Here is a 57,284-nt window from a genome sequence, read left to right as displayed (position 1 = left end):
GCGCATTGCGTCGCTTGCGCCGCGACCGTCGAATTGAAGTACATCCGCGAGGAGGCGAAGCGAGTGGGGCTCCACGCGGTACTCATGACCGTAGTTGCAGAGGGCCAGCGCAAGCGAATCTACCTCGCTCCCACGCCTGAGCACGAGCAGGCTGCACAAATCTCACGCCCGGAAGAAGTGCCGAGCCAGTCGGTACCGACTCACAATCACGACGTCGACCGCCTACCCATGTACGGAATGCCCACCTGGGCTGATGCCTTCACAAACCGACAGCTTACGGCGCTCACAACTTTTGGTGATCTCGTCGGTGAGGCTCGAGAGAAGCTACTCACCGACGCTGTTGCGGCGGGGCTCCCCCCGGGCGAGCGTCTGTCGGAGGGTGGCACTGGGGCCGAGGCGTATGCGGACGCAGTTGCGACCTATCTGGGTCAGGCCATGAGTCGCCTATCCTCCACTAACTCATCGCTGTGTCGTTGGAATTCTGCACCCTCGAAGGAGAGCGTTTCCGATACCTTTGCCAGGCATGCGCTATCCATGCTGTGGGACTTTGCTGAGGGAAATATATTCTGCAAGGGGCCGTGCGACATTGTCTGGAGCACAACCTGGGTGTCTCGAGTTTTGGAAATGCTACCTGCATCAACCATTGGCACGGTTTCTCAAGCTAATGCAGCTAATCGCGACTACACGAATCTTCTCGTTGCGACGGATCCGCCATACTATGACAACATTGGATATTCCGACCTGTCGGACTTCTTCTATGTCTGGCTGCGCCGTTTCCTACGCAGTGTTCACCCGGAGCTGTTCAGCACGATGCTCGTGCCCAAAGCCGAGGAGCTCGTTGCAAACTCGTACCGGCACGGAGGCAAGGAGAAGGCGGAGAAGTTCTTTGAGGACGGATTCGAGAACGTCTTTGCGCGCACACGGCAGACAGCCTCGTCGAATTACCCAATCACTGTCTTCTACGCTTTCAAGCAGGCCGAACTGGAGAAGGAAGGTGTCGCTTCCACAGGGTGGTCAACCTTCCTAGAGGGTATGGTCCGTAGCGGCTGGACAATCACCGCGACGTGGCCCGTTCGCTCGGAACGCGGCGGTCGAATGATCTCGGTGGGGACGAACGCACTCGCCTCATCAATTGTTTTGGCTCTGCGCCCCCGCGAGACAACAGCCCCGGCGACGGATCGAACGGGGTTCCTGGTTGCACTGCACACGGAGCTGGAGGAAGCCTTGCCCCGCATCCGTGAAGGGGCAATCGCCCCGGCAGACCTGCGGCAGACGATCCTCGGCCCAGGTATGGCAGTGTTCTCCCGCTTCTCCCGCGTACTGGAGGACGACGGTTCCACAATGTCGGTGAAGACCGCGCTGGCGCTGATTAACCAGACGTTCGACGCCTTGCAGAACGAGCACGACGCCGAACTGGATGCCGACACCCGGTTCTGCCTGGACTGGTTCCGCTCCTACGGCTGGGATACCCGCCCCTACGGTGACGCCGAGTCGCTGGCTGTGCCTCTGGGGCTCTCGGTGGACGGGATCGCCCGCGGCGGAATCCTGACCTCCGGCGGCGGGAAGGTCGCGCTCATCAAGCCGCTGGATCTGGACCCACAGTGGGAGCCGGCCCATGACGACCGGCTGTCCGTGTGGGAGGTCACCTGCCATCTGGCACGCGCATACGCGACTGAAGGACGCGAGGAGGCCGCCAGGCTCATGGCTGGCATGAAGGGGAAGGTGGACTTGGACGAGGTCAACCGCCTGGCCACCCGCCTCTATGAGCTGATGGAGTCTCAGGACTCCCTGACCGCCAGCCTGTTCAATGGGCTCGGAGGGGCGTGGGCAGATGTCTCCGCGACGTCGACCACCATCCGCCCGGCCGCTGTGGCCGAGACGCTCTTTGGGGAGGAGATCTGATGGCGCTGACGAACAACGAGAAGGTACTGCGTGGACTCGACCAGCTGCTCGAGGGGATGCGTCCGTGGGTCGACATGCGTATGTCTGCCCAGGCTCCGGCCAGCAAGGACTGGGTCGAGCTGATCGCCGCGGAGGACGAGGCAAAGTTCGGCACAGCCAAGACGTACTCGCGGGACGACGTGCGGTTCCTGCTGCGCATAGTCACCGAGAGATGGAAGGTCTTTGAGAAGGACCTCTCGCGCCCGCAGTCCGCGTTGGCCTCCGAGCTTCGGGAGACGGCGAACGCGGCTCATCACGGACAGAAGTTCTCCTCGGACGACACGTACCGCGCACTGGACACGATCGAGCGTCTGCTGACGGTGATCGGTGCCGCCGATGAGGCCGATGCGGTCGCGAAGATGCGCATGGAGCACCAGCGGGAGGTCTTCGAGAAGCAGACTCGGAACCGGCTGACGCGTGAAGCGCAGGCGATCAAGGTGGCCGGCATGCAGGCTGGTACTGCGATCAAGCCGTGGCGTGAGGTCATCCGGCCGCACGCCGACGTGATCCGTGGGCAGTTCTCCGCCGCGGAGTTCGCCGCCGACCTGTACGCGGTGGCACATGGCCACACTGCGGCGCCCGAGTACCTGAACCCGGCTGAGTTCTTCTCCCGTACCTATCTCACCAGCGGTCTGTCCGACCTGCTGACCCGTGCACTCAAGCGCCTCTCCGGGGATGCCGGGGCAAGCCCGGTGATAAACCTCCAGACCCAGTTCGGTGGCGGCAAGACGCACTCGATGCTGGCCCTGTACCACCTGTTCTCCGACGGCCTCACCACGAACGCGCTGCCTCAGGCCGTCCAGGACGTCGTACATGCCTCCCTGCCCACGGCCAAAGGCGATCCGCTGAAGTCTCTGGACGTGAAGCGGGTCACCCTGGTGGGCACGAAGCTCTCCCCGAGCCAGCCGATTCTCAAGGACGATGGCACGCAGGTGCGCACGCTCTGGGGGGAGTTGGCCTGGCAGCTCGGAGATCGCGAGGCGTTCGACCGCGTAGCGATGGCTGATGCGACCGGCACCGACCCCGGCGACGCGCTGGACGCCGTCGTACGCGACGTCGTTGCCAGCGGCAAGAGCGTGCTGATCCTGATCGACGAGTGGGTGGCCTATGCCCGCCAACTCGTCGGCCGCGACGACCTGCCCGGCGGAACGTTTGCAACGCAGCACACCTTCGCCCAGCACCTGACCGAGATGGCCAAGTCCATCCCCGGTGTCATGCTCGTGGTCTCCATTCCCGCCTCCGACTCCCTGGACAACGGAGGCGGCGGCTCGGCGCTCGAGGTGGGCGGCCCCAATGGGCACGTCGCTCTGGAAACCCTCCAGCACACCATCGGCCGGAATGCCGACGACTGGCGGCCGGCCAACAACATCGAGTCCTTCGAGATCGTGCGGCGGCGCCTGTTCGAAGAACCCGACGCCGTGGCCCTGGCGGACATCGCCGCGGTGGCCAAGCAGTACGTGAAGTACTACCAGGAGAACACCGGGTTCTTCCCTCGCGAGACGACCACCGGCGCGTACGAGCAGCGCATCCGAGCGGCGTACCCGATCCATCCGGAGCTGTTCGACCGGCTCTACGAGGACTGGTCGACGCTGCCGAAGTTCCAGCGCACCCGCGGCGTGCTGCGTCTGATGAGCGTGGTCATCAACTCACTGTGGGCCGCCAATGACACCACACCGCTCATCACCCCCGGCGCCGTGCCCGTCCACGACACCCAGGTATTCAGCGAGATCACCAAGTATCTCGATGACAACTGGAAGCCGGTGGTAGACAAGGACGTCGACGGGGAGGGGGCCACCCCGGTTCAGATCGACCATGAGCGTCCGTCGTTCGGGCAGCGAGCCCTTACTAGGCGTGTCGCCCGATCGGTGTTCATCGCGACCGTCCCGACGCTGCGCTCGGCGCACAAGGGCGTGGACATCCAGCAGCTCCGCCTGGGCACCGCAGTTCCTGGTGACGTCATCAACCACATCGGTGACGCGCGCGCCCTGCTGGGCCAGCGTGCCACCTACTTCTATGAGGACGGCGACCGCTCCTGGTACGACCTGGCCGCTTCGGTCTCCCGCGTGGCCGCCGACCGTGCGGCCGGCTACAGCGAGGCCGACGTGCACGCCACGATCGTCGAACGCCTCAAGGCCACAGCGAAGGCATCCAAGGCTTCCTTCGGTGCCGTGCACGCCGCGCCTCTCGACACCGGGGACATCCCCGATTCCGAGGTGCTCAAGCTCGTCGTCCTGCACCCGCAGTTCACCTGGGGCAAGGACGCCTCCACCGCGACGGACTTTGCCGCGCGTCTCCTCCGGGAGGTAGGCAACGGGCAGCGGCAGCGCCGCAACATGCTGGTCATGGTCGCCGCCGATCGGGATACCTACCCCGAGCTCGACGGAGTGGTGCGGGAGTACCGGGCCTGGAAGTCCATCGCGGATGAGGCCGAAGAACTCGAGCTGAGCGCCCAGCAGCGCAAGCAGTCCGTCACCCGCGCACGCCAGTTGGACGCTGCCGTCGATGACCGTGTCCGAGCGGCATTCACAGCAGCGCTGATCCCGACCGAGCTGCCCGGCCAGAAGCCAACCATCTCCTTCACTCGTATTGCCAAGGACGGTGGTTCCCTCGCCGAGCGCGTCACCGCGGCGCTCAAGGCCAAGGGCTGGATCACCCCGGTGCTCGGGGCCACGCTGGTGCGTATGGCTCTCGAAGGCGCCCTGGCCAACGCCTGGGGCAAGGGGCATGTGAGGTTCGGTGATCTGTGGTCCTGGTACACGCAGTACCCCTACCTTAAGCGCCTGCCCAACCGGCGGGTGCTCGAGCAGGCCGTACTCGGTGCTGCCGACGTCCTCCTCTGGCAGCAGGACGCCTTCGCCCTCGCCGACCGCTACGACGAGGCCACCGACGAGTACCAGAACCTCTGGATCCACGGCGACAAGCCCGATCCCAGCTTCGTCACCGACGACACGCTCCTCGTCCAGCCAGCCCGAGCCGTCGCCCAGCGCGCACGGGTTGTGGCCACCCCGCCGATCGAACCGGTCATCCCTGCGGATGGCGGCAATAGCGGTGAAGGCAGCAGCCCGTCTCCCAGTGCCAGCGCTTTCACGCCTACGCCGGTTCCCGGCTCTCAGCCTTCGCCTCCGCCGGCAAAGAAGGTCACGCGCAGGTTCTGGGGTGTCAAGACCCTCAACCCCGACCGTCCCGCTGCTGACTTCGCCAACATCCAGCAGGAGGTCCTGGCGCACCTCGAAGCCGCCGACGGCGTCACGCTCGAAGTCCGTATCGAGATCACGGCAAGCACTGCCGACGGATTCACCGAACAGCAGGTACGTACCGTCCGAGAGAACGCCGCCCAGCTCAAGTTCGAAGATAGCGGGTTCGAAGAGCACTGAGCCTCGTCCGGCGAGGCGCGCTACATTCTCAAAATGCTCCAGCGCTGCCGAGCACCTCAGCCGATCGTCTGGACTGATGACGATCGGCTGAGGCCACGGTGTTCTTGTACTCCCAGATGTACAGCACTTGCGCTGACCACCGCTTTAGGAGTTCGATCGCCGCTCGATCCTGCCGGGGAGCCGCCCGACCACGCTGGCTATGCCAGGCCGCCTAGGAGTGCTGGCGTCCGGCTCCGTTGATGTCACTTGTGGATGTCAGAACAGCCCAACTGCGGTCCTTCGCTGGCACTATGGCTCTGTGGTTGTCCTGGAGCGCATTACGGCAGAGATCACGGCCTACTTCCGAGCACTCGACGAGAGTGCCACCCTGCGACACCACTTCCGCCACGCTGACGAAGACGGCGGCCTCTGGTACGTCGAGGCCGTACCCGACCGCGATGCGTTGATCGTCATCAAGCAGGTCGAGCTGACCTCGGCCGGCCAGTTCCACTGGTACAGCTGGGAGCACCTGGAGGACGAGCATGGTGGCCTGACAGACCAAGCGATCGACCCTGAGGTGGATCCGCTGGAGGCTATCTCGGCTGAAGAGTTCCAGCGGGTGTGGGCTCGGTGAGCGGGCCGGACTACCACGTTAGGAGAGAGGCTGGGTGATCTGTGGGCTGAGCTGCGACTTCGTCGGCCGAGGCAGCGGGCGGCTACTCGACCGCGGGGCACCGGCGTTGACCGTGACTGACCCCTGCATCTGGCACGGTTGTGGCACGAACCTCAGCCGACGACAGTCAGCCACGACGGCGGGTGCGTCGACCGATCAGGCGCGCGTGTGCTTCGCTGCAGTCCCACCGGCCTCAGCCACGCTGCCAGTGCCGTGGACCAGAGCAAGCTGCGACGGCCGGCACATGTTCATGGGCGCCTGAGCTCTCAGCTTGGGAAGATTGATGCTGCCCTCAAAGGGTGGGCTGGACTATGACCGGGAGGTCGTGCTGCGCCGGATCTCTCTACCACAAGGCAGCACTTTGAGGGGAAAGTTAGAAGTTTCCGGTACGCAGCTAGCTAATGAGCGCTAACCTCAGGTAGAAGACGACCAGGGGGCCTATTGTGACCGAATTTCCATCACTCGCAGAGCAGTATGCGGACGAGGCATGCCGCCTTGCTGCATTTGGCGGGTTCAATCTCACTCAGGCTCGAAGGGAGCTCGAGGAGCTACTTGGAAGAATCGGTCATTACGGCTTCTTTGACGAATACACCAAGCATGACATCACGCATATCGATGCGATGTTGAAGAAGCTCGATTGGCTTGTGACGCCGCAGACTCGCGAGGCAATGACGCCAGCAGACTGGCTACTTATTGTTCTGTCTGTCTACTTTCACGACCTTGGCATGCTGGTCACTAAGGATGAATACGAAAGACGCGACGAGTCGGAGTTTTCAGATTTCTGCAGGAGTACTCTCAACACGCCCGATGCCGAAGGGAGAGATTACTCCGCCCGCCTTACCAGTTTGAGCAAGCATGAGAGGGAAAAGTTTCTCTATCAGGAATTCGTGCGCTATAATCATGCCGCTAGAGTGCGCAAATGGGTTGAAGGGGACTCTTCTACCAACCTCGGTGCGAGTGAGCGTATAGTTTCGGAAGTTCAGCAGCTTTTAAGTTCAATTGAATCTGTATTCAAAGAAGACCTGGCTAAGGTGTGCGAAAGTCATCACCTGGATGACCTTTATGACGTAAAGAAGTACCCTGTAGATCAGTACTACGGATCGTCAGATCTTGAACGAGCGAACGTGCAATTCGCTGCTGTGCTTCTTCGCACAGTAGATCTGCTCCACATCACGCGTGACCGTACTCCGTCGGTCGCATTTCGCGTGTTCAACCCCTCAGACCCCATCAGTCAAAATGAATGGGCAAAACAGTCAGCCGTACGTGCTGTCGTAGCGATGAAGGGTACAGATAAGGACGGAATTCCTTCAGATACTGCACCGCAAGACGCTATTGCCATCCATGCAACTTTTACTGACGAGAATGGCTTCTTCGGGCTAACATCATATCTGAAATATGCCGCCGACCAATTGCGGAAAAGTCACGAATGGGTGCAGCGTTCAAATTCGAGCAAAGGCTCTAAGTACTTTTTTCCATGGAAGGTTATCGACACTACACGTGTGGAGGCGCGCGGATTCCTCACGGAGCCGTTTCAGTTCACAATCGATCAAGAGCGAGTTCTCGACCTTCTGACCGGACACACTCTCTACAATGACACTAACGTAGTTCTAAGAGAACTCGTACAGAACTCGATTGATGCTGTTCGAGTGAAGCACGGCTCCAGTGCGCCGCAGCATGGAGAAGTACGCATTCGCTGGAACAGTGAGGAACGCACACTCGAGGTCTGTGATAATGGAACTGGTATGACTCAGGGAGTCATTGAAAATAATCTTTTGCGGGCAGGCTCTAGCCTCTATCAGGATCCCGAGTTTCGCAAAAAGAACCCTTCCTTTAGTCCCATTAGCCGGTTTGGTATTGGTGTCCTATCAACCTTCATGGTCGCTGACCAAGTCGAGATCATCACATGCCACCCCGACGAGGAAAAGGCTCGACAGCTTTCCCTGCGCTCGGTTCATGGGCAGTACTTGGTGCGCACTTTGGAGAAGAATCACGAAGTCCCAGCGTCTATTCGCCCGCACGGTACCATTGTGAAGTTGACCCTACGGCCGAGTGCGGAACTGAAAAACGTAACCAAGACTGCGCAGCACTGGATTGTATTGCCAGGATGTAACGTCACGGTGCAAGAAGACGAAGAAGCGGCCCAGACGGTTGGTTACTCCTCTGTGGGGCATGCCCTAGAAGACTCGATTAGGCACACTAGTCCTAGCCGTGCTTCGGCGCTGAAGAAAGGTGAAATTAAAGTAGTCGAGCGCCAGAACGAGGGTATGTCGATCGCTTATGCCCTAAGGTGGAACGAGCACTTTAGGGAGTGGACCTTCTTGGCGGCCGAGCAGCGCTCAGCACGAAAAATCATTCACGATGCTGCTCTTACTACGGGCGTTTGTGTTTCCGGAATCCGCGTTGAACAAGTCACGCCTGGTTTTCGCAGTATTGGACCTATCGCGGCGCTTGCAAACACTTTCGGCCCGATGTCCCCTCGCACAAATGTCGCCAGATCAACTCTGGAACCGACACCTGAGTTGAGCGACTTTGTACGGCAGTGCTACGAAGCCTACTGCCGACATGTAATCGAGGAAATTCAGCAACTGCAAACCGAACGTCAGCACTCAATTACCTGGGCGACTGAGGAAGCCGTATTTATTGCCGGGCCTCTCAGAAAAGCAGGAAGCCCTCCGCTGTCTTCGACGCTGCTTAGAGAAGCAATTCAAGGGATCCCCTTTTTCCTCGTCGAAGAGGAAGGCGTCAGGAAAAGAGTAACAGTCCAAGAGTTGCGTCAGTACGACAGAATTGAAACCACGGAGAGTGCTGTTACTGAGCACGTGGAATATCTACTTAGGGAGCTTCCGGGCGGCACCCGCGAATCCGTGCTTGATCTTCTTCGCGCGCATCAAAACGACAACTCTTCATCGAGTAATCCCATTCTCTGCTCACGCCTAGGGAGAACGGATGAAGTCGACGAGCTTTTCCTGTCGGAGTGGGAGATCGGTGAGGTAGCTGGAGACATCGGTAATCGAACCTGCAGCGTCACCTGGTTTAAGAAGACTGCTAGTCAGCGGTGGACGCCCGAGGATGTACTTAACAGCCCACTCGATCTCTTGGAGCGCGAGCGCGACAGCTACTCTGGGCAGAACGCTACTCCTCTCGTCAGAGTTCCAATCGGTGAAGTAGCTGTTTCCGGATTCAGTGACAACATGCGAGGGTTCATTGCAGGAGATACTCGGTACCTTCTGCCTGGTCACCCTTGGCAGGGGATGGTGGATGTACTCACTTCGGAGGGAGCTCCCGAAGACTCCGCGACACGCTTGCTCTTGCTCTGTTGGCTTATCACTCAAAGAACAGGTCTGGAGGAGTACTATAGCCGTTTTTCTGGAACCCGTAGGGCATTCTCTGCAGCAGAGACTCAAGAGACGTTGCTGAGGCTTGGGCTCCTGCACTTGGTCGATTGGTCAGAGTTCGTGGAAATTGCTCGCAGCGGGAATGCGTCGGTGCAGTTTTTTGATACCCGAAAGTGGCAGCGTTGGGGCGGGGGTTATGGCTACTTCCAGTGAGGCAAGAGGCGTGGCGTCAAATAGTCGTTACGGAACTGGTGACTTGCGGGCCGTAGCGTTGCCAGAAATGGTAAAGCGAGGAGGCGAGGCGAAAGCTATCCATGAACTGTACTCCTGGGTTGAGTCTTTTGTAATTGAATCGATCAACTGGTACACGCGAGAGAAGGTCTCAAAGTCGAGATGGTCGCGTTTTCTGCGAATCTCAGCTGTGCTGAGCTTCGCCTTAGGAACAGTCGCGCCAGTGGTGGTGGTGGGCATGGGGTGGTCCCGCCAAGCGATCTGGGGATACGGGATAATCGGGCTAGGTGCTTGCTGCGTTGCCGTCGATAGGGTGTGTGGGTTCTCCTCCTCGTGGATGAGGTATGTTTCCACTGCTATCTCCCTAAATCGTCAGCTGGTGATGTTTCAGGCATCGTGGCTACGGATTGAGGCGAAACTAGTTCAGCAGCCGAGCTCAGATAGCTTTTCCGAAGCGGTGCAGGAACTAGTGAGATTCGTCGACGTGACGTCTCTGCTGATGGAGAATGAAACCTTGACTTGGGTGTCGGAGTTTCAAAACTACGTCGTTCAACTTGAGACTGGTTCGGTTCCTGCATTGCCGCAGCGAAGTCAGTAGCTATCGCATTTCCCCTGCGTCTGGTTGTTGCGGTCGAATATTCCCAGGTCGACGGAGCGACGCTGGGGTGACGCTGCTTTGGCGCGAGTGATCATGGCTTCGTAAGCTTCTGGCGCGTCGGGCAGTCTGTGGACCTGCCAGGTGAAGCACGATGTGGGAACCATGATCTGCGAGGCTCTCGCCAAAGTGGCCTCGTAAAACCGTGGAGTCGACCGCCCCAGCCGCGATGTATCCCCCTTCTCTGGAATCAGGCGGCTGATTTCCGTGAGCGCGGCACGGGCGCCGGCCGGGCTGGAGCGGGACGAAGGCAGGAGCGCAGGCCCGGCCGGGGGCCGGGCCGCGCGCGGTGAGCGGAGCGAGCCGCCTTGAACCAGTAGAGAAGGTTGTAACTCATGCTGCTTGGCGGGGCTGTCTGACTTCACGTGATGCTTGACGGGACCTCAGTCAGCCGGCTTGCCCAACAGGTGTGGCGCGTAGGCCTCGACCGCTTCAAGGAGCTCTCGCTTCGATGGGTTCACCATGGATCGGCCTGCCACGGTCACCGTGGGCACGGTCTCGTTCCCGTCCGCGACCGACCGGACGAAGGCCGCTGCATCCGGGTCCCGCCAGATGTTCACCTTGGAGTACTGCAGGTGCGTGAAGCGCAGTTGCGTGAGCAGCTTCAGGCAGTACGTACACAAGGGGCGCCAGTAGATGACCACGCCGTCCGGTTCCTCAGGCACAGGTGTCTCCCTCGTTTGGATGCGTGCTACGAGGAGCGTAGGCGCGGCAGCTGCTCAGAGGACGTGGATTCTCCTGGCGCCGGCCAGCATGCGTTACTTCAGATCGGCTGTGCCCGTGTGGGGTTTGAACCGGTAGGCGCACGCCGGTAGTTCTGCGTCCTTTCGGAGTGCGAGTCCCAGGAAGATCACCGGTCGAATCGTCCAGGTGATGCGTGTGCTGCCATGCGTGACCGAGACCCTGCAGGGCTTGCGAAGAAGGAGAGCGCGACGCGTGGCGATGCGGCCCTCGTACAGCCAAGCCCATGCCTCGTCGGAGGCCTCGGGGTCGAGCGCGGGAGAGATCGTGCGTAGAGCGACTGCAACCCACCTGTCGGCCTGAGCTGCCGAGTAGGCATCGAGTGACGCGCGGAGTTCGGGCAGCTCAGCACTGTCCCTGAGGCCTGTGGTCCAGCACTCGCACCAGTAGCCATGCTGGGGCTCGTCCATCAGCACTGGCGGACTCCGGGAATCGCGTCCGCCGTGTGCTCCGGGGAGACCGCGGGACGGTTGCAGTCTGCCGGGACGCGGAGTTCGGCCGTGACGGTGCGGCCGGAGTCGTCGCCGCCAACCGTGATGCCGTCGGCCAGGGCGGCGACCATGCCGAGTCCTCGGCCGTGGGTGGTATGAAGCGATGCCCTTTGGATCTCGGGAGTGCTCTTGGAGCTCCCCGAGTCGGTGACAGCGATGAAGGTCGTCAGCTCGGAGACGGTGAGCGCCACATGAAAGGTGCCGGCAGCGTTCCCGCTGTCGGTGTGCCGGAGAGCGTTGGTGCCGAGTTCGGTCACGATCAGTGCGGCGTCCTCGGACCGGGGGTGGCCGTCCAGCGTGGCTCGGGTCCAGTTGCGTGCGGTACGGAGTTCCCGGGCTTCTGCGGGGAAGGTGCGTCGATGGGTGGGCATGGCGTCCTCCACGGCGGTTGACCTGCTGCTTTCTGTGCCGGCCAAACGGACTGGCTGACACGGACCATGCAGAGCCGTACAATTAGTACTAGCACCGTACCGAATGTGCGCGTACGGGGAGTGCGGGTTCGTACTTTTCGTGCGGGCGGGCTGCGCATAGCGTTCGCCGTGTGGTCTGGTGCTGACCTGGATGCCATGGAGAAAGGACCGCGCATGTTCGGACTGATGGTGCGCTTCACCTGCAAGGACGACGCGGCGGCGGCTGCATTCGATGACCTGGTGGCGCGCACTGGTGAGCAGATCCGCGCGCACGAGCCCGGAACGGTGATCTACGCCGTGCACCGGGTTGACGGCCGTCCACTGGAGCGTGTGTTCTACGAGCTCTACCGGGACCGTGACGCCTTCCACGAGCACGAGTCGAAGGACTATGTGAGGGCCTTCCTCTCCGAGCGGGACCAGTACCTCTCCGGTATCGAGGTCGATCGCTTGGACTTCGTGTCCGGCAAGGGTGTGGACGTTGAGCACTGAGTACCAGAAGGCGCTCGGCCGCAAGATCGCTTTCAATCGCAAGCGTCGCGGGTTGTCGCAGAAGGAGTTCGCCGGGCTGCTGGGGCGTTCGGAAGCCTGGGTCTCCCAGGTGGAGCGGGGCGTGCGCCGTATCGACCGCATGACCGTGCTGGAAAAGGTCGCCGAGGTTCTCGAACTCCCCATTGCCGAGCTGGCGGCAGAGGCGCCGATCGTGGCGTCGGTGAGCGAAGTCGAACCCCCCGGCGCGAGCCGGCTGCGGCTCGTGCTGAGTGCGGCGCACTCGTTGAAAGCCGTCCTCGGTCAGCAGGACGCGTCTCCGGATGTGCCGGCGCTCCGCGCTGAAGTCGACCGCGCCTGGTCACTGACGCATCAGGGCAACTACGCCGACCTGGCCGAGTTGCTCGAAGGGCTGGTTCCGCGACTGGAGTCGGCCACTCGGTCGGTTCCGGAGTCGGAGCGTCCCGAGCTGTTTCGCCTCCTGGCCGTCATGTATCACACGTGTAGTGGCGCGCTGGCGAACATGGGGGAGCCTGAGGCGGCCTGGATCGCCGTCGACCGCGCCGTGGTCGCTGCGGAACGGGCGAATGATCCGCTGCTGATGGCGGCTGGCGAGTTCAGGCTGTCTCTCGTCTTCCTCGGGGCCCGTCACTTCGAGCAGGCGGCGCAGGTGTCGGGGAGTGCGGCTGACGCTTTGCGACCCCTGGCGGAGTCCGGACAAGTCGAGGCAGTGGCGTTGCGTGGTGCGCTGACCCTGCAACGGTCGGTCGCTGCTGCCCGGTTGAACCTGGCCGATGAAGCGTACGGGCATCTCCGCGACGCTCGCACGATGGCGGACCAGGTCGGCGACGGGCGAAACGACTACAACACGGAGTTCGGGCCGACCAACGTCGGCCTGCATGAGGTTGCTGTCGCGGTCGATCTGGGGGACGCGGGCGTTGCCCTGCGGGCAGCACAGGGGGTCGATGCATCGGGCCTCTCTGCTGAACGGCAGACCCGCTTTCAGATCGATGTCGCCAGGGCCTATGCCCAGCGTAGACAAGTCGCTGATGCGGTTTCAGCGCTGCTGCGGGCGCGTGAGCTGTCGCCGGAGATCGTGCGGGCCCTCCCGGCGGTGAAGCAGCTCACGGCGGACCTGCTGACCATGGGGCAGTCGCCCTCTGAGGACCTCCGGGCCCTGGCAGCGGAGTTGGGCGTACAGGAAGTACGAACTAGTACCTGAAGTACTAGACAGTACTTCAGGTACGGGTTACTGTGGTTGGTGTCGGCGTACCCCTTCGCCTCCAGCGAAGTCGGTATGTGCGGACATGCGAACGCGCCGTAGCAGGAAGGCAGACCTGCGCCGGCGCGTGAGCGGAAGGGCCACAGAAAGAGATGTGGCCTGAGCGGGAGGCAGCCCACTCAGGCCGGGTGCGTCGTTGGCATCAACGCTCTCGGAGCGTATCGCGCCCAGTCGGTATGCGGTCAACCTCCCGTTGCGTAGTCATTCATCACTGAATGCACCGCGTGTGCTTGCGTGCGGTGCAACGCAAGGGAGAGCAGTTCTGTGCGTGTAATCCGTGTGGAGACCTCGACGGCCACCGTCCTTCTGACCGAGGCTGCCGAGCCCAAGGTCCGGGACCGCCAGACCGGGGAGATCGCCAAGGACGCCATCAGCGGCGAGGCGCTCATGACGCTCGGCGTCGTGTACATCGAAGAGGGTGAGTCCTCGCTGATCAAGGTCACCGTTCCGGAGAGTGGTGTCTCCGAGGGGCTGGCGCTCGGAGCTCCGGTCTCGCTGGTGGGTCTCGTGGCCCGGCCGTGGGAGAGCGTGTTCAACGGCCAGCAGCGGCACGGCATCGCGTTCCGCGCCGCCGCGGTCGCTCCCGCCGACTTCCCGTCCCCGGTCGGGGCCTCGGCCTGATGTCGGACTGGACGACGCTGCTGGAGTTAGGTGGCCCCCTCGCCGCGATCGGTGGCGGGGCCGCCTACACCCGGGCTCGTCACCCGGGTATCTACTGGTCCACAGTCGGGCTGCCGGCATCGACGATTCGGCTTCTGTGTTCGTACGGCTCCGTCATGGAGGCGTGCGGCTTGACCGTCCAGCCTTCCCGGCTGCGCGTCCTCGCCGTCAAGGCGACCACGCGACGCGAGGTCCGGCCTGTGCCTCCGCGGCGAGGCGTCATCCGGCCCACCTCCACGGGCCTGCGGCTTCGACTGCGGCTGGCTCCGGGGCAGGAACCCGCGGACGTCGCAGCATCAGCGGAGCGGCTGCGTCACGCCTGGGGCGTCCACGCCGTTTACGTGAGAGACGTGAAGCCGGGCGTGGTGGAACTCCGACTCATCGGCTTCGACGTGCTGCGCAAGGTCCACATGCCCAAACGGGCCGGCGGCGGACTCCTCAAGGTGCCGGTAGCGCTGCGGGAGGACGCGACGGCCTTCGTTCGGGACTACCGGGCCATCCCGCATCAGCTCACCCTCGGCGCGACGCTGTCGGGCAAGTCCATGTACCTGCGGCATCTGGTCGCCGGGCTGGCACGGCAGCCGGTCGCCCTGGCAGGGATCGACTGCAAGAGGGGCGTCGAGCTGGCCCCGTTCGCCACGCGTCTCTCGGCACTGGCGACCGACCCTCAGCAGGCGGCCGAGCTGCTACCGGTCCTCGTGCGCGAGATGGAGGACCGATACGACCTCATCAAGGTCCGGCAGGGGGTTGCCACTGACACTCCGGACGAGGAGATCACCTCCGATGTATGGGGCCTGCCGGAGCATCGACAGCCAGTGCCCATCGTCCTGTTTGTCGATGAGATCGCCGAGCTCTTCCTCGTCGCAACGAAGAAGGACGAGGAGCGGCGGGACGAGATGGTGACTCAGCTCATCCGGCTCGCCCAACTCGGCCGGGCCGCGGGCATCTACCTGGAGGTGTGCGGCCAGCGCTTCGGTGCCGAACTGGGCAAGGGCGCCACCATGCTCCGCGCGCAACTGACGGGACGCGTCTGTCACCGCGTCAACGACGAAGCCTCCGCCAAGATGGCGCTCGGCGACATCGCCCCTGAAGCCGTTCACGCAGCCTGCGACATCGCCCCCGAGCTGCCCGGCCTGGCCGTGGCCGGCGACACCTCGGGAGGCTGGTCCCGCATCCGCACGCCCTACCTGTCCCTCTCCGACGCCGCAGATGTCTGCCGGGAGTCGGCACATCTGGCCCCCGACGTCCCCGCGCTCGCCCCCTTCCGACCCACGGTCCCGACGCAGCCCCTCGGTACCCCCGCATCGCTGCTCAAGCCGGTACGGGTCACCGAGTAGCCCGCCGCACCAAGCCCCCACGGTCGACACATCCGCCTCGTGTCATGTCCCTACCCCGGCACGCCCGAATCCTGAGGAGCCACCTTGCCTCGGCCATCCATCTCCGACCTGACGGCCTTCCTGGCTGACCTGGCCGACCACCGCGAGTTCGGAGTCGGCGACCACCGCGAACTCATGAGCCGCAAGGCCGACCTGCTGGAACGCATCGCTACCGACCGTCCCGAGGACACCGAAGCGGCCCAGGTAGCCGCCGGTGCCCGCGCGCGAGCCAACGAACTCGGGCCCATCGACTGACCACATCGGAAGGAGCCCAACTGTGCGCGCCTACCTGGCTCGCATCGACGCCGTACTCGTCCAAGCGGTCATCGCCGCCGCGCTCTCCTTCGCCCACCTCCATGACCTCGCCTCAGCCGCGGGACAGGACGGTTGGAAGGCTTGGGCCTACCCGATCTCCGTCGACCTGCTGTTGGTGGCGGCCTGGCGGCGCCTGCGTCGCGGTGGGGCGCGGGCAGCTGGATGGTGCTGGTTCCTCGTCGCGTTGACGGCATCGCTCGGAGCGAACGTCGCCACCGCCGGCCTGCTCGACCTGGACGCCGTCCCGGCCTGGTTGCGCATCCTCGTCGCGGGCTGGCCCGCCGTCGCCTTCCTCGGCGGCACTCTCCTTGCCCACATCAACGACGAGACGTCCGACGTTCCTGCGCCTGACGCCGGCGAACCGGCGGCCGCCATTGCCGAGGCCGCCGAATCACGACCGGTTGTTGCCCCCTCCCCGGTGCCTGTCCCGGCCGCTCTCATCAACCACGCACGCAAGGTCGCCATCGAACACCGCACTCGGACCGGAGAGCCCATCGACACCCCGGCTCTCCGCGCACGGCTCGGTGTCCCAGCACCTCTGGCCGAAGCCATCGCCGCACAGCTGTGAAGGGGTCCACATGTCCGCCAACCGCCGTTTCCGCAGTGTCGTCCGCGTCGGTCCCGTGCAGGTCGGCACGTACTTCGACGGCCGGGGCCGCGAAAAGCACGCTGCCGTCTGCACTGCTCCGCGTTGCGGGTTCTCGGCCGACTACGACAGCCGCGCCGCCGCCGAGCTGGCGGCCCGCACGCACCGCTGCCGCGTCCGCTGAGGGAGCTCCCGTGACTGTCTCGCTCCCGCTGGTCTTCGTCCTGGGTGCTGTCGCCTGGGTCGCGATCAAGTTCCTCGGCGTCCGTATGTGGGTCGCCGTCGTGATCGCGCTCTTCGGCTTCTGGCTGTCCCACACCTTCCTGGCACCCGCCATCGAGAGCGGCACCCGCTCCGGTGTCGGTGTCGTCAACGGCACCAACCGCTGAAAGGAGCTCCTCGTGTTCCGTCCGAAGCTGCCCGACATCCCGACCCTGCCCGGCCCGAACATCATCAGCACCCAGCAGGGCCATGCCCCGGTGCCCTCCGCCGGCCGCTCCCTCAACCCGTACGTGGGTGCGGTCGCCGCGGTGGTCGTCGTGGGGGTCGTGCTCACCGCGCTCCTGGCGGCGGTCGCCGTCACGGCCGTGTCCGTGGCCATCGCCGCGGTGGTCCTGCGCTCCCTCATCACCGGCGCGAACAAGCGCTGACCGGCCGCCGGGGCGGCAAACGCCGCCAAGCATCCCGCCGCCCCGGGGCCGTCCCTCTCCACTGCCGAAACAGCCGAAAGGAACACCCATCATCACCCGGCAGACCCCGCCCCCGCTGGCGGAACTCTCCACGCTGGCCTCCCTCGGCACCCTGCCCGAGCTGGCCCACCAACTGTCCGGCCTGGGCGGCTGCACGCATCCCGTCCGCCTCGACGGCCACCGCACCGAATACGCGGTCGACACCACCACCGGCGAGTTCGGTCGCGCCCTGCACCACCTGGACTCCACCGGCCTGCCCGCCGGCAACCTGCTGGTGCGCTGCAACAACCGCCGCGCCACCCGATGCGCGGCCTGCGCCGAGACCTACCGACGCGATACCTACCACCTGATCACCGCCGGACTCCGCGGCGGCAAGGGCACTCCCGAGCGGGTCGCCACGCATCCCCGGGTCTTCGCCACCTTCACCGCCCCCGGCTTCGGGCCGGTTCACAACCGGCCCTCCAGCGGCCGCGCCTGCCGCTGCGGGATCCACCACGACGACCAGGACCCGGCCCTGGGAACGCCCCTGGACCCGGACCTGTACGACTACGAAGCGGCCGTGCTCTGGAACGCGCACGCCGGGCTCCTCTGGCGGCGCTTCTCCATCTACCTGCGCCGGGAGGTCGCCAAGCGAGCGGGCCTGACTCAGCGTGCCTTCCGCGACCACGCGCGCGTCTCGTTCGCGAAGGTGGCCGAGTACCAGAAGCGGGGCGCCGTCCACTTCCATGCGGTGATCCGCCTCGACGGCCCGGAAGGGGGCGAGACCGCGCCCCCGGCCTGGGCGACGGCCGAGCTGCTGACCGACGCCATCCACGCCGCCACCGCTGCCGCCCGGGTGGACGGCCCGGACGTCGACGGCCGACGGCATGCCTTCGTCTTCGGCCGTCAGCTCGACGTCCGTCCGATTCGGTCGGCCGACTTCGACGGCGGCCAGGAGCTCACCGAGCGGGCCGTGGCGTCGTACATCGCCAAGTACGCCACCAAGGGTGCCGAGACGGCTACGGGTACCCTCGACCGGCCCTTACGGTTCCTCGCCGAGCTGGCACAAGCCAGGATCACCGAACACGCCGGACGCATGATCCGCACCGCCTGGACCCTTGGCGCCCGCAAGGACCTGGCAGACCTCCGCCTGCGGGTCTGGGCCCACATGCTCGGCTTCCGCGGCCACTTCTCCACCAAGTCCCGCCGCTACTCCACCACCCTCGGCGCCCTCCGCGACGCACGCGCCGACTGGCGCCGCGCCCAAGCCGTTCCGGTCGTGCCGCAGGAGGGCGAAACCACGCTCGTCCTCGCCCACTGGGTGTTCGCCGGCACCGGCCTCAGCGCTGCTGAGAGCTGGCTCGCAGCTTCCCTCGAACCCGCCCCCGGAACGGAAGGAGAACCGACATGGACCAGCACCGCCGCGACGAGCTGATGACTGTCCGCCAGGTGCTCGACGAGCTGGGCGGTGTTTCCCGGCGGACCTTCTACCGCTGGCGCGAACTCGGGCACGGACCGGCGGCATTCAAGCTCCCGAACGGAGAGCTCCGGGTGTGGCGGAGTGACTTCGCCACGTGGCTGCGACAGCTGGAGGCGGCGGCGTGAAGTCCCTCGATGTCAAGGTCTGGGGTGTCCGTAAGCGTGACACCAAGACGCCTTCGTACGGTGTCCGCTGGTCTGTGTCGGGCAACGTCTTCTCGGAGTCCTTCCGGACCAAAGCGCTTGCCGATCACTACCGCACCAAGCTCATGCGTGCGATGCGCGACGGGGAGGAGTTCGACTCGACATCGGGCCTCCCTGCTTCGATGGAGGAGCAGAAGTCGGCCGTGTCGTGGTACGACTTCGCTCTCAGGTACCTCGCGATGAAGTGGCCGCATGCCGCCCCCAACACGCGAGACGGCATCAACGAATCGCTCACCAGCGTGACTGTGGAGCTCCTCGACGAGCGTGCTGGGCGGCCGGCCGAGGAGGCGATCCGCAAGGCGCTGCGCAACTGGGCCTTCGTTTTGCCGGGGCCTGCCGACCGGGACGTTCCTGACGACGTGCGGAACGTCCTTCACTGGGTGGCCAAGGCGTCGCGGCCGCTCGCCGATCTCGCTGAACCTGCAACGGCGCGTGCAGTGCTCGACTCGCTGAAACTCAAGCTCGACGGGACTGCTGCGGCGGCGGAGACGGTGCGGCGTAAGCGTCGGACGCTCGTGAATGCCGCGAACTATGCGGTCGACCTGGGGGAGCTGCGAGAGAACCCCATCACGGCAGTTCGCTGGCAGAAGCCGAAGGTGTCCAACCAGGTTGACCCTCGCGTCGTCGCCAACCCGGAGCAGGCTCGCAATCTCCTGGCGGCCGTCTCCTATGTGGGCGGGTACCGGCGTGCTCGTGGGCGTCGCCTCGTGGGCCTGTTCGCCGCCATGTACTTCGGTGGTCTCCGGCCGGCTGAAGCGGTCGGCCTCGCCGAGACGGACCTGGTCCTTCCTCAGCAGGGCTGGGGATCGGCTCTCCTTCACCGGACCCGCCCGTCGGTCGGCAAGCAGTGGACCGATTCGGGGGAGACCCACGACGACCGCGGGTTGAAGAACCGACCGACCGAGGACGTCAGGCGGGTGCCTATCCCACCCCACCTCGTCGGCGTGCTCCGCGAGCATCTGGCTACCTTCGGGACGGCCGGCGACGGGCGGCTGTTCTTCAGTGAGAAGGGGTCCGTCGTCCCGTCGTCCACGTACTACCGCGTGTGGCAGGAAGCTCGGGTGCTCGCGCTGCCACCAGCCGTCGCGGCCTCGCCGCTCGCGAGCCGACCGTACGACCTTCGGCACTCTGCCCTGTCGACGTGGCTCAACGCGGGTGTTGACCCCACCGAGGTCGCCGAGCGGGCCGGCAACAGTGTTGAGGTATTGCTGACCCGCTACGCGAAGTGCCTCGACGGGCGGCAGGACGTCGCCAACCGACGTATCGAAGACCTGCTTCGCGAGTACGAGTGACGGTCACCTGATCGTGCCCGGGCCCCTGGCATCCTGACCAGGGGCCTCGTCGTTTGCGCTACCCCATCAAGCAGATGATCGATTACCCCGCCCAGAGCGCGTGTCTCCCGTCCTTCCGCCGCAGTGAGGCAGAGGCGGCTGCACGCAGGTGATGCGAGTCCCGGACTCGGCCGGGGCTGGCGGGCTCAGCGGTCGTCGTAGTTGACGAAGTAACTCACGACGATGAGCACGCCGAGTATCCCCACGCTGAGCATGCCGAGGGCTTTCCAGATCCCTCCTCCGTCCACGGCCCAGCGCACCCCGCCGGCGAACCCGCTGACGGCCATGCAGATGCCGAGGACGAGCATCCGTGAACTTTGGGGTCTCAGCCAGTGCCGCAGGTCCGGGCGGCGGCGCCCGCCTGTGGGGGGGCCTGCGGAGTGCGTCACTGGTACCTCACCTTTCCCGGTTCCGCCGGGGCGTCCACGTGGGTGTCGCCCGGTCCCTTGGGCGCGCCGGGCGTGTAGTAGAAGTCGATACCCGTCGCGACCACAGCGACCGGCACGCCGAATATCTTCTCTCCGAACTTACCGATCGTGTTGATGAACGTGGGGCGATGGTGCTTTCCGCGTACGTCGCTCAGGAGGGCGCCTTTGGCAAGGTGCTTGCTGGCCTCGCCGCCGGCGGCGGAGGGGGCGCCACCGATAGCCCCCTGTACCGCGCCGTTCATGTCTCCGTGCAGGAATGCCTCGCCGCCGTCCATCCAGGAGCGATAGCTGAGGAACTCTGCGATGGGCTTGATGGTGCCGCTGCCCCATTTGGCGGGCGGCGTGTACTCCTCCGAGTCCGTCTTGGTGTGCTGCGCCTGTCGGGCGTCGGTTCTCACGTCCTTGAGGGACCCGTAGTACGTACTGCTGAACTCGGCTTTGTTCTTGGTGAGTTGCCACAGGCCCCAGGAACAGGTCGAGTCCGCTTCCGCTGCGCGACCGGTGATCGCGTCGATGCGACGCTGCATGGCGTCGAAGTCGTCCTGTGTCACCACGCACTCAGGATCCCCGTGGGACATCCGCTGTGGCTGAGGACTACGGGTCAGCGTGCCGTCCGCGTGGATCGTGATGCCGGCGGGCGGATTCTCGCAGAGGTCCTTCAGGTCGTCCCTGGCCGCCTTGATCTTGTCGTGTGCGGCACTCAGCAGGTTTCCGATGCTCTCCGCCTCGGCGACGGCGTCGGCGAACTCGTCGGACACCCGGACGACGAACGGTTTGGTGACGCTGGCGTTCGCGCCCTTCCACTCGGTGCCCTGAGCCAGGCTGCGCATGCTCCCGGCTTCCTTGGCGACTTTCCTCAGCAGGACCGCCATGGCGGCCCAGTCGTCGGCCGCCGACTGCAGCGGAGAAAGATTGACGTGGAGAAGTTCTTCGAAGGTCGGCATCGGCCCCCCTGTCGTTTCCGGCGTTACCGCCGTTGTTTTCCGGAGGGTTTCCGTGCCGCTTCGGAATCCCTCGCCCCGTACACACCGACCAGCCGTCACATGATGGGACCGTCCGACTTGGGAACGTGGGGCGCGTCGGGGCCCGAGGTGGGTGGCGGCACGTCCAGGTACTCGGAGATCTTGGAGACCTGTACCTGCGTGGCGATGAAGTGATCATCGCGCTTCGAAGACTTCACCGAGTAGTCGAGATGGTTGGAGATTTGAGCGCAGGCGTCGAGCAGTACCTGAAGCTGCCCGTGCCAACCCTCGCCGGCCTTGGCCAGCGCAGCGCCCATGTCGAACCCGTCGTTGTCCAGGCTCTTTGCGGCGGCCTCGGTCTGCGACCGCGCGTAATTGCCGGCGCTCGACAGGTGCTGGTGCAGCAGGAAGGCCGCATGCCCGATCTCCCCCATGTCGTCGTACTTGAGGACAAGGTCCGCGCCACCGGGCGACGGTCCGCCGGGATCCATGCCGGGCGCGCTGTCCAGCCGCATCTGGGCCCTTGCCTTCAGTTCCGCCCACTCCTGATCGAACGACATTGACTTGACACCCCGTTACATCGTTGATCGGAAAAGCCTATCCCTGACGCCGCGGGGACCCCACGGCGGCACCATTAGATGAACGTCAAGACCGACGACTGGCTGGTTTGAACGCCACGTCGCCGCGCTGGAGATCCGGGCGCTGTGGCCGACCCGCAGGGAGAGCAGGCCACTGAGCCCCTTGGAATCAATTGCGGGAGGCCTGGGTGCGTTCTGCGTCGAGCACGCGCTCGATGTCTCTCCGCGCGTTGTCGAGGGTGTCGACCCCACCGAGGTCGCCGAGCGGGCCGGCAACAGCGTTGAGGTCCTGCTGACCCGCTACGCGAAGTGCCTCGACGGGCGGCAGGATGTTGCCAACCGGCGTATCGAGGACCTGCTTCGCGAATACGAGTGACGTTCGCCTGACAGTGTCCGAGTGGCCCCTGGCATCCCGTGGATTCCAGGGGCCACGTCGTTTTCCGGTCAGGTTTCTCGCGCGCCGCGTGTGACGCCAGGCCTCACCGAAAGGCTGGCTACCGCCGTGTACGAGCGCTCGTCTTGCGTACGTCACATCTAGCGGCCACTTCCGTTTGCTGCTGACGGAGTTGATCGAGTGGCGGGGCTGGTGGCTCGGGCGCGGAGGTGGCCGCCCCGGGAGGGTAGTTGAGAGTTGAAATGTCACAACAGGGTCACCATCTTTACTTATCCCTCACATCTGACGTGTCCGCGCAGATAGGTTCACCCCTCACGTACTGAAACAGGGGGGACCCATGAGCTACTACCAGCCCCAGCCGCCGTTCCAGCCTCCGCCCGGACCACCGGCCGTCCGTCCCGCACCGAAGTGGGCCCGCAAGCGATTCGTGCTGCCTGCCCTGGCCCTGGCGTTCATCATCGGCGTAGGTAGCGCGGGCGCCGACGGCCAGAAGCCGAACGCGACGAAGTCGGTGGCTGACGACAAGGTGCAGCCGACGGCCACGGCCACGGTCACCGCGACGGCCACGGCCACGGTCACCGCGACGGCCACGGCGACGGAGACCGCGAAGCCGAAGCCCGCGCCGACCGTGACGAAGACGGTCAAGGTGAAGGTGACCGTCACCGCGCACGCCGCCGCCGCGGGGTCGGGAACAGGCAGCAGTTCGACGTCTGACGGATCGTCGTCCAGCGGCGGGTCCAGTTCGTCCGGTGGCTCCAGCTCTTCGGGTGGCTCCAGCTCTGCGGGCGGCGGTGCGACGGCACTGTGCAATGACGGTACATACTCGTACGCCGCTCACCATCAGGGAGCTTGCTCGCATCACGGTGGCGTGGCCGTCTTCTACCGGTAGCCGCGCGAGGGTGCCTGAGGGCCACCCGCTGGAACAACTCCCTACGGTGCCGCAGTGCCGTCGATGGTGTCCGTTGGGGTGGCTGCGTGAGCGCCTGCAGCTCGGCTCGCCTGCTTGTCGGCTGCTTCCAGCAAGCTGAGGGCAGGCGGGTTGACGGGTTGTGGTGTTCCTTGCAGATCGTATTGAAAGAGTGCGATGCCCTGCTGAGATGCCCATGCGATGGCCGGGTGGGTGTAGCCGGCCATCGAGAAGAACAGCGCGGCACGCTGCTTGGCGGTCGCTACACCGTGCAGTTGCTGGACGGTGGGACGGGTGGTGGGGCTTCCTTCCTTCTTAACCTGGGCCACAGCGCGCTCGGCAAGGACGTCGATGCCTTCGTCCGCACCGACGGGGGTGGCCACGGCATCGGTGAAGCCCAGGTAGCACATCCAGTCGACGGCAGCGAGTTCCGCGTCCCGGGCGTCGCGGATGAGCCGTTGTGCGGGGCGATGGACTGAGTCGGCCGGCGGGGCGGCCGCAGCGGCTTCTTCACGGGCCGCCAGAGCGACGCGCAGGCGCGGATACCGGAAGAACCGAAAAATCAACTCCCCGACCGTCAGATGTCCCCCGCTCCATTCGGTCGGGTCGCTCACGTCCTCGGGCTGTGGGTCGAATCGGTAGGAGATGCCTTTGTCCGATACGGCCGCTCCCCGTTCGGTCAGGATCAGCAGGGCGGGGCGTGCGTTTCCCTCGGTCTCCGACTGCGCGACACACAGGATGCGTTCGTCCACGGCGACGTGTCGACGCGTCAGACGCTCCGCCTCGGCCTGAAGGCGTGGATCGCGCGCCCCGAGCGTTTTCTCCAGGCAGTGGGCTATCGCCTGGTCCTGCGGCGTTCCCCGCGCCGGGAGATCGTCGAGCAGTTCCTGCACCGCGCGTTGCAGCGTCCGCGCCGCTTCGCGTGTGCGGCGCTCCGCGATATCGGCGGCAGCCGCCTGCCGCTTCTGCTCGGCGTGTGCAGCAGTACGGGCCCTCATCCGGGCGTGCCGAGTTGCGTCACGTTCATGGCGGGCGGTGTTGCGCCGGCCAGCCGGGGTCTTGCCGAGTAGCCACAGAATCGATCCGGTGAGGACGAAGACGGCTGTTCCGCTTGCCCACACGGCGGGAGACACGAAGGCACCCACGAGCAAAACGAGGATTCCGATCGTCATCACAAAGGTGAGCACCGTCGAGATCAGCTCGACGCGGGCATCGCCCGGCGAACGCGGTGCCATCCTGCCCGGAGCGGCGCCGTCGACGGACGCTGCTGCCCCCATCACCTCCACGGGCTGCCACCCCGCGGCCGTCCGGCCGAGTCCCCTGCAGCCTCCGGGGCCCTGGCCGTGATAGCCGATGATCCCCTGGTTGATCGGTGCCTTGCGCCCGCACACCGGACATCTGCCGCGATCCACCGAGCCCCCTCAACGTGCACCCCTGTACGCAGAAGAAGGAACAGTAGTGGACAGACAGGCAGTGGTCAGGGGAGGGCAACCGGTCTACCCGATGACGACAACGGCGTGATGATCTACTGGCACGTGGAGCGCAACAACAGCGCGGGTCCGGCGTGCCGTCAGGCTTGGCCCGCACAGCATTGAGGTTCCAAGTCGTCGTTCTCGCGGGGTGTCACCTGCGGCAATGCCCCAAGATCCCGTCCACGCCTCGTCCACAGACTCCGACATACGGCCGCTCCGGGCCGCATACGGCTGCACAAACGCGAAGACCCCGGCCTCAGCGTTTCCGCTGGTGACGGGGTCTTTGGGCACCTCATGCTGGGTGCCCCCGGCAGGATTCGAACCTGCGCACACGGCTCCGGAGGCCGTTGCTCTATCCCCTGAGCTACGGGGGCGTGTCCTTCGCGCTGTCTGCGCGGCGACGGATAGAACACTATCAGCTTCGTGGGGGTGGTCATGAACGTTTTCGGTGGGGGTGCCGCTGCTCCTCCGTGGGAGGGGTGGCCGCCTCGGGGGCGCACGTCGGCGGGTGGGGTGCTCCCTGCCGTGCTTCCTCGTGACTCCGCTTCGCTCGCCCGGGGCGGAAGTGGTGAAAACCCGGACGCGACGGCCGGGGCCGACCTACTCTCGAGTTGTGCCAGGCGCTTCGGGACGGGTGCTTGTTGTGGACGACAACAAGGTCATCCGGCAGCTGATCAGGGTCAATCTCGAGCTGGAGGGGCTTGAGGTCGTGACCGCGGCGGACGGTGTCGAGTGCCTGGACGTCGTGCTGGACGTGCAACCCGACGTCGTCACCCTCGACGTCGTCATGCCCCGGCTCGACGGGCTGCGTACCGCCGCGCTGCTGCGGGCCGATCCGCGGACGCGGCACCTTCCGCTCGCCATCGTCAGCGCCTGCACGCAGCGGGAGGTCGAGTCCGGTCTCGACGTCGGTGTGGACGCGTTCCTCGCCAAGCCCTTCGAGCCCTCCGAACTCGTCCGGACCGTGCAGGAATTGATGCAGCTCATGCAGGTACGGAGTGAGGCCGCCTCGGGGGGAGGGGACACCGGGAGGGGCTCGGGCGCCGGTGGGCTCGCTCGGGGGGAGGCCGGGGCGCCGGCCGGCCCGCCCCAAGGCTGACGGGGCCAGGAGGGGACGGCGGGGGATCGGCGTGCGTCCGTATGCCGGGACCGGTGGTCGACCGGTTCGCCTGCCCACCCCCCTCCTCCCCTACGCTTGTCCCGTGACCCCCGTCGAGCTCTCCCGTACCGTTCTGCACGCGGTGCGGCGTGCCGTGGACGACGGGGAACTGCACGTCACCGTGCCGGAGCGGGCGCTGGTCACCGTGCCGGGGCCCGGCGGATGCGGAGACTACGCGACCAACGTCGCCCTCCAGCTCGCCCGCCCCGCCGGACAGCCGCCGCTGAAGGTCGCCGGGGTGCTCCGGACCTACCTCGCCGAGGCCGACGGGGTCGACGACGTCGTCGTGACCGGGCCCGGATTCCTCAACATCAGCCTGCGCGACTCCGCCTCGCCCCTCCTCGTCGAGGAGATCCTCCGGCGCGGGCTCCGGTACGGCCATGCCGAGCAGCACACCGGCGAGCGCCACCAGCTGCACTGCCCCGCCGAGGTACGTGCCGTCGTCGTCACCGACGTCGTCGCGCGGCTCCTCCGCTCCCGGGGTGCCCTGGTCCGAAGCAGCTGTGCGGGGCCGCCGCTGCCGGGATGGGTGAGCGTGCTCGGCGTCGAGCTCGACGTGTGGGGGCGCCCCGGGGATCCCCCCGCGCCCCTCGACGTCACCGTGCGGCCCGTCCCCGCCTCCGGCGACCCCCTCGCCCTCGGACGTGACGCCGGGCGCTGGGCCCTCCTCCATCCCGCCGCCCACGACCGGCCCCATCTCGCCGATGTCCCGGATGCCGTCCGGGGGGCCCAGGACTTCGCAGGCGACGCGGCCTCGGCCGTCCTCCCGGAGGCGCAGGCACCCGCCGCTCCCACCAGTCCCCACCTCGTCCAGCGGGAGAGCAACCCCCTCTTCCGTGTCCGGTACGCCCATGCCCGCACCCGGGCGATGCGGCGCAACGCGGCCGACCTCGGCTTCTCGGCCCGGCCCGGCGACCTCGGCCCGGGCAGCGGTCCCTCCGTGTCGCCCGGCGGCCCCGCCCTCGGTCCCTCCGTGTCGCCCGGCGGCCCCGGCACCGGCCCCTCCGTATCGTCCGACGGCCAAGGCTCCGCCCCCGGCACCCGCACCTCCGGCCAAGGCTCCGCCCCCGGCACCGGCCGCATCCCCAGCCCTGATTCCGCGCCGGGCGCCCGCACATCGGGCCAAGGCTCCGCCCCCGGCACCCGCACCCCCGCCCCCCGTGCCGGGCCCCTCCTCGTCCTCCTCGCCGACCACCCCCGTGTCCTCGCGCAGGCTGCCGCGCACCGGGCGCCCGACCGGGTCGCGCGGCATCTCGTCGAGGTCGCCGACGCCGTGCTGGGTTTCCTTCCGGTGGTGCTGCCGAGCGGGGAGGAGAAACCCTCGGCCGCCCACCGTGCCCGGCTCGCCCTCGCCGAAGCCGCCGGGACGGTGCTGGCCGGCGGCCTGTCCCTGCTCGGTATCGACGCACCCGAACATCTCTGAGAGAGCGCATCCGTAGCCATGAGCCGTTCCGCACACCCCGCCGGGCCCCGTCACGCCGATGTCCTGCCCGAGGGGCACTACTCCGCCCCGCCCACCGACCTCAACGCCCTCGACGCGAAGGTGTGGGCCCGTACCGTCGGCCGTGACGCGGACGGCGTGGTCACCGTCGGCGGGCTTCCCGTCACCCGGCTCGCCGAGGAGTTCGGAACGCCCGCCTACGTCCTCGACGAGGCCGACTTCCGGGCCCGGGCGCGGGCCTGGCGCACCGCGTTCGGCCAGGACGCCGACGTCTTCTACGCGGGCAAGGCGTTCCTGTCCCGGGCTGTGGTGCGCTGGCTGCACGAGGAGGGCCTCAACCTCGACGTCTGCTCGGGCGGCGAGCTGGCCACCGCGCTGTCCGCCGGTATGCCGGCCGACCGCATCGCGCTGCACGGCAACAACAAGTCCACCGAGGAGATCCGGCGCGCGGTCGAGGCCGGGGTCGGGCGGATCGTGCTCGACTCCTTCCAGGAGATCGTCCGCGTCGCGCACATCGCGCAGTCGCTCGGCCGGCGGCAGAAGGTCCAGATCCGGATCACCGTGGGCGTCGAGGCGCACACCCACGAGTTCATCGCCACCGCGCACGAGGACCAGAAGTTCGGGATCCCGCTGGCCGGCGGACAGGCCGCCGAGGCGGTGCGGCGGGCGCTGCAGCTCGACGGCATCGAACTGATCGGCATCCACAGCCACATCGGCTCGCAGATCTTCGACATGTCCGGCTTCGAGGTGGCCGCCCACCGGGTGGTGGGTCTGCTGAAGGCCGTCCGGGACGAGCACGGCGTGGAGCTGCCGGAGATCGACCTCGGCGGCGGCCTGGGCATCGCGTACACGAGCGACGACGACCCGCGCGAGCCGCACGAGATCGCCAAGGCGCTGACCGAGATCGTCTCCCGCGAGTGCGACGCGGCCCGGCTGCGCACCCCGCGCATCTCCGTCGAGCCGGGGCGCGCCATCGTCGGCCCGACCGCGTTCACGCTCTACGAGGTCGGCACCGTCAAGCCGCTGGAGGGGCTGCGCACGTACGTGTCGGTCGACGGCGGGATGTCCGACAACATCCGCACCGCGCTCTACGACGCCGAGTACAGCGTGGCGCTGGTGTCCCGCGCCTCCGACGCGGCGCCCGTGCTGGCGCGGGTGGTCGGCAAGCACTGCGAGAGCGGCGACATCGTGGTGAAGGACGCGTTCCTGCCCGCGGACCTGGCGCCGGGCGACCTGATCGCCGTGCCGGCCACCGGGGCGTACTGCCGGTCCATGGCGAGCAACTACAACCACGTGCCGCGCCCGCCGGTGGTCGCCGTCGCGGACGGCGCGGCCCGGGTGATCGTCCGGCGGGAGACCGAGGAGGACCTGCTGCGCCTGGACGTCGGGTGACGCCCCATGCGACGGCGGGACCGGGCCGCGAGGTCCGGAAGATCTCCTGTCGCACACCCCTGAGAAAGTGAAATAAACGTCTCACGATCCGGACAAAAGACGGAAACTCCGTACCGGTGAGTGAGACTGGTCCCACCGTAGACGGTAAGAGGAAACGAGGTCGGATGATGCGTACGCGTCCGCTGAAGGTGGCGCTGCTGGGCTGTGGGGTCGTCGGCTCAGAGGTGGCGCGCATCATGACGACGCACGCCGCCGACCTCGCCGCACGCGTCGGCGCCCCCGTGGAGCTCGCGGGGGTGGCCGTGCGGCGGCTCTCCAAGGTCCGCGAGGGCATCGACCCGGCCCTCGTCACCACCGACGCGACCGCCCTCGTCAAACGCGGCGACCTCGACGTCGTCGTGGAGGTCATCGGCGGGATCGAGCCCGCCCGGACGCTCATCACCACCGCCTTCGAGCACGGCGCGTCGGTCGTCTCCGCCAACAAGGCCCTCCTCGCCCAGGACGGCGCCGCCCTGCACGCCGCGGCGGGGGAGCACGGCCGGGACCTCTACTACGAGGCCGCCGTGGCCGGCGCCATCCCGCTGATCCGGCCGCTGCGCGAGTCCCTCGCCGGCGACAAGGTCAACCGGGTGCTCGGCATCGTCAACGGCACCACCAACTTCATCCTCGACAAGATGGACTCCACCGGCGCCGGGTACCAGGAGGCGCTGGACGAGGCCACCGCCCTCGGGTACGCCGAGGCCGACCCGACCGCCGACGTCGAGGGCTTCGACGCGGCCGCGAAGGCCGCCATCCTCGCCGGCATCGCCTTCCACACCCGGGTCCGCCTCGACGACGTCTACCGCGAGGGCATGACCGAGGTCACCGCGGCCGACTTCGCCTCCGCCAGGGGGATGGGCTGCACCATCAAGCTGCTCGCCATCTGCGAGCGGGCCCGCGACGGCGGGTCCGTCACCGCGCGCGTGCACCCCGCGATGATCCCGCTCAGCCACCCGCTGGCCTCCGTGCGCGGTGCCTACAACGCGGTGTTCGTCGAGTCGGACGCGGCCGGGCAGCTGATGTTCTACGGCCCCGGCGCCGGCGGCTCGCCCACCGCCTCGGCCGTCCTCGGCGACCTGGTGGCGGTGTGCCGCAACCGGCTCGGCGGAGCGACGGGCCCCGGTGAGTCGGCGTACGCGGCGCTGCCCGTCTCGCCGATGGGCGACGTGGTCACGCGCTACCACATCAGCCTCGACGTGGCGGACAAGCCGGGCGTCCTCGCCCAGGTGGCCACCGTGTTCTCCGAGCACGGCGTGTCCATCGACACCGTTCGCCAGCAGGGCAAGGACGGCGAGGCGTCCCTCGTCGTCGTCACCCACCGCGCCTCGGACGCCGCCCTGACGGGCACCGTCGAGGCGCTGCGCAACCTCGACACCGTGCGGGGTGTCGCCAGCATCATGCGGGTTGAAGGAGAGTAACCAGCAATGACCCACCAGTGGCGCGGAATCATCGAGGAGTACCGGGACCGGCTGCCGGTGTCCGCCGACTCGCCGGTCGTGACGCTCCGCGAGGGCGGCACGCCCCTCGTGCCCGCGCAGGTGCTCTCCGAGCGCACCGGCTGCGAGGTCCACCTCAAGGTCGAGGGCGCGAACCCGACCGGGTCCTTCAAGGACCGCGGCATGACCATGGCCATCACACGGGCCAAGGAGGAGGGCGCCAAGGCGGTCATCTGCGCCTCCACCGGCAACACCTCCGCCTCGGCCGCCGCCTACGCGGTGCGGGCCGGCATGGTCTCCGCCGTGCTCGTCCCGCGGGGCAAGATCGCGCTCGGCAAGATGGGCCAGGCCCTGGTGCACGGCGCGAAGATCCTCCAGGTCGACGGGAACTTCGACGACTGCCTCACCCTCGCCCGCAGCCTCAGCGACAACTACCCGGTCGCGCTGGTCAATTCGGTCAACCCGGTGCGGATCGAGGGCCAGAAGACGGCGGCGTTCGAGATCGTCGACATGCTCGGCGACGCACCCGACATCCACGTCCTTCCGGTGGGCAACGCGGGCAACATCACCGCCTACTGGAAGGGCTACCGGGAGTACGCCGCCGACGGCGTCGCCACGCACACCCCCCGCATGTGGGGCTTCCAGGCCTCCGGCAGCGCACCGATCGTGCGTGGCGAGGTCGTCAAGGACCCGTCGACCATCGCCACCGCGATCCGCATCGGCAACCCTGCCTCCTGGCAGCACGCCCTCGCCGCGCGCGACGAGTCCGGCGGTGTGATCGACGAGGTGACGGACCGTGAGATCCTGCGCGCCTACCGGCTGTTGGCCGCGCAGGAGGGCGTGTTCGTCGAGCCGGCGTCCGCGGCGTCCGTGGCCGGCCTGCTGAAGGCGGCCGAGCAGGGCAGGGTCGACCCGGGCCAGCGGATCGTCTGCACGGTCACCGGCAACGGCCTGAAGGACCCCGACTGGGCCGTCGCCGGTGCCCCCCAGCCGGTCACCGTCCCGGTCGACGCGGCGACCGCCGCGGAACGCCTAGGTCTCGCCTGACCCGGGCGGCCGGCCCGGCCGCCCGGAGCAGGCACGACGGGGGCACGGCCGCGGCGGCCGCGCCCCCGGACGGCCGCCGGTGACGCCCCCTCGGGGACGTCCGGCGGCCGGGGGCACGAGGGGCTCGCGACACGCATCGTGCGCCTCCTGTGCGCCCTATGTCGCCGCAGAACCTTCCTTCGATAGGCTGGGGTGAACCCGCCCGCCGCATATGCCCACGCAGCGCGCGGAGCCGCGCCGTCTGCGCGGCCGAGGGTCCTCACCCATCCATCGAAACCCACCCGATCGAACCCGTTTCGACCGCAGCTCAAGGAGAGTCATCGAGCGATGGCCGGTCCAGCGTTCCGCGCCGCCGCCGTCCGGGTGCGCGTCCCCGCCACCAGCGCCAACCTCGGTCCGGGCTTCGACGCCCTCGGCCTCGCGCTGGGGCTCTACGACGACGTGGTCGTCCGGGTCGCCGACTCCGGACTGCACCTCGACATCGCCGGCGAGGGCAGCGGGACGCTGCCCCGCGACGAGCGCCATCTCCTCGTACGCTCCCTGCGCACCGCCTTCGACGTCCTGGGCGGCCAGCCGCGCGGCCTGGAGATCGTCTGCGCCAACCGCATCCCGCACGGGCGCGGCCTCGGCTCCTCCTCCGCCGCCATCTGCGCCGGCATCGTCGCCGCCCGCGCCGTGACCATAGGCGGCGAGGCCCGGCTCGACGACGCCGCCCTGCTGGCGCTGGCCACCGAGATCGAGGGCCACCCGGACAACGTGGCGGCCTGCCTGCTGGGCGGGTTCACGCTCTCCTGGATGGAGTCCGGGGCGGCCCGCGCCATCAGGATGGAGCCCTCCGGTTCCATCGTTCCGGTGGTTTTCGTGCCCGGGAAACCCGTCCTGACCGAGACCGCGCGCGGACTGCTGCCGCGCACCGTGCCGCACGTCGACGCCGCCGTCAACGCGGGCCGCGCCGCGCTGCTCGTCGAGGCCCTCACCCGGCGCCCCGAGCTGCTGCTGCCGGCCACCGAGGACCGGCTGCACCAGGAGTACCGCTCCCCGGCGATGCCGGACAGCGCGGCGCTGGTGGAGCGGCTGCGCGGCGACGGCATCCCCGCGGTGATCTCCGGCGCCGGACCCACCGTCATGGCGCTGGCGGACGCGGAGACGGCCGACAAGGTGGAGCAACTGGCAGGCGCGGACTGGGCCGCCAATCGGCTGAGTCTCGATCTGCAGGGGGCGAGCGTGCTGCCGCTCACGGCTCCCGGCATCGACTGAAACGCACGCTTGCCGGATTTCGAGAGGGGGAATGTTTGTTGGATCCGGTAGTGTTAACCTCAAGTCTGCACCCGACCCCACCATGGCGAGGTGCATCGTGTCCCCGTCCGGGACAGACATTCTTCCGGGAGCTCCCCAAGCCGCACTGTGTCCTGTACGACGTACCTGGGCAGTACGACGTGCGCGGACGCTGAGTGGCCCGCCGGGCACGCTCCGGAACAGGTGCGACCACGCCACGTGACACCGGGTGTCACGGCTCGAGGTAGCGCCATCACCAGAAATCTCTTCCGCCGCTGTGGCGGACCACCGCCCCGGCACGGTCCACAACGCAGGGACCCGTGCCGGACAGCACAACCGGTCGCCGAGCCAGACAGGCCGACGTCCGCTCCAGGGAAGGACCCTTCGTGAGCGACACCACCGATCTGATGGGCGCACGTGTCGAGGAGACCGCTGCCGCGCCCTCCACGGACGCCTCCGCGCCTGCCACCGGTGCCGGCTCCCGTCGGCGCCGCGGTACCGGCCTCGAGGGCATGGTGCTGGCCGAGCTGCAGCAGGTCGCCTCCGGCCTCGGCATCAAGGGCACCGCGCGGATGCGCAAGAGCCAGCTGATCGAGGTCATCAAGGAGGCCCAGGGCGGCGCCTCCCAGGCCCCGTCCGGCTCCGGGGGAGGGGGCGCCGCCGCCAAGGCCGACGCCGCCGAGACCAAGCCGAAGCGCCGGAGCACCTCCCGGACGCGCACCGGCGACGAGGGCGCCGCGGAGAAGAAGACGGCCGACGCCGCCGACAAGGCCGCGGCCCAGCAGCAGATCGAGATCCCGGGCCAGCCGGCCGGGGGCACCGCCCAGGCCGAGCGGGGCCGGGAGGCCGCGGGGGACGACGCCCCCGCCGAGCGCCGCCGCCGCCGGGCCGGCGCGGACGCGGGCAGCCCGTCGGGCGCCGAGTCCGCCGCCGACGCCAAGGGCGAGGCCCGCTCCGACGGCTCCGGCCAGCAGCAGGCCCAGGGCGACGGCGGTGACGGCGAGGGCCGCCGCCGCGACCGCCGGGAGCGCGGCCGTGACCGCGACCGCCGCGGCAAGGGCGACGACCAGCAGGGCCAGGGCGGCCAGCGGCAGAACCAGCAGCAGGGCGGCGGCCGCCAGGACCGCAACGCCGGTCCGCAGGACGACGACGACTTCGAGGGCGGGCGCCGGGGCCGGCGCGGCCGCTACCGGGACCGCCGGGGCCGCCGCGGCCGCGACGAGGTCTCCGAGCCGCAGCTCACCGACGACGACGTCCTGATCCCCGTCGCGGGCATCCTCGACATCCTCGACAACTACGCCTTCATCCGGACCTCCGGCTACCTGCCCGGCCCGAACGACGTGTACGTCTCCCTGGCCCAGGTCCGCAAGAACGGCCTGCGCAAGGGCGACCACGTCACCGGTGCGGTCCGCCAGCCGAAGGAGGGCGAGCGCCGCGAGAAGTTCAACGCGCTGGTCCGCCTCGACTCGGTCAACGGCATGGCGCCCGAACACGGCCGCGGCCGCCCGGAGTTCAACAAGCTGACCCCGCTGTACCCGCAGGACCGCCTCCGCCTGGAGACGGACCCGGGCGTGCTGACCACGCGGATCATCGACCTCGTGTCGCCGATCGGCAAGGGCCAGCGCGGTCTGATCGTGGCGCCGCCGAAGACCGGCAAGACCATGATCATGCAGGCGGTCGCCAACGCGATCACCCACAACAACCCCGAGTGCCACCTGATGGTCGTCCTGGTGGACGAGCGTCCGGAAGAGGTCACCGACATGCAGCGGTCGGTCAAGGGCGAGGTCATCTCCTCGACCTTCGACCGCCCGGCCGAGGACCACACCACGGTCGCCGAGCTGGCCATCGAGCGCGCCAAGCGCCTCGTGGAGCTGGGTCACGACGTGGTCGTGCTGCTCGACTCCATCACCCGTCTGGGCCGCGCGTACAACCTCGCCGCCCCGGCGTCCGGCCGCATCCTGTCCGGTGGTGTCGACTCGACCGCCCTGTACCCGCCGAAGCGCTTCTTCGGTGCGGCCCGGAACATCGAGGACGGCGGCTCGCTGACCATCCTCGCCACCGCCCTGGTGGACACCGGGTCCCGCATGGACGAGGTGATCTTCGAGGAGTTCAAGGGCACCGGCAACATGGAGCTCAAGCTCGACCGGAAGCTCGCCGACAAGCGCATCTTCCCTGCGGTGGACGTCGACGCGTCCGGCACCCGCAAGGAGGAGATCCTGCTCGGCAACGAGGAGCTCGCCGTCGTCTGGAAGCTGCGGCGGGTGCTGCACGCGCTGGACCAGCAGCAGGCGATCGAGCTGCTCCTGGACAAGATGAAGCAGACCAAGTCGAACGGCGAGTTCCTGATGCAGATCCAGAAGACGACGCCGACCCCGGGCAACGGCGACTGACGCCGGCGCCGGGTCCTGCGGGCCGTATCCGGAGGGCCGTCCCCGTCACGGGGGCGGCCCTCCGGCCGTTTCCGGGGGACCCCAGCGCCGCGGCGGGCCCCCGCAGGGTCCGTGGCGGGCCTCTGCGGCCGTCTCGGGGCCCGTACCGGCCCGGGCGAGACCTTGGCCACAGGCACCGTCCCCGGCGCCCCTGTGCGCCCTTTTTCGGCCGTCCTGCGAAACCGCAGGTGGGCGGCTTGCGCTCCGCGTATCCGGCTACGGAGCGTCACCCGGAAGCCCTGAAAGTGACACGGAGGGTTGTGCAACCCTGTCCCGAGTTCCCCCGTCTGTCCGTACGAGCGACGATGGTGCGGTACGGGTCTCACGCAGACCGGGGCTGACCCTGAAAGCAGGGGGTAACCGACCGTAGAACGAGAGCTGAGGAGCGCATGGCCGCCGAGAGCACGCCGGACCCCGGCATACCCGGGGAGACCGAGCCCACGAGTCCGGGCGGCCGCAACAGCGGCCGCAGCCGCAGGCCGACCTCCGGGCGCCGCAAGGCCCTGAAGGTGGCGGCCTGGACCGCCGCGGGCATCGTCGTGCTCGGCGGCACCGGCGCCGGATACGTCTACTTCAAGCTCAACGGCAACATCCGGAGCGTCGACCTCGACCAGGCACTCGCCGGCCACCGGCCCACCAAGGTCGACAACGGCTCCGAGAACATCCTGGTGCTCGGCTCCGACACCCGCGCCGGCGGCAACCGCAAGCTCGGCGGCGGCACGGACGACGGCAGCGCCCGCTCCGACACCGCGATGATCGTGCACGTGTACAAGGGGCACAAGAAGGCCAGCGTGGTCTCCATCCCGCGCGACACCCTCGTCGACCGGCCCGAGTGCACCGACACCCACGGCACCGCGCACCCGGCCGCCCACGACGTGATGTTCAACGAGGCGTACTCCACCGGCGGCGCCACCTGCGCCGTGAAGACCGTCGAGTCCCTCACCGGCATCCGGATGGACCACTACCTCGAGGTCGACTTCCGCGGCTTCGAGCGGCTCGTCGACGACCTCGGCGGCGTGAAGGTCACCACGACCCGGGCCATCGACGACCCGAACAGCCACCTGAAGCTGTCCGCCGGCACCCACACCCTCGGCGGGCAGCAGGCGCTCGGCCTGGTCCGCACCCGGCACGGCGTCGGCGACGGCTCCGACCTCGGCCGCATCCAGCTCCAGCAGGCCTTCGTCAAGGCGCTCGTCGACCAGGTCAAGCACCTCGGCGTCTTCACCAGCCCCACGAAGCTGTACGACCTCGCCGACACCGCCACCAGGTCCGTCACCACCGACTCCGAGCTCGGTTCGGTGAACTCCCTGATGTCCTTCGCCGGCAACCTGAAGGGCATCTCCTCGTCGCACATGAGCATGGTGACGATGCCGGTGCAGTACGACACCGCCGACGCCAACCGCGTCATCATCGACGAGGCCAAGGCGAAGCTGGTGTGGAAGGCCCTGAAGAACGACCGGCCCATCCCGGCGAACGCCTCCCACGGCACCGCAACGGGCGGGGCGAAGGGCGTCGTCAGCTCCCCCTGACCCGGGCCCGGGTGCGCCCCGGGGCCGTCGGGAATACCCGGCCCCGCCTCTCGGTTTTGGGGGATGGCGCCAGTCCTGGCAGACTGGTACGTCGGTTCCGGTTCACGCCCCCGCATCCCGCGGCGGCGACCCGGCGCCCTCCCGAACACTAGGAGACACCTTGAAGCGCGACATCCACCCCGCGTACGTCGAGACGCAGGTCAGCTGCACCTGCGGCGCGTCGTTCACCACCCGCAGCACCATCGACTCCGGCACCATCCGTGCCGAGGTCTGCTCCGAGTGCCACCCGTTCTACACGGGCAAGCAGAAGATCCTCGACACCGGTGGCCGTGTGGCCCGCTTCGAGGCCCGCTTCGGCAAGGCCGCCGGCTCCAAGAAGTAGCGAGCCCCCAATCGCCGGTCCACGGCCGCGCCCTTTCCGCGAGGGCGCGCCGGGACCGGCGTTTTTGGTCGCCCGCCTTCCCCTCACCCGCTGCACAGGAGCCCCAAGATGTTCGAGGCCGTCGAGGAACTCGTCGCCGAGCACGCCGACCTGGAGACGAAGCTCGCCGATCCGTCGGTCCACGCCGACCAGGCCAACGCGCGCAGGCTGAACAAGCGCTACGCCGAGCTCACCCCGATCGTCGCCACGTACCGCTCCTGGAAGCAGACCGGCGACGACATCGAGACCGCCCGCGAACTCGCCGCGGACGACCCCGACTTCGCCGCCGAGGTCAAGGACCTGGACCGGCAGCGCGAGGACCTCACCGAGAAGCTGCGCCTGCTCCTCGTCCCGCGCGACCCCAGCGACGACAAGGACGTCATCCTCGAGATCAAGGCCGGCGCGGGCGGCGACGAGTCCGCCCTGTTCGCCGGCGACCTGCTGCGCATGTACCTGCGGTACGCCGAGCGGGTCGGCTGGAAGACCGAGATCATCGACGCCACCGAGTCCGAGCTCGGCGGCTACAAGGACGTGCAGGTCGCGGTGAAGGCCCGCGGCCAGATCGAGCCCGGCCTGGGCGTCTGGGCCCGGATGAAGTACGAGGGCGGGGTGCACCGCGTGCAGCGCGTGCCCGCCACCGAGTCCCAGGGCCGCATCCACACCTCCGCCGCCGGCGTGCTCGTCACGCCCGAGGCGGAGGAGGTCGACGTCGAGATCAACCCGAACGACCTGCGGATCGACGTCTACCGCTCGTCCGGCCCCGGCGGCCAGTCCGTCAACACCACCGACTCCGCGGTGCGCATCACGCACATCCCGACCGGAGTCGTCGCCTCCTGCCAGAACGAGAAGAGCCAGCTGCAGAACAAGGAGCAGGCGATGCGTATCCTGCGCTCCAGGCTGCTCGCCGCGGCGCAGGAGGAGGCGGAGCGGGAGGCGGCCGACGCCCGGCGCAGCCAGGTCCGCACCGTCGACCGCTCCGAGAAGATCCGCACGTACAACTTCCCGGAGAACCGCATCTCCGACCACCGCGTCGGCTTCAAGGCGTACAACCTGGACCAGGTCCTGGACGGCGACCTCGACGCGGTGATCCAGGCCTGCGTCGACGCGGACTCGGCCGCCAGGCTCGCGGCCGCGTAAGGCACCGAACAGGACGTACCGAGGACCGGAGGACCAGCGTGAACCTGCTGCTCGCGGAGGTGGCCCAGGCCACCCAGCGGCTGGCCGACGCCGGCGTGCCCTCGCCGCGCAACGACGCGGAGGAGCTCGCCGCCTTCGTGCACGCCGTCAAGCGGGGCGCGCTGCACACCGTCAAGGACTCGGACTTCGACGCCCGCTACTGGGAGGTCATCGCGCGCCGCGAGCAGCGCGAGCCGCTCCAGCACATCACCGGACGCGCCTACTTCCGCTATCTGGAGCTCCAGGTCGGACCCGGCGTGTTCGTCCCGCGGCCGGAGACGGAGTCCGTGGTCGGCTGGGCCATAGACGCCGTGCGCGCCATGGACGTCGTGGAGCCCTGCATCGTCGACCTGTGCACCGGCTCGGGCGCCATCGCGCTCGCGCTCGCCCAGGAGGTGCCGCGCTCCCGGGTGCACGCCGTGGAGCTCAGCGACGACGCCCTGCGGTGGACCCGGAAGAACGTGGAGGGCTCCCGGGTCGACCTGCGCCAGGGCGACGCCAGGACCGCGTTCCCGGACCTCGACGGCCAGGTCGACCTCGTGGTCTCCAACCCGCCGTACATCCCGCTCACCGAGTGGGAGTACGTCGCCCCCGAGGCCCGCGACTACGACCCCGGCCTGGCGCTGTTCTCCGGCGAGGACGGCCTCGACCTCATCCGCGGCATCGAGCGCACCGCGCACCGGCTGCTCCGCCCCGGCGGCGTGGTCGTCGTCGAGCACGCCGACACGCAGGGCGGCCAGGTGCCGTGGATCTTCGCCGAGGAGCGGGGCTGGGCCGACGCGGCCGACCACCCCGACCTCAACAACCGGCCCCGGTTCGCCACCGCACGCAAGGCGCTGCCGTGACCGCCACCACCAGGACTTCAATCCAGCAGTACGTGTACGAGGAGGCCCGCTGACCATGGCACGGCGATACGACACCAATGACGCGACCGACCGTGTGACGGGTCTGCGCGAGGCCGCGTCCGCCGTCCGCCGGGGCGAACTCGTGGTGCTCCCGACCGACACCGTCTACGGCATCGGCGCCGACGCGTTCTCCTCGGAGGCCGTCGCCGACCTGCTCTCCGCCAAGGGCCGGGGCCGCAACATGCCCACGCCCGTCCTCATCGGCTCCCCGAACACGCTGCACGGCCTGGTCACCGACTTCTCCGAGATGGCCTGGGAACTCGTCGACGCCTTCTGGCCCGGCGCGCTCACCCTCGTCGCCCGGCACCAGCCCTCGCTCCAGTGGGACCTCGGCGACACCCGCGGCACGGTCGCCGTGCGCATGCCGCTGCACCCGGTCGCCATCGAACTGCTCACCGAGGTCGGCCCGATGGCCGTCTCCTCCGCGAACCTCACCGGCCACCCCGCGCCGGAGACCTGCGACGCCGCCCAGGACATGCTCGCCGACTCCGTCTCCGTCTACCTCGACGGCGGCCCGACCCCCGGCAACGTGCCCTCCTCCATCGTCGACGTCACCGGCAAGGTGCCCGTGCTCCTGCGGGCCGGCGCCCTGACGGAGGAGGAGCTGCGGAAGGTCGTACCCGACCTCGAGGTGGCGAATTGACGGCCCCCGACGCCCGCGGGCTCCTCGCCGCGCCCGAGCAGGGGGGACCCCCATGCGTGGCATAGGCGACGGGCCCGGCACGGGGAACCCGGCCCAGCCGGGGCCGCCCCGCGACACCTTCCGCATCCTCCACGTCAGCACCGGCAACGTGTGCCGCTCGCCCATCACCGAGCGGCTGACCCGGCACTTCCTGGCCGACCGGCTCGGCGACCCCGCGTCCGGCCGCGCCGGCCGGGCACCCGTGGGCGGGCTGATCGTGGAGAGCGCGGGCACCTGGGGCCACGAGGGCGCGCCCATGGAGGCTAACGCGGAGACCGTGCTGGCCGACTTCGGCGCGGACGCCTCCGGCTTCACCGGCCGCGAGCTGCTCGACGAGCACGTCATCCGTGCCGACCTGGTGCTCACCGCGACCCGCGACCACCGCGCCCAGGTCATCTCCATGGGCCACTCGGCGGGCCTGCGGACCTTCACGCTGAAGGAGTTCACCCGTCTGGTGCGGGCCATAGACCCGGCGACCCTGCCGCCGCTGGAGGACGGCGTCGTGGAGCGCGCCCGCGCCCTGGTGCGGGCCGCCGCCGCGCTGCGCGGATGGCTGCTCGCCCCGAACGCCGAGGCGGACGAGGTGTACGACCCGTACGGCGCCCCGCTGACCTTCTTCCGGTCCATCGGCGACGAGATACACCAGGCGCTGGACCCGGTGGTCACGGCGCTCACCGGGGTCCCCGCGCGGGCCTGAGCGCCCCGGCCGGGGCCGCGGCACCCGTCAGGGCGCAACGGCCGAGCGCCCCCAGGACCCCGGGCCTACATTGGACGTACGTCACCGTCCACCGCCCGGAGCCCACCATGTCGGTCGTCCCCGCCCTCGAGGCCGATGTCCTGCGGCGGCAGGACCCCGAACTGGCCGACGTGCTGCTCGGGGAGGCCGCGCGGCAGGCGACGGAGCTGCAGCTCGTGGCGGCGGAGAACTTCACCTCCCCGGCGGTGCTGGCCGCGCTCGGCTCGCCGCTGGCCAACAAGTACGCCGAGGGCTACCCGGGCGCCCGCCACCACGGCGGCTGCGAGATCGTCGACGTCGCCGAACGCCTCGCCGTGGAGCGGGCCCGACGGCTCTTCGGGGTCGAGCACGCCAACGTGCAGCCGCACTCGGGCTCTTCGGCGGTGCTCGCCGCCTATGCGGCGCTGCTGCGTCCGGGGGACACCGTGCTCGCCCTCGGCCTGCCGTACGGCGGGCACCTGACGCACGGCTCGCCCGCGAACTTCTCCGGCCGCTGGTTCGACTTCGTCGGCTACGGGGTGGACGCGGAGACCGGGCTGATGGACCACGACCAGGTGCGCACCCTGGCCCGCTCGCACCGGCCCAAGGCCATCGTGTGCGGCTCCATCTCCTATCCGCGCCACATCGACCACGCCTTCTTCCGCGAGGTCGCCGACGAGGTCGGCGCCTACCTGATCGCGGACGCCGCCCACCCCATCGGGCTGGTCGCCGGGGGAGCGGCGCCGAGCCCGGTGCCGTACGCGGACGTGGTGTGCGCCACGACGCACAAGGTGCTGCGCGGGCCGCGCGGCGGGATGATCCTGTGCGGTGCCGAGCTGGCCGAGCGGGTCGACCGCGCGGTGTTCCCCTTCACCCAGGGCGGGGCGCAGATGCACACCATCGCGGCGAAGGCCGTCGCCTTCGGCGAGGCCGCGACGCCGGCCTACGCCGCCTACGCCCACCAGGTCGTCGCGAACGCGCGGGTCCTCGCCGACCGGCTCGCCGCGGAGGGGCTGGTGGTCACCACGGGCGGCACCGACACCCATCTGATCACCGCCGACCCGGCGCCGCTGGGCTGCGACGGCCGCACCGCGCGCGGCCGGCTCGCCGCGGCCGGTATGGTCCTCGACTGCTGTGCGCTTCCCCACGCCGACGCCCGGGGTCTGCGGCTGGGCACGGCGGCGGTGACCACCCAGGGCATGGGCGGCGAGGAGATGGAGCTGATCGCGGTGCTGCTGGCGAAGGTGCTGCGCGGGGCCGTCGACGCGGCCGGGGCACGTGCGGCTGTGCGCGAGCTCACGGGCCGGTTTCCGCCGTATCCGGGCTGAGCCGGGGTAGACGCAGCGGCGTGCACAGCAACGCGTGGAACCATGACCGCTACCCGGAAGTCCCCATCCATATGCCTGCGTCGCTAGGGTGTGGGGCTGAGATGGCCAGCGAGACCTGTGGGGAAGCCTGTGCGTGAATACCTGCTGACGCTCTGCATCACGGCCGCGGTGACGTATCTGCTGACAGGGCCGGTGCGGAAGTTCGCGATCGTGGCGGGGGCGATGCCGGAGATCCGGGCACGTGACGTGCACCGGGAGCCCACTCCGCGGCTCGGCGGGATCGCGATGTTCTTCGGCCTGTGCGCGGGCCTGCTCGTCGCCGACCACCTCACCAACCTCAACGAGGTCTTCGCCAAGTCCAACGAGCCGCGGGCGCTGCTGTCCGGGGCCGCGCTGATCTGGCTGATCGGCGTGCTGGACGACAAGTTCGAGATCGACGCCCTCATCAAGCTGGGCGGTCAGATGATCGCCGCCGGCATCATGGTGATGCAGGGCCTGACGATCCTGTGGCTGCCGATCCCGGGCATCGGCAACGTGGCACTGACCCGGGGGCAGGGCACCCTGCTGACGGTCGCCCTGGTCGTCATCACGATCAACGCGGTGAACTTCGTCGACGGCCTCGACGGCCTCGCCTCCGGCATGGTGTGCATCGCGGCCGCGGCGTTCTTCCTGTACGCCTACCGGATCTGGTACTCGTACGGCATCGAGGCCGCCGCCCCGGCCACCCTGTTCTCGGCGATCCTGATGGGCATGTGCCTGGGATTCCTGCCGCACAACATGCATCCGGCGCGGATCTTCATGGGCGACTCCGGCTCCATGCTCATCGGCCTGGTGCTGGCGGCGGGCGCGATCTCCGTCACGGGGCAGGTCGACCCGGACGTGATGTCCCTGTTCTCCGGGTCCGAGCGGAACACGGTGCACCAGATGGTGCCGGTCTACATCCCGCTGCTGATGCCGCTGACGATCATCGCCGTACCGGCCGCGGACCTGGTCCTGGCGATCGTCCGGCGGACCTGGCGCGGGCAGTCCCCGTTCGCCGCGGACCGAGGGCACCTGCACCACCGGCTGCTGGAGATCGGGCACTCGCACAGCCGGGCGGTGCTGATCATGTACTTCTGGGCGGCGCTGATCGGCTTCGGTGCGCTCGCCTTCTCGGTGAGCTCCGCGTCCATGTGGATCACGCTGGGCGTGGTGTTCCTCAGCGCCATCGGGCTGGTGCTGCTCCTGCTGCCGCGGTTCACCCCGCGCGCCCCCCGCTGGGCCGAGCAGTTCGTGCCGCCGCGCTACCGCCGCCGGCGGGCCGCGGTATCCGATGCCGCGGCGGAGGCGTCCGGTGCGCCGGGTGCCGGGGACGGCCTGCTCCCCGGGGCGGACGAGGCGCGTGAGCCGTCCGGGGCGGTTGCGGTGGGAGTGGCGGGAGTCAACGGAGCGACCGCCGTGGGCCCCCGCGCGGGGCTCCTGGAAGGGCGCAAGGCCGGATCGTCGCGCTGACGCCCAAGGTAAGAATCTGACTAAAGCGTTGCCATCTCGTGGGGGTGCAAAGACCCCCAATATCAGACATGTTGGCCCGGATTTTGCACATGCGCGCGCCGCCACTCTCATGTGTGACAGTTGGCACACCTACCAGGTAAAGACCTCATCAAATAGTTTGTGATACGGTTCACGAGAACCCCGGATGGAACCGAAGGACCCGAGTGCGAGGGCCCCTTGGTGTTGAGGACCCCTCTCGAACCGGGGACTACGCTCGTCCATGACGACACCCTGCCCCCTTTTGTGAAAGCGGAGTTGCCGCCATGCCGTCCAACGACGTCCGGATGCTTGCCCAGGCCGCCGTGCCCACGGCCGCCGTCGGTGTGATCGCCGCCGTGGTCGGCGGTGTGGTCGCCGGTGGCAAGGGGGCGCTCGGCGCGGTCGTCGCGACGGTGGTCGTGCTCCTCTTCATGGGGATCGGGCTCTATGTCCTGCAGCGGACGGCCAGGTCGCTTCCGCACCTGTTCCAGGCGATGGGCCTCATGCTCTACGCCGCCCAGATCCTGCTGCTGTTCATCTTCCTGGCCGTGTTCAAGCACACGACGCTGTTCAACCCCAGGGCCTTCGCGATCACCCTGGTCGCCGGCACGCTCGCGTGGATCGTCGCGCAGGCGCGGGCCCACATGAAGGCCAAGATCCTCTACGTCGAGCCCGATGCGAGCTCCTCCGCGACCGCCGACCGGTCCGCGGGGGCAGGGCACTCGTCGTGAGGGGTAGGGCCGGGATAAAGACGCGTAAGACTTCCTGCTATCGTCCGGTGCCAACTGCGGCATCGCGGGCGCGGGCATCCGAGCTGACGCCTGCTCGATCGCGAGGCGAGATGCCCCCACGCCGCCCCCACATCCGTAACACCAGTCCCGTGCCGAACCGCGGCCTCAGACCGCGCCGACACAACGAGGTTGCCGTACCTATGCGCCACGCTGAAGGAGCCCGCGGTGAGTGCTGACCCGACGCAGGTGCTCGCCTTCGAGACCGACTGCCACATCTTCTCCGGCTGTGGCTTCCCCGCTCCCGGCCTGCACTCGTTCCTGTTCAAGCCCCTGTGGGGCGACGGGGACAGCAACTTGTACTTCAACAAGACGATGCTGCTGGCGCTGCTCGGCTCGATCATCATCGTCGGCTTCTTCTGGGCCGCCTTCCGCAAGCCGAAGGTCGTCCCGGGCAAGCTGCAGATGGTCGCCGAGACCGGCTACGACTTCATCCGCCGCGGCGTCGTCTACGAGACCATCGGGAAGAGGGAAGGCGAGAAGTACGTCCCGCTCGTCGTCTCGCTCTTCTTCTTCGTCTGGATGATGAACCTCTGGTCGATCATCCCGGTCGCCCAGTTCCCGGTGACGGCGATCATCTCGTACCCGCTGGTCCTGGCCGTGATCGTCTACGTCCTGTGGATCTCGCTCACCTTCAAGCGCCACGGCTTCGTCGGCTTCTTCAAGAACGTCACGGGCTACGACAAGTCGCTGGGTGCGGTCCTGCCGCTCGCCATGACCATCGAGTTCTTCTCGAACCTGCTGGTCCGGCCGTTCACCCACGCCGTGCGACTGTTCGCGAACATGTTCGCGGGTCACACGCTGCTGCTGCTCTTCACGATCGCCAGCTGGTACCTGCTGAACGGCATCGGCATCGCCTACGCCGGCGTCAGCTTCATCATGACGATCGTGATGACGGCCTTCGAGCTCTTCATCCAGGCACTGCAGGCGTACGTCTTCGTCCTGCTGACGTGCACCTACATCCAGGGCGCCCTCGCCGAGCACCACTGAGCGCCGCCCCGCCCACCTCCCTGATCGTCCGGTGGCCAACCCCCACCGGTCCGTAAAGAAGAAGGAAGAACTGGCATGTCCCAGACCCTTGCTGCCGCTGTTTCCGGCTCGCTCGGCTCCATCGGTTACGGCCTCGCCGCCATCGGCCCCGGTGTCGGCGTCGGCATCATCTTCGGTAACGGCACCCAGGCCCTGGCCCGCCAGCCCGAGGCCGCCGGTCTGATCCGCGCCAACCAGATCCTCGGCTTCGCCTTCTGTGAGGCGCTGGCCCTGATCGGCCTGGTCATGCCGTTCGTCTACGGCACCTGATTCGCCGATCAGCGAACGCCCCTAGACGAAAGGCACTGACATGAGCCAGATGCTCATTCTGGCGGCTGAGCAGGAGAACCCGCTCATCCCGCCGATCCCCGAGCTCGTCATCGGCCTGCTCGCCTTCGTCATCGTCTTCGGTTTCCTCGCGAAGAAGCTCCTCCCGAACATCAACAAGGTTCTGGAGGAGCGCCGCGAGGCCATCGAGGGCGGGATCGAGAAGGCCGAGGCCGCGCAGACCGAGGCCCAGAGCGTCCTCGAGCAGTACAAGGCCCAGCTCGCCGAGGCCCGGCACGAGGCCGCGCGTCTCCGCCAGGAGGCGCAGGAGCAGGGTGCCGCCCTCATCGCCGAGATGCGGGCCGAGGGCCAGCGCCAGCGCGAGGAGATCGTCGCCGCGGGCCACACCCAGATCGAGGCCGACCGCAAGGCCGCCGCGTCGGCGCTCCGCCAGGACGTCGGCAAGCTCGCCACCGACCTGGCCGGCAAGCTCGTCGGCGAGTCCCTCGAGGACCACGCCCGGCAGAGCCGAGTGATCGACCGCTTCCTCGACGAGCTCGAGGAGAAGGCCGAGGCCGCGCGATGAACGGAGCGAGCCGCGAGGCCCTGGCAGCCGGACGCGAGCGTCTCGACGCGCTGACGGACTCCGCGTCCGCCGACGCGGCGCGGCTCGCCGACGAGCTGGCGGCCGTCACCGCGCTGCTCGACCGCGAGGCCGGCCTGCGCCGGGTCCTCACCGACCCGGCGCAGCCCGCCGAGGCCAAGGCCGAGCTGGTCCAGCGCCTGCTCGGCGGCCAGGTCGGCGGCACCACCGCCGATCTCGTGGCCGGTCTGGTGCGCTCCCGCTGGTCGCAGCCCCGCGACCTGGTGGACGCGCTGGAGGAGCTGGCGGACACCGCCGACCTGACCGCCGCCCAGCGGTCCGGCGACCTGGACGACGTCGAGGACGAGCTGTTCCGCTTCGGCCGGATCGTCTCCTCGAGCACCGGGCTGCGCGCGGCGCTGACGGACCGGGCCGCGGGCACCGCGGCCAAGACCGAGCTGCTGCACCGCCTGCTCGGCGGCCGGGCCCGGCCCGCCACCGAGCGTCTGGTGACGCGCCTTGTCACCGTGCCGCGGGGACGTAGCCTGGAAGCGGGACTCGAGTCCCTGTCCAAGCTGGCCGCCGAGCGCCGGGACCGCATGGTCGCCGTCGTCACCTCGGCGGTCCCGCTGAGCGAGACGCAGAAGCGGCGCCTCGGCGCGGCTCTCGCCACGCTCTACGGCCGCACGATGCACCTCAACCTCGACGTGGACCCCGAGGTCCTCGGCGGGATCCGGGTGCAGGTCGGCGACGAGGTCATCAACGGCTCGCTCGCGGACCGGCTCGACGAGGCCGCCCGCCGCATGGCGAGCTAGCAGCAACTCAACACGCACGACGTACACGACGGCCCTGGTTGGGCCGTGCAGAGGATTCACCTCGTATCGGGGGGAGTCCCGATTCGTGGCACACCCCCCAAGTGAAACTTCGGGCCCAACAAGGAGAGCAGGGAACCCAGATGGCGGAGCTCACGATCCGGCCGGAGGAGATCCGGGACGCGCTGGAGAACTTCGTCCAGTCGTACAAGCCGGACGCGGCCTCGCGCGAGGAGGTCGGTACGGTCACCCTTGCCGGCGACGGCATCGCGAAGGTCGAGGGCCTGCCCTCGGCCATGGCCAACGAACTGCTGAAGTTCGAGGACGGCACCCTCGGCCTCGCCCTCAACCTCGAGGAGCGCGAGATCGGTGCCATCGTCCTCGGTGAGTTCAGCGGCGTCGAGGAGGGCCAGCCGGTCACCCGCACCGGCGAGGTGCTGTCGGTCGCCGTCGGCGAGGGCTACCTCGGCCGTGTGGTCGACCCGCTCGGCAACCCGATCGACGGCCTCGGCGAGATCGAGACGTCCGGCCGCCGCGCCCTCGAGCTGCAGGCCCCCACGGTCATGCAGCGCAAGTCGGTGCACGAGCCGATGGAGACGGGCTACAAGGCCGTCGACGCGATGACCCCGATCGGCCGTGGTCAGCGCCAGCTGATCATCGGTGACCGCCAGACCGGCAAGACCGCCCTGGCCGTCGACACGATCATCAACCAGCGCGACAACTGGCGCACCGGCGACCCGAACAAGCAGGTCCGCTGCATCTACGTCGCCATCGGCCAGAAGGGCTCCACCATCGCGTCGGTCCGCCGCGCGCTGGAGGAGAACGGGGCGCTGGAGTACACGACCATCGTCGCCGCCCCGGCGTCCGACCCGGCCGGCTTCAAGTACCTGGCGCCGTACACCGGTTCGGCCATCGGCCAGCAGTGGATGTACGAGGGCAAGCACGTCCTCATCATCTTCGACGACCTGTCGAAGCAGGCCGACGCCTACCGTGCCGTGTCGCTGCTGCTGCGCCGCCCGCCGGGCCGTGAGGCCTACCCGGGTGACGTCTTCTACCTGCACTCCCGCCTCCTGGAGCGCTGCGCGAAGCTCTCCGACGAGATGGGCAAGGGCTCGATGACGGGTCTGCCGATCGTCGAGACGAAGGCCAACGACGTCTCGGCGTTCATCCCGACCAACGTCATCTCCATCACCGACGGCCAGTGCTTCCTGGAGTCGGACCTGTTCAACGCCGGTCAGCGTCCCGCGCTGAACGTCGGTATCTCCGTCTCCCGTGTCGGTGGTTCCGCCCAGCACAAGGCGATGAAGCAGGTCTCCGGCCGTCTGCGCGTGGACCTCGCCCAGTTCCGTGAGCTGGAGGCATTCGCCGCCTTCGGTTCCGACCTGGACGCGGCCTCGAAGTCCCAGCTGGAGCGCGGTCAGCGCATGGTCGAGCTGCTGAAGCAGGACCAGTACCAGCCGATGGCCACCGAGGACCAGGTCGTCTCCGTCTGGGCCGGCACCACCGGCAAGATGGACGAGGTGCCGGTCGCCGACATCCGCCGCTTCGAGAAGGAGCTGCTGGAGTACCTGCACCGCAAGGAGCAGGGCCTCATGACCTCCATCAAGGAGGGCGGCAAGATGTCCGACGACACCCTGCAGGCCGCCGCCGACGCGATCGCGGAGTTCAAGAAGCAGTTCGAGACGGGCGACGGCAAGCTGCTCGGCGAGGACGCCCCGGCCGCCGCCGCCAAGTGACGTAAGGAAGGGACCTGACTCATGGGAGCCCAGCTCCGGGTCTACAAGCGTCGCATCCGATCCGTCACCGCGACCAAGAAGATCACCAAGGCGATGGAGATGATCGCCGCCTCGCGTGTCGTCAAGGCGCAGCGCAAGGTGGCGGCCTCCACGCCGTACGCGCAGGAACTGACCCGCGCGGTCACGGCGGTCGGTACCGGTTCGAACACCAAGCACCCGCTGACCACGGAGGCGGACCACCCGGCCCGTGCCGCTGTCCTGCTCCTCACGAGCGACCGCGGTCTGGCCGGCGCCTTCAACTCCAACGCCATCAAGGCGGCGGAGCAGCTGACCGAGCGCCTCGAGCGCGAGGGCAAGCAGGTCGACACGTACATCGTCGGCCGGCGCGGTGTCGCCCACTACAACTTCCGTGAGCGCACGATCTCGGAGTCGTGGACCGGCTTCACCGACGAGCCCACGTACGCGGACGCGAAGACGGTCGCGGCACCCCTGATCGAGGTCATCGAGAGGGAGACCGCGGACGGCGGAGTGGACGAACTCCACATCGTCTACACCGAGTTCGTTTCGATGATGACGCAGACGGCGATCGACTCCCGGCTGCTTCCGCTGCGCCTCGACGAGGTCGCCGCGGAGGCTGCGCCGAAGGGCGAGATCATGCCGCTCTACGACTTCGAGCCCTCGGCGGAGGACGTCCTCGACGCCCTGCTGCCGCGGTACGTGGAGAGCCGGATCTACAACGCGCTGCTCCAGTCGGCCGCTTCGAAGCACGCCGCCACGCGGCGCGCGATGAAGTCGGCCACCGACAACGCGGGCGAGCTGATCAACACGCTCTCCCGTCTTGCCAACGCGGCCCGCCAGGCCGAAATCACCCAGGAAATCAGCGAGATCGTCGGTGGCGCCAGCGCCCTGGCCGACGCGACCGCGGGGAGTGACCGATAAATGACCACCACTGTTGAGACCGCGGCGGCTACGGGCCGCGTCGCCCGGGTCATCGGCCCGGTCGTCGACGTGGAGTTCCCCGTCGACGCGATGCCGGACATCTACAACGCCCTCCACGTCGAGGTCGCGGACCCGGCGAACGAGGGTGCGAGGAAGACGCTGACCCTGGAGGTCGCCCAGCACCTGGGTGACGGCCTGGTCCGCACCATCTCCATGCAGCCCACCGACGGCCTGGTCCGCCAGGCCGCCGTGACGGACACCGGCTCCGCCATCTCCGTCCCGGTCGGCGACTTCACCAAGGGCAAGGTGTTCAACACCCTCGGCGAGGTCCTGAACGTCGACGAGACCTACGACGGCGAGCGCTGGCCGATCCACCGCAAGGCGCCGAACTTCGACGAGCTCGAGTCGAAGACCGAGATGTTCGAGACCGGCGTCAAGGTCATCGACCTGCTGACCCCGTACGTCAAGGGCGGCAAGATCGGCCTGTTCGGTGGTGCCGGCGTCGGCAAGACGGTGCTCATCCAGGAGATGATCTACCGCGTCGCCAACAACCACGACGGTGTCTCCGTGTTCGCCGGTGTCGGTGAGCGCACCCGTGAGGGCAACGACCTCATCGAGGAGATGACCGACTCGGGCGTCATCGACAAGACCGCTCTGGTCTTCGGTCAGATGGACGAGCCCCCGGGCACCCGTCTGCGCGTCGCGCTGGCCGGCCTGACCATGGCCGAGTACTTCCGTGACGTCCAGAAGCAGGACGTGCTGTTCTTCATCGACAACATCTTCCGCTTCACGCAGGCCGGCTCCGAGGTCTCCACCCTGCTCGGCCGCATGCCGTCCGCGGTGGGCTACCAGCCGAACCTGGCCGACGAGATGGGTCTCCTCCAGGAGCGCATCACGTCGACCCGCGGTCACTCGATCACCTCGATGCAGGCGATCTACGTCCCCGCCGACGACCTGACCGACCCGGCCCCGGCGACCACCTTCGCCCACCTCGACGCGACGACGGTTCTGTCCCGTCCGATCTCCGAGAAGGGCATCTACCCGGCCGTGGACCCGCTGGACTCCACGTCCCGGATCCTGGACCCCCGCTACATCGCGGCGGACCACTACAACGCGGCCATGCGCGTGAAGAGCATCCTGCAGAAGTACAAGGACCTGCAGGACATCATCGCGATCCTCGGTATCGACGAGCTCGGCGAGGAGGACAAGCTCGTCGTCCACCGTGCCCGTCGCGTGGAGCGCTTCCTGTCCCAGAACACCCACGTCGCCAAGCAGTTCACCGGCGTGGACGGTTCGGACGTGCCGCTGGAGGAGTCGATCGCCGCGTTCAACGCGATCTGCGACGGTGAGTACGACCACTTCCCGGAGCAGGCGTTCTTCATGTGCGGTGGCATCGAGGACCTGAAGAGCAACGCCAAGGAGCTGGGCGTCTCCTGACCCCCGCGCTCATGTGGGCCCCGTGCTCACACGGAAGGGGGCGGGCGCGTCCCGCCCCCTTCCGCACGCCCCTTAGAATTGACCCCAACACCCGGCACAACCGCCGGGTGGTGACCCGAGGAGCCAACCTTGGCTGCTGAGCTGCACGTCGAGCTGGTCGCCGCCGACCGCCAGGTCTGGTCCGGCGAGGCCACCCTGGTCGTCGCGCGCACCACGTCCGGCGACATCGGCGTCATGCCCGGTCACCAGCCGCTGCTCGGTGTGCTGGAGTCGGGCCCGGTGACCATCCGTACGAGTGACGGCGGGACGGTGATCGCCGCGGTGCACGGCGGTTTCATCTCGTTCGCCGACGACAAGCTGTCGCTGCTCGCCGAGATCGCCGAGCTGTCCGACGAGATCGACGTCCAGCGCGCGGAGCGTGCCCTGGAGCGCGCGAAGGCGGCGGCCGACGCCTCCGCCGAGCGCCGCGCGGACGTACGCCTGCGCGCCGTGACGACGGTGCGCTGACCTGGGCGCATCTCCGGGACCTCCAGGGTCCCGGGGGGAGTTTCATGTGACGACGTCACTCAGCCGCGGCTGGTACCGGAGGGATCCGGTACCAGCCGCGGCTGAGGCCGATGTGGGTGATTTTTCCGTTCCGTTACCTAGGAGACGAGGAGGTCGGTGCCGATGGTCCTCGCTCTGACTGTGTGCGGGATCGTGGTCTTGCTCGTGGTGGTGGGACTGTTCGTCTTCGGCCTGCGGCGCCGGCTCATCCAGCGTTCGGGCGGCACCTTCGACTGCAGTCTGCGCCAGGGCGTGCCGGAGGGGACCGACACCGGCGGCAAGGGCTGGGGCTACGGCGTCGCCCGCTACAGCGGTGACCGGGTGGAGTGGTTTCGCGTCTTCTCCTACGCGCCCCGCCCGCGCCAGGTCCTGGAACGCTCCGCGATCGAGGTGGCCGGCCGCCGGCTCCCCGAGGGCGAGGAGGAACTCGCCCTGCTCTCCGACGCGGTGGTCCTCGCCTGCGTGCACCGCGGGACGCGCCTGGAGCTCGCCATGAGCGAGGACGCGCTGACCGGTTTCCTCGCCTGGCTGGAGGCCGCCCCGCCCGGACAACGGGTGAACGTGGCGTAACCGCCGTCGCCCCCACGGGTGAGGCTCCCCCGGACGGTGTCCGGAGGAGCCTCGTTGCCGTTCGGGGCCGGTGCGGCCCGGTGCTCAGCGGCCGGTCACGACAGGCCGCTGCTGAGGGCGCTCACCAGTTCGCCGCCCGCGGTGTCCCCGCTGAACTCCCAGAAGAACGCGCCGCCCAGACCCTGCGACGTGGCCCACGCCATCTTGGAGCCGATGGTGGCCGGGGTGTCGTAGGACCACCAGTTGCCGCCGCAGTGCGCGTACGCGGTGCCCGCGACGGTGCCGGTGGCCGGGCAGGACGTCCTGAGCACCTTGTAGTCCTCGATGCCCTGTTCGTAGGTGCCGGCCGCGGGGCCGGTGGCCGTCCCGCCGGGAGCGTCCTGGGTGACGCCGGTCCAGCCGCGGCCGTAGAAGCCGATGCCGATGAGCAGCTTGCTCGCCGGCACGCCCTTCGCCCGGTACTCGGCCAGCGCGTCGGCGGTGGTGAAGCCGGCCTGCGGGATGCCCGGGTACGAGGTGAGCGGGGAGTGCGGGGCGGTGGGACCCTGGGCGTCCCAGGCGCCGAAGAAGTCGTACGTCATCACGTTGTACCAGTCGACGTACGGGGCGGCGCCCGCGTAGTCGGCGGCGTCGATCTTGCCGCCGGAGGAGCCGTCGGCGGTGGTGGCCGCGGTGACCAGCTTCTGGGTGCCGAACCTGGCGCGCAGCGCGGCCATCACGTTCCTGAAGGCGGCGGCCCCGCTGGTGTCGCAGGTCAGTCCGCAGGCGTTGGGGTACTCCCAGTCGATGTCGATGCCGTCGAACACGTCCGCCCAGCGCGGGTCCTCGACCAGGTCGTAGCAGGACTGGGCGAAGGCCGCCGGGTTCTTGGCGGCGTCGGCGAAGCCGCCGGACCAGGTCCAGCCGCCGAAGGACCACAGCACCTTGAGGTTCGGGTACCTGGCCTTCAGCTCGCGGAGCTGGTTGAAGTTGCCGCGCAGCGGTTGGTCCCAGGTGTCGGCGGTGCCGCTGACGGACTGGTCGGCGGTGAACGCCTTGTCGTAGTCCGCGTAGGAGTCGCCGATCGCGCACCTGCCGCCGGTGACGTTGCCGAAGGCGTAGTTGATGTGGGTGATCTTCGCCGCGGAGCCGGAGGTCACCAGGTTCTTGACGTTGTAGTTGCGGCCGTAGATGCCCCACTCGGTGAAGTAGCCGAGCTTGACCTTGCCGCCGGTGCCGCCCGGGCCGGTGCCGCCGCCCCCGGTGGTGTGCACCGCGACGGCGCCGCCGGCCGGGCCGGTCTGGTCGGCGGTGTCCCGGGCCTGCACGGTGTAGGAGTAGTCGGTGCCCGCGCTCAGGCCGGTGTCGGTGTACGAGGTCGCCGTCACGGTGGCGATCCTCTTGCCGTCGCGCAGGACGTCGTAGTTCTTGACGCCCTTGTCGTCGGTGGCCGCCGCCCAGCTCAGCGTCACCGAGGTGTCGGTGACGCCGGAGGCGGTGGGAGTGCCGGGCGCGGAGGGTGCCGCGTCGCCGGGGGCGGTGGTGCCGTCGCAGCTGTCGCCGTCGAGGCGGCAGTTGGAGGGGGAGCCGGAACCGGCGCCGTTGAAGCCGAAGGAGACGGAGGCGCCGGGGGCGAGGGTGCCGTTGTAGGACTTGTTCCTCGCGGTCCAGTGGGTGCCGGAGGAGGTGACGTCCGCGTCCCAGGCCGAGGTGACGGAGGTGCCGGCGGGGAAGTCCCACTCGACGGTCCAGGAGCTGAGCGCGCTGGTGCCGGTGTTCCTGACGGTCCACTGGCCGCCGAAGCCGGTGCCCCAGTCACTGGTCCTGGTGTACGTGGCGGTGGCGTTCGCCGCCGCGTGGGCGGGGGCGGCGAGGCCGACCAGCCCGGCGAGCGGGAGCAGCAGGGTGGCGAACCCGGCCGCGGCTCTCTGTCCGAAGCGCATGCTGCGCCTCCTTGGTGGTGTGGGGTGGGGGCCCGACTGAGCCAACAGGCCCGCAGTGCCGCGAGAATAGAAAGGTCTGGACCATCGGTCAATAGGTCTGGACCAGTGGTCCGCCGGTCCATCGGATCCCCAACTCCGGTGCCGGCACGGCTGCTTGGACCCACCTGCGCAGCTCCAGCCTGCCGAGGAGCCGGCTGACGTGCGTCGTCGCGGTGGCCTCCGCCGTCTCCGGGTGAGCCCCAGGACGTCCGCGAGGTCGTCCCGCACCACCCGGCGGGTGGCGGACAGCCTGTCCGGCCGGGGCAGCTGCACGTCCATCAGCACCACGTCCGGACCCCGTGCGCGGGACGGCGCCACCGCCTCCTCGCCGTCCGCGGCCTCGCCCACCACCTCGATGTCGGGGGCGCGGTACGCCCCCTCGTCACCCCGTGCACCGCCCCCTCGTCGCGGCCGACGACGCCCCGCACCGCCGGCCTGGAGGGGCATCGGCCGCCGGACGGGAGGAGCACAACGACGGGCCGCCGTCCGCCACGTCGGCGGCCCGGCCGCCGTCGCTCCGCCGTGGTCCTGGCAGGCCGCCGCGGTGCGCACCGCCGCTGTGCACGGGGTGGTCGCGCCGACCTGCCCGCGGTGGCCGAGGAACCGGACCGCGCCGGTCCCGGCCGGAAGGGGCGGCGTACCCTCACCGGACGACGAGGGAGGGTGCATGGGAGACGAGACGCGGCCCGGCGCGGTGCTGGTCGTCGACGACGACGCGGCCATCCGGCGCTCGCTGGAGCGCGGGCTGCGGCTGAGCGGCTTCGCGGTGCGGACCGCCGCGGACGGTGCCGAGGCACTCGCCGCCATCGGCCGGCAGCCGCCGGACGTGCTGGTGCTGGACGTGTCGATGCCCGGGCTGAGCGGCATCGAGGTGTGCGCCCGGCTCCGCGGCGAGGACCGGGACCTGCCCGTGCTGATGCTCTCCGCCCTCGACGAGACCGCCGACCGGATCGCCGGGCTCCGGGCCGGCTGCGACGACTACCTCGTCAAACCCTTCGCCCTGCAGGAGCTGGTGCTGCGGCTGCACGCCCTGCTGCGCCGGCGGCCCCCCGCCGACCGGGACGTGCTCCGGGTGGCAGGCCTGGTGATCGACCCCGCGGCCCGCACCGCCGAACGCGACGGCGGCCCGCTGGACCTCACCCCTCGCGAGTTCGCCCTGCTGGAGGTCCTCGCCCGCAACGCCGGCCTGGTCCTCACCCGCGACCAGCTGCTGGAACGCGTGTGGGGCTACGACTTTGAGGTGCGCACCGACGCCGTCGACACCTTCGTCAGCTATCTGCGCCGCAAACTGGAGGCCGGCGGGCGGGCCCGGCTGGTCCACACCGTGCGCGGCGTGGGCTTCGTCCTGCGGGACACCCCGTGAGGCTGTCCACGAGGATCGCCCTCGCCGTGGGCTGCACGGTCCCGCTCCTCGTCCTCGCCTCCGGCTGGCTGCTGCTCCGCATGGTCGGCCACGACCTGCGCGGCGCCGAAGACCAGCACCTGCGGCAGCGGGCCGCGGCCGTCGCCCCGCAGGCCCGTGCCCTGCTGCGGGCGTCCGCCGCCGGACGCACCCGGGCCGCCGACACCCGCGAGCGGCAACTGCTCAGCGCCGCCCTCGACGTCGGCATCCGGATCACCGGACCGGGCACGGCCGTCGTCGGCGGCCCGCAGCCGGGCCCCGGCACCGTGCTGCCCGCGCGGACGGCCGGGCCGGTCACCGTGGCCGCCGGGGGCCGCACCTGGCGGGCGCTGTCGCGGCCGGTGCGCACCGCGCGGGCCACCGGCACCCTGTGGGTCTTCGCGCCGGACACCGCCGACCGCACCCAACTCCGGCTCGTCCGCCGCCGGGTGCTGTTCACGGCGGTGCTTGCCGCGCCGCTGTCCGAACTCCTCGCCTGGGGACTGGCCACCGGGGCAAGCACGCCCCTGCGCCGCCTGACCCGCCGCACCGCCGGGCTCGACCCGCGCACCAGCAGCACCCGGCTCGACGACGCCCGTACCGGTGTGAGCGAGGTCGACGAGCTCGCGGCCACCCTCAGGACCGTCCTCGCCCGCTACGACGAGCAGGCGGCCCGCACCGCCCAGGCCCTCGACACCGCCCGCTCCTTCTCCTCCGCGGCCGCGCACGAACTGCGCACCCCGCTGATGAGCATGGGCACCAACCTCGACATCCTCGCCGGGCACCCGGACCTCCCGGCCCCCGACCGCGCCGAGGTCCTCACCGACCTGCGCCGCGAGCACGGACGCCTGCTCGGTCTGCTGGTGATGCTGCGCGAGCTGGGCCGCGGCGACCTGGTGGAGGCGGAGGCGTTCCGCGACGTCGACCTCACCGAGGTCGCCGGCGCGGCCGTCGCCGACGCCCGGCGACGCGCCCCGGACGCACTGATCACGCTGGACGCGGAGCCCGGGACCACCGTGCACGGCTGGGAGGCGGGGCTGCGGCTGCTGGTCGACAACCTGCTCGGCAACGCCCTGGCGCACGGCCGCGACGGGAGCGGCCGGGCCCGGGTGGCCGTCGCCGTGCGGTCCGCCGGCGACCGGGTCGCCCTGGTGGTCGAGGACCGCGGGCCGGGGGTGCCCGCGCAGGACCGCGAGCGGGTCTTCGCACGCTTCCGGCGCGGCCCGGACAGCGCGGGCTCAGGCCTCGGCCTCACCCTGGTCGCCCAGCAGGCCGCGCTGCACCGGGGGAGCGTGACCCTCGCGGACGGCGCGGACGGCACCGGGGCCCGTGTGGAGGTGTCGCTGCCCTCGGGCGGGGGCGCGCTGCCCGACCGGCGGGACTGGCTCATCGGCACGGCCGGGACAAAGCGGTCACAGGGTTTCCCCAAGGACGGCCCATAGCCTCCGGGGCGACGGGCGGACCACGGGGCCGTCCGGGAAACGGAGAGGCACATGTACGGACGACGAGGGATGCGCACGCTGCTCGCCGGACTCGCCGTGACGGCCGTCCTGGCGGGCGCCGGCGGTGCGGCCGCGGCCGACGGCGGCACGTCCGCGCCGGGACCGAAGGGCGACGGGGCCGCGGCGCTGTGCAAGCGGGTGCCCAAGCTCGACCGGCGGATCCACCGGGCCCTGAAGCGCCTCGACGGCGGGGCCGGCACGCGCGGTTCGGTGGCCCGGCTCCAGCAGCGCGTCGACCATGCGAAGAAGGCGGGCCACAACGAGGTCGCGACCTTCCTCCAGGACCGCCTGG

General features: G+C 68.8%; 56 protein-coding genes, 1 tRNA gene and 1 pseudogene (2 of these 58 cut by a window edge). 47 read left to right on the top strand and 11 right to left on the bottom strand.

Annotated elements, in window-relative coordinates:
- From P3H78_RS04485 to P3H78_RS33365, 5 genes are all read left to right on the top strand, one after another.
- Positions 1-1,902 carry the 3' portion of a DUF1156 domain-containing protein gene (locus P3H78_RS04485; protein WP_276107440.1) on the top strand. Its footprint begins 960 nt before the window's first position, so only the last 1,902 of its 2,862 coding nucleotides appear in the window; its start codon lies beyond the left edge, outside the window; it ends in the stop codon at positions 1,900-1,902.
- Positions 1,902-5,315 (top strand): DUF499 family protein, encoded by a 3,414-nt coding sequence (locus P3H78_RS04480; protein ID WP_276107439.1) that lies wholly within the window; start codon positions 1,902-1,904, stop codon positions 5,313-5,315. Before P3H78_RS04485 ends, P3H78_RS04480 begins: the two co-directional genes overlap by 1 nt.
- A 298-nt stretch (positions 5,316-5,613) precedes the next feature.
- Positions 5,614-5,928, top strand: a complete 315-nt coding sequence (locus tag P3H78_RS04475; protein WP_276107438.1) for a hypothetical protein — start codon at positions 5,614-5,616, stop codon at positions 5,926-5,928.
- A 482-nt stretch (positions 5,929-6,410) separates the two neighbouring features.
- Positions 6,411-9,515 (top strand): HD domain-containing protein, encoded by a 3,105-nt coding sequence (locus tag P3H78_RS04470; RefSeq protein WP_276107437.1) that lies wholly within the window; start codon positions 6,411-6,413, stop codon positions 9,513-9,515.
- Complete coding sequence (locus tag P3H78_RS33365) at positions 9,445-10,131, top strand: SLATT domain-containing protein (protein WP_369015697.1); 687 nt, start codon at positions 9,445-9,447, stop codon at positions 10,129-10,131. Before P3H78_RS04470 ends, P3H78_RS33365 begins: the two co-directional genes overlap by 71 nt.
- Before the next feature lie 440 nt (positions 10,132-10,571).
- Here the strand turns inward: P3H78_RS33365 and P3H78_RS04465 are convergent, their stop codons facing one another.
- From P3H78_RS04465 to P3H78_RS04455, 3 genes are all read right to left on the bottom strand, one after another.
- A complete protein-coding gene (locus tag P3H78_RS04465; RefSeq protein ID WP_276107436.1) occupies positions 10,572-10,853 on the bottom strand; it encodes a glutaredoxin domain-containing protein in 282 nt (93 codons plus the stop codon).
- 93 nt (positions 10,854-10,946) lie between these two features.
- On the bottom strand, positions 10,947-11,339 hold the full coding sequence (locus P3H78_RS04460) for a hypothetical protein (RefSeq protein WP_276107843.1): 393 nt from the start codon (positions 11,337-11,339) through the stop codon (positions 10,947-10,949).
- A complete protein-coding gene (locus P3H78_RS04455) occupies positions 11,339-11,791 on the bottom strand; it encodes an ATP-binding protein (RefSeq protein WP_276107435.1) in 453 nt (150 codons plus the stop codon). Before P3H78_RS04455 ends, P3H78_RS04460 begins: the two co-directional genes overlap by 1 nt.
- A gap of 213 nt (positions 11,792-12,004) precedes the next feature.
- Here P3H78_RS04455 and P3H78_RS04450 point away from each other — a divergent pair, with 213 nt between their 5' ends.
- The 12 genes from P3H78_RS04450 (at position 12,005) to P3H78_RS04395 (ending at position 20,178) form a co-directional block, all read left to right on the top strand.
- Positions 12,005-12,319 (top strand): putative quinol monooxygenase, encoded by a 315-nt coding sequence (locus tag P3H78_RS04450; RefSeq protein WP_276107434.1) that lies wholly within the window; start codon positions 12,005-12,007, stop codon positions 12,317-12,319.
- Positions 12,300-13,538: a helix-turn-helix domain-containing protein gene (locus tag P3H78_RS04445; protein WP_438827904.1), complete on the top strand. Its 1,239-nt coding sequence runs from the start codon at positions 12,300-12,302 to the stop codon at positions 13,536-13,538. The genes P3H78_RS04450 and P3H78_RS04445 overlap by 20 nt, the downstream gene beginning before the upstream one ends.
- 324 nt (positions 13,539-13,862) lie before the next feature.
- Positions 13,863-14,219 (top strand): SCO3933 family regulatory protein, encoded by a 357-nt coding sequence (locus P3H78_RS04440; RefSeq protein WP_276107432.1) that lies wholly within the window; start codon positions 13,863-13,865, stop codon positions 14,217-14,219.
- Positions 14,219-15,595 carry an FtsK/SpoIIIE domain-containing protein gene (locus P3H78_RS04435; protein ID WP_276107431.1) on the top strand — a complete coding sequence of 459 codons (1,377 nt, stop codon included), beginning with the start codon at positions 14,219-14,221 and terminating at the stop codon, positions 15,593-15,595. The genes P3H78_RS04440 and P3H78_RS04435 overlap by 1 nt, the downstream gene beginning before the upstream one ends.
- Before the next feature lie 84 nt (positions 15,596-15,679).
- Entirely contained in the window at positions 15,680-15,889 is a 210-nt protein-coding gene (locus tag P3H78_RS04430) for a hypothetical protein (RefSeq protein WP_276107430.1), read from the top strand.
- Between the two features lie 22 nt (positions 15,890-15,911).
- Positions 15,912-16,517, top strand: a complete 606-nt coding sequence (locus P3H78_RS04425; protein ID WP_276107429.1) for a DUF2637 domain-containing protein — start codon at positions 15,912-15,914, stop codon at positions 16,515-16,517.
- Positions 16,518-16,527: 10 nt separating this feature from the next.
- Positions 16,528-16,719: a mobile element transfer protein gene (locus tag P3H78_RS04420; protein ID WP_276107428.1), complete on the top strand. Its 192-nt coding sequence runs from the start codon at positions 16,528-16,530 to the stop codon at positions 16,717-16,719.
- Between the two features lie 10 nt (positions 16,720-16,729).
- On the top strand, positions 16,730-16,924 hold the full coding sequence (locus P3H78_RS04415; RefSeq protein ID WP_276107427.1) for a hypothetical protein: 195 nt from the start codon (positions 16,730-16,732) through the stop codon (positions 16,922-16,924).
- Between the two features lie 12 nt (positions 16,925-16,936).
- A complete protein-coding gene (locus P3H78_RS04410; RefSeq protein WP_276107426.1) occupies positions 16,937-17,185 on the top strand; it encodes a SpdD protein in 249 nt (82 codons plus the stop codon).
- A 115-nt stretch (positions 17,186-17,300) separates the two neighbouring features.
- Positions 17,301-18,638 (top strand): replication initiator, encoded by a 1,338-nt coding sequence (locus P3H78_RS04405; protein ID WP_276107842.1) that lies wholly within the window; start codon positions 17,301-17,303, stop codon positions 18,636-18,638.
- Positions 18,638-18,808: a helix-turn-helix transcriptional regulator gene (locus tag P3H78_RS04400; RefSeq protein ID WP_438827911.1), complete on the top strand. Its 171-nt coding sequence runs from the start codon at positions 18,638-18,640 to the stop codon at positions 18,806-18,808. Before P3H78_RS04405 ends, P3H78_RS04400 begins: the two co-directional genes overlap by 1 nt.
- Positions 18,805-20,178, top strand: coding sequence for a tyrosine-type recombinase/integrase (locus tag P3H78_RS04395; protein WP_276107424.1), 1,374 nt, complete (start codon positions 18,805-18,807; stop codon positions 20,176-20,178). The genes P3H78_RS04400 and P3H78_RS04395 overlap by 4 nt, the downstream gene beginning before the upstream one ends.
- A gap of 185 nt (positions 20,179-20,363) precedes the next feature.
- On the opposite strand, the gene P3H78_RS04390 is transcribed toward P3H78_RS04395, so the two are convergent.
- From P3H78_RS04390 to P3H78_RS04380, 3 genes are all read right to left on the bottom strand, one after another.
- A complete protein-coding gene (locus tag P3H78_RS04390) occupies positions 20,364-20,525 on the bottom strand; it encodes a hypothetical protein (protein ID WP_276107423.1) in 162 nt (53 codons plus the stop codon).
- A 77-nt stretch (positions 20,526-20,602) separates the two neighbouring features.
- Positions 20,603-21,589, bottom strand: a complete 987-nt coding sequence (locus P3H78_RS04385; RefSeq protein ID WP_276107422.1) for a hypothetical protein — start codon at positions 21,587-21,589, stop codon at positions 20,603-20,605.
- 95 nt (positions 21,590-21,684) lie between these two features.
- Positions 21,685-22,167 (bottom strand): hypothetical protein, encoded by a 483-nt coding sequence (locus P3H78_RS04380; RefSeq protein ID WP_276107421.1) that lies wholly within the window; start codon positions 22,165-22,167, stop codon positions 21,685-21,687.
- Positions 22,168-22,348: 181 nt separating this feature from the next.
- On the opposite strand from P3H78_RS04380, the gene P3H78_RS04375 reads away from it, so the two are divergent.
- Positions 22,349-22,561 (top strand): hypothetical protein, encoded by a 213-nt coding sequence (locus tag P3H78_RS04375; protein WP_276107865.1) that lies wholly within the window; start codon positions 22,349-22,351, stop codon positions 22,559-22,561.
- A gap of 363 nt (positions 22,562-22,924) precedes the next feature.
- On the opposite strand, the gene P3H78_RS33280 is transcribed toward P3H78_RS04375, so the two are convergent.
- A complete protein-coding gene (locus tag P3H78_RS33280; RefSeq protein ID WP_313884381.1) occupies positions 22,925-23,389 on the bottom strand; it encodes a hypothetical protein in 465 nt (154 codons plus the stop codon).
- On the opposite strand from P3H78_RS33280, the gene P3H78_RS33655 reads away from it, so the two are divergent.
- Entirely contained in the window at positions 23,382-23,468 is an 87-nt protein-coding gene (locus P3H78_RS33655; RefSeq protein WP_225075656.1) for a DUF3761 domain-containing protein, read from the top strand. The genes P3H78_RS33280 and P3H78_RS33655 overlap by 8 nt on opposite strands.
- A 41-nt stretch (positions 23,469-23,509) precedes the next feature.
- Here P3H78_RS33655 and P3H78_RS04365 read toward each other — a convergent pair whose 3' ends face one another.
- Both P3H78_RS04365 and P3H78_RS04360 read right to left on the bottom strand, forming a co-directional pair.
- Positions 23,510-24,763, bottom strand: a complete 1,254-nt coding sequence (locus P3H78_RS04365) for a restriction endonuclease (RefSeq protein WP_276107841.1) — start codon at positions 24,761-24,763, stop codon at positions 23,510-23,512.
- A gap of 497 nt (positions 24,764-25,260) precedes the next feature.
- A tRNA-Arg gene (locus P3H78_RS04360) sits at positions 25,261-25,332 on the bottom strand.
- 191 nt (positions 25,333-25,523) lie between these two features.
- Here P3H78_RS04360 and P3H78_RS04355 point away from each other — a divergent pair.
- The 25 genes from P3H78_RS04355 (at position 25,524) to P3H78_RS04235 (ending at position 52,148) form a co-directional block, all read left to right on the top strand.
- Complete coding sequence (locus P3H78_RS04355) at positions 25,524-26,057, top strand: response regulator (protein WP_276107840.1); 534 nt, start codon at positions 25,524-25,526, stop codon at positions 26,055-26,057.
- A 103-nt stretch (positions 26,058-26,160) separates the two neighbouring features.
- Entirely contained in the window at positions 26,161-27,540 is a 1,380-nt protein-coding gene (nrtL, locus tag P3H78_RS04350; protein ID WP_276107419.1) for an ArgS-related anticodon-binding protein NrtL, read from the top strand.
- Positions 27,541-27,558: 18 nt separating this feature from the next.
- A complete protein-coding gene (lysA, locus tag P3H78_RS04345) occupies positions 27,559-28,950 on the top strand; it encodes a diaminopimelate decarboxylase (RefSeq protein WP_276107418.1) in 1,392 nt (463 codons plus the stop codon).
- A 164-nt stretch (positions 28,951-29,114) separates the two neighbouring features.
- Positions 29,115-30,407 carry a homoserine dehydrogenase gene (locus P3H78_RS04340; RefSeq protein ID WP_276107417.1) on the top strand — a complete coding sequence of 431 codons (1,293 nt, stop codon included), beginning with the start codon at positions 29,115-29,117 and terminating at the stop codon, positions 30,405-30,407.
- Between the two features lie 6 nt (positions 30,408-30,413).
- Positions 30,414-31,472 carry a threonine synthase gene (gene thrC, locus P3H78_RS04335; protein WP_276107416.1) on the top strand — a complete coding sequence of 353 codons (1,059 nt, stop codon included), beginning with the start codon at positions 30,414-30,416 and terminating at the stop codon, positions 31,470-31,472.
- Positions 31,473-31,799: 327 nt separating this feature from the next.
- Entirely contained in the window at positions 31,800-32,729 is a 930-nt protein-coding gene (thrB, locus tag P3H78_RS04330; protein ID WP_276107415.1) for a homoserine kinase, read from the top strand.
- Positions 32,730-33,133: 404 nt separating this feature from the next.
- Positions 33,134-35,137, top strand: coding sequence for a transcription termination factor Rho (gene rho, locus P3H78_RS04325; protein ID WP_276107414.1), 2,004 nt, complete (start codon positions 33,134-33,136; stop codon positions 35,135-35,137).
- Between the two features lie 428 nt (positions 35,138-35,565).
- On the top strand, positions 35,566-36,705 hold the full coding sequence (locus P3H78_RS04320) for an LCP family protein (RefSeq protein ID WP_276107413.1): 1,140 nt from the start codon (positions 35,566-35,568) through the stop codon (positions 36,703-36,705).
- A 160-nt stretch (positions 36,706-36,865) separates the two neighbouring features.
- Complete coding sequence (gene rpmE / locus P3H78_RS04315) at positions 36,866-37,087, top strand: 50S ribosomal protein L31 (RefSeq protein ID WP_190013247.1); 222 nt, start codon at positions 36,866-36,868, stop codon at positions 37,085-37,087.
- Between the two features lie 108 nt (positions 37,088-37,195).
- Positions 37,196-38,263 carry a peptide chain release factor 1 gene (gene prfA / locus P3H78_RS04310; RefSeq protein WP_276107412.1) on the top strand — a complete coding sequence of 356 codons (1,068 nt, stop codon included), beginning with the start codon at positions 37,196-37,198 and terminating at the stop codon, positions 38,261-38,263.
- Positions 38,264-38,301: 38 nt separating this feature from the next.
- Entirely contained in the window at positions 38,302-39,147 is an 846-nt protein-coding gene (gene prmC / locus P3H78_RS04305) for a peptide chain release factor N(5)-glutamine methyltransferase (RefSeq protein WP_276107411.1), read from the top strand.
- 55 nt (positions 39,148-39,202) lie between these two features.
- Positions 39,203-39,850 carry an L-threonylcarbamoyladenylate synthase gene (locus P3H78_RS04300; protein ID WP_276107410.1) on the top strand — a complete coding sequence of 216 codons (648 nt, stop codon included), beginning with the start codon at positions 39,203-39,205 and terminating at the stop codon, positions 39,848-39,850.
- A gap of 52 nt (positions 39,851-39,902) precedes the next feature.
- Positions 39,903-40,586, top strand: coding sequence for an arsenate reductase/protein-tyrosine-phosphatase family protein (locus P3H78_RS04295; protein WP_276107409.1), 684 nt, complete (start codon positions 39,903-39,905; stop codon positions 40,584-40,586).
- Positions 40,587-40,693: 107 nt separating this feature from the next.
- Positions 40,694-41,932 (top strand): serine hydroxymethyltransferase, encoded by a 1,239-nt coding sequence (glyA, locus tag P3H78_RS04290; RefSeq protein ID WP_276107408.1) that lies wholly within the window; start codon positions 40,694-40,696, stop codon positions 41,930-41,932.
- Positions 41,933-42,061: 129 nt separating this feature from the next.
- The gene (locus tag P3H78_RS04285; protein ID WP_276107407.1) at positions 42,062-43,423 is read left to right on the top strand and encodes an MraY family glycosyltransferase; all 1,362 of its coding nucleotides are present in this window, start codon (positions 42,062-42,064) and stop codon (positions 43,421-43,423) included.
- A gap of 302 nt (positions 43,424-43,725) precedes the next feature.
- The gene (locus P3H78_RS04280; protein ID WP_276107406.1) at positions 43,726-44,172 is read left to right on the top strand and encodes a Cg1360 family ATP-synthase-associated protein; all 447 of its coding nucleotides are present in this window, start codon (positions 43,726-43,728) and stop codon (positions 44,170-44,172) included.
- Positions 44,173-44,397: 225 nt separating this feature from the next.
- Complete coding sequence (gene atpB / locus P3H78_RS04275; protein ID WP_276107405.1) at positions 44,398-45,219, top strand: F0F1 ATP synthase subunit A; 822 nt, start codon at positions 44,398-44,400, stop codon at positions 45,217-45,219.
- 75 nt (positions 45,220-45,294) lie between these two features.
- Positions 45,295-45,528: an ATP synthase F0 subunit C gene (atpE, locus tag P3H78_RS04270; RefSeq protein WP_276107404.1), complete on the top strand. Its 234-nt coding sequence runs from the start codon at positions 45,295-45,297 to the stop codon at positions 45,526-45,528.
- A gap of 40 nt (positions 45,529-45,568) precedes the next feature.
- A complete protein-coding gene (locus P3H78_RS04265) occupies positions 45,569-46,111 on the top strand; it encodes a F0F1 ATP synthase subunit B (protein ID WP_276107403.1) in 543 nt (180 codons plus the stop codon).
- The gene (locus P3H78_RS04260) at positions 46,108-46,923 is read left to right on the top strand and encodes a F0F1 ATP synthase subunit delta (RefSeq protein WP_276107402.1); all 816 of its coding nucleotides are present in this window, start codon (positions 46,108-46,110) and stop codon (positions 46,921-46,923) included. Before P3H78_RS04265 ends, P3H78_RS04260 begins: the two co-directional genes overlap by 4 nt.
- Positions 46,924-47,063: 140 nt before the next feature.
- Positions 47,064-48,656 carry a F0F1 ATP synthase subunit alpha gene (atpA, locus tag P3H78_RS04255; protein ID WP_276107401.1) on the top strand — a complete coding sequence of 531 codons (1,593 nt, stop codon included), beginning with the start codon at positions 47,064-47,066 and terminating at the stop codon, positions 48,654-48,656.
- Positions 48,657-48,677: 21 nt separating this feature from the next.
- The gene (locus P3H78_RS04250; RefSeq protein ID WP_276107400.1) at positions 48,678-49,595 is read left to right on the top strand and encodes a F0F1 ATP synthase subunit gamma; all 918 of its coding nucleotides are present in this window, start codon (positions 48,678-48,680) and stop codon (positions 49,593-49,595) included.
- Positions 49,596-51,032, top strand: a complete 1,437-nt coding sequence (gene atpD / locus P3H78_RS04245) for a F0F1 ATP synthase subunit beta (protein ID WP_276107399.1) — start codon at positions 49,596-49,598, stop codon at positions 51,030-51,032. It begins immediately after the preceding gene.
- 129 nt (positions 51,033-51,161) lie between these two features.
- A complete protein-coding gene (locus P3H78_RS04240) occupies positions 51,162-51,539 on the top strand; it encodes a F0F1 ATP synthase subunit epsilon (protein WP_276107398.1) in 378 nt (125 codons plus the stop codon).
- A gap of 162 nt (positions 51,540-51,701) precedes the next feature.
- The gene (locus P3H78_RS04235; RefSeq protein ID WP_276107397.1) at positions 51,702-52,148 is read left to right on the top strand and encodes a DUF2550 domain-containing protein; all 447 of its coding nucleotides are present in this window, start codon (positions 51,702-51,704) and stop codon (positions 52,146-52,148) included.
- A gap of 95 nt (positions 52,149-52,243) precedes the next feature.
- Here P3H78_RS04235 and P3H78_RS04230 read toward each other — a convergent pair whose 3' ends face one another.
- The gene (locus P3H78_RS04230; RefSeq protein ID WP_276107396.1) at positions 52,244-54,070 is read right to left on the bottom strand and encodes a glycoside hydrolase family 18 chitinase; all 1,827 of its coding nucleotides are present in this window, start codon (positions 54,068-54,070) and stop codon (positions 52,244-52,246) included.
- A 231-nt stretch (positions 54,071-54,301) separates the two neighbouring features.
- Positions 54,302-54,475, bottom strand: a pseudogene (locus tag P3H78_RS33485) (response regulator); the annotation flags it as partial.
- Between the two features lie 301 nt (positions 54,476-54,776).
- Here P3H78_RS33485 and P3H78_RS04220 point away from each other — a divergent pair.
- The 3 genes in view from P3H78_RS04220 to P3H78_RS04210 are tightly spaced (at most 51 nt apart) and all read left to right on the top strand, a layout consistent with a single transcriptional unit that may run on beyond the window.
- The gene (locus tag P3H78_RS04220; RefSeq protein WP_276107395.1) at positions 54,777-55,472 is read left to right on the top strand and encodes a response regulator transcription factor; all 696 of its coding nucleotides are present in this window, start codon (positions 54,777-54,779) and stop codon (positions 55,470-55,472) included.
- Positions 55,469-56,932 (top strand): sensor histidine kinase, encoded by a 1,464-nt coding sequence (locus P3H78_RS04215; protein WP_276107394.1) that lies wholly within the window; start codon positions 55,469-55,471, stop codon positions 56,930-56,932. The genes P3H78_RS04220 and P3H78_RS04215 overlap by 4 nt, the downstream gene beginning before the upstream one ends.
- A gap of 51 nt (positions 56,933-56,983) precedes the next feature.
- On the top strand, positions 56,984-57,284 hold the 5' portion of the coding sequence (locus P3H78_RS04210; protein WP_276107393.1) for a hypothetical protein. It continues 104 nt past the right edge of the window; 301 of the gene's 405 nt are visible here — the first part of the coding sequence; it begins with the start codon at positions 56,984-56,986; the stop codon falls past the right edge of the window.

Origin of the sequence: Streptomyces tropicalis (assembly GCF_029269835.1) — a bacterium.
In the GTDB taxonomy this organism is placed as follows: domain Bacteria; phylum Actinomycetota; class Actinomycetes; order Streptomycetales; family Streptomycetaceae; genus Streptomyces; species Streptomyces tropicalis.
The sequence above is the reverse complement of the archived record's forward strand: the minus strand, read 5'-3'. Positions and strand labels throughout refer to the sequence as shown.

Excerpts from the sequence above, each read along its gene's own strand:
- P3H78_RS04390 (WP_276107423.1), bottom strand. The coding sequence starts at position 20,525 with ATGCTCGTCCTCGGCATCTGCATGGCCGTCAGCGGGTTCGCCGGCGGG.
- thrC (WP_276107416.1), top strand. The coding sequence starts at position 30,414 with ATGACCCACCAGTGGCGCGGAATCATCGAGGAGTACCGGGACCGGCTG.
- P3H78_RS04220 (WP_276107395.1), top strand. The coding sequence starts at position 54,777 with ATGGGAGACGAGACGCGGCCCGGCGCGGTGCTGGTCGTCGACGACGAC.
- atpD (WP_276107399.1), top strand. The coding sequence starts at position 49,596 with ATGACCACCACTGTTGAGACCGCGGCGGCTACGGGCCGCGTCGCCCGG.
- P3H78_RS04320 (WP_276107413.1), top strand. The coding sequence starts at position 35,566 with ATGGCCGCCGAGAGCACGCCGGACCCCGGCATACCCGGGGAGACCGAG.
- atpA (WP_276107401.1), top strand. The coding sequence starts at position 47,064 with ATGGCGGAGCTCACGATCCGGCCGGAGGAGATCCGGGACGCGCTGGAG.
- P3H78_RS04235 (WP_276107397.1), top strand. The coding sequence starts at position 51,702 with ATGGTCCTCGCTCTGACTGTGTGCGGGATCGTGGTCTTGCTCGTGGTG.
- P3H78_RS04480 (WP_276107439.1), top strand. The coding sequence starts at position 1,902 with ATGGCGCTGACGAACAACGAGAAGGTACTGCGTGGACTCGACCAGCTG.
- lysA (WP_276107418.1), top strand. The coding sequence starts at position 27,559 with ATGAGCCGTTCCGCACACCCCGCCGGGCCCCGTCACGCCGATGTCCTG.
- P3H78_RS04400 (WP_438827911.1), top strand. The coding sequence starts at position 18,638 with ATGACTGTCCGCCAGGTGCTCGACGAGCTGGGCGGTGTTTCCCGGCGG.
- P3H78_RS04280 (WP_276107406.1), top strand. The coding sequence starts at position 43,726 with ATGCCGTCCAACGACGTCCGGATGCTTGCCCAGGCCGCCGTGCCCACG.
- P3H78_RS04265 (WP_276107403.1), top strand. The coding sequence starts at position 45,569 with ATGAGCCAGATGCTCATTCTGGCGGCTGAGCAGGAGAACCCGCTCATC.
- P3H78_RS04295 (WP_276107409.1), top strand. The coding sequence starts at position 39,903 with ATGCGTGGCATAGGCGACGGGCCCGGCACGGGGAACCCGGCCCAGCCG.
- P3H78_RS04260 (WP_276107402.1), top strand. The coding sequence starts at position 46,108 with ATGAACGGAGCGAGCCGCGAGGCCCTGGCAGCCGGACGCGAGCGTCTC.
- P3H78_RS04380 (WP_276107421.1), bottom strand. The coding sequence starts at position 22,167 with ATGTCGTTCGATCAGGAGTGGGCGGAACTGAAGGCAAGGGCCCAGATG.
- P3H78_RS04340 (WP_276107417.1), top strand. The coding sequence starts at position 29,115 with ATGATGCGTACGCGTCCGCTGAAGGTGGCGCTGCTGGGCTGTGGGGTC.
- P3H78_RS04385 (WP_276107422.1), bottom strand. The coding sequence starts at position 21,589 with ATGCCGACCTTCGAAGAACTTCTCCACGTCAATCTTTCTCCGCTGCAG.
- prfA (WP_276107412.1), top strand. The coding sequence starts at position 37,196 with ATGTTCGAGGCCGTCGAGGAACTCGTCGCCGAGCACGCCGACCTGGAG.
- P3H78_RS04420 (WP_276107428.1), top strand. The coding sequence starts at position 16,528 with ATGTCCGCCAACCGCCGTTTCCGCAGTGTCGTCCGCGTCGGTCCCGTG.
- thrB (WP_276107415.1), top strand. The coding sequence starts at position 31,800 with ATGGCCGGTCCAGCGTTCCGCGCCGCCGCCGTCCGGGTGCGCGTCCCC.
- atpE (WP_276107404.1), top strand. The coding sequence starts at position 45,295 with ATGTCCCAGACCCTTGCTGCCGCTGTTTCCGGCTCGCTCGGCTCCATC.
- P3H78_RS04365 (WP_276107841.1), bottom strand. The coding sequence starts at position 24,763 with ATGGGGGCAGCAGCGTCCGTCGACGGCGCCGCTCCGGGCAGGATGGCA.
- P3H78_RS04455 (WP_276107435.1), bottom strand. The coding sequence starts at position 11,791 with ATGCCCACCCATCGACGCACCTTCCCCGCAGAAGCCCGGGAACTCCGT.
- P3H78_RS33365 (WP_369015697.1), top strand. The coding sequence starts at position 9,445 with ATGCGTCGGTGCAGTTTTTTGATACCCGAAAGTGGCAGCGTTGGGGCG.
- P3H78_RS04300 (WP_276107410.1), top strand. The coding sequence starts at position 39,203 with ATGGCACGGCGATACGACACCAATGACGCGACCGACCGTGTGACGGGT.
- P3H78_RS04435 (WP_276107431.1), top strand. The coding sequence starts at position 14,219 with ATGTCGGACTGGACGACGCTGCTGGAGTTAGGTGGCCCCCTCGCCGCG.
- glyA (WP_276107408.1), top strand. The coding sequence starts at position 40,694 with ATGTCGGTCGTCCCCGCCCTCGAGGCCGATGTCCTGCGGCGGCAGGAC.
- P3H78_RS04450 (WP_276107434.1), top strand. The coding sequence starts at position 12,005 with ATGTTCGGACTGATGGTGCGCTTCACCTGCAAGGACGACGCGGCGGCG.
- P3H78_RS04250 (WP_276107400.1), top strand. The coding sequence starts at position 48,678 with ATGGGAGCCCAGCTCCGGGTCTACAAGCGTCGCATCCGATCCGTCACC.
- P3H78_RS04460 (WP_276107843.1), bottom strand. The coding sequence starts at position 11,339 with ATGGACGAGCCCCAGCATGGCTACTGGTGCGAGTGCTGGACCACAGGC.
- P3H78_RS04230 (WP_276107396.1), bottom strand. The coding sequence starts at position 54,070 with ATGCGCTTCGGACAGAGAGCCGCGGCCGGGTTCGCCACCCTGCTGCTC.